Origin of the sequence: Pseudomonas sp. FP603 (assembly GCF_030687415.1) — a bacterium.
GTDB lineage: Bacteria > Pseudomonadota > Gammaproteobacteria > Pseudomonadales > Pseudomonadaceae > Aquipseudomonas > Aquipseudomonas wuhanensis.
Genome location: NZ_CP117431.1, coordinates 6568874 through 6625469 on the forward strand (window position 1 = coordinate 6568874; position 56596 = coordinate 6625469).

A 56596-nucleotide genomic window follows, 5' to 3' on the forward strand; every position below is an offset into this window, starting at 1 on the left:
CGAGAAGGACAACAACGGCTTCGAAGGCAAACGCATCAGCAACGTCGCCAAACACAACGGCAGCCTGTTCCTGACCTGGAAACCGGAAATGGGCTGGTACGCCGAAACCGGTTTGACCCTGGTGGGTCAACGTTACGCCGACAACCTCAACACCACCGTGCTGCCAGGCTATGGCCGTTGGGATGCATTGGCCGGGTTCCGGCAGAAAGATTGGGATTTGCGAGCGGCACTGAACAATATCACCGATCGCGAGTATTTCTCCTCGGCCACCAGTGCGGCACAGATTCAACCAGGCGCACCACGGAGCCTGGTGGTGACCGGGACTTACAGCTTCTAAAGCTACCACCGGTTGATCGTTCCCACGCTCTGCGTGGGAATGCAGCCAGGGACGCTCTGCGTCCCCTATGGACGCGGAGCGTCCGGTGAGGCATTCCCACGCAGAGCGTGGGAACGATCAACCATAAAGACCTTCACCCATAAAAAAGCGCCGCCTTCCCGGCAGCGCTTTTATCAATCCGTTGTTTTTCTTCTTATCCTTCCATCACATCCCACAGTGCTTCCAGTTCCGCCTCGCTGAATAAACCAGCGGGGTAGCGCTCGATCATCGTCCGGCGCGGATCAGGTTCCCTGATCTGACGCGTTCCATTGGACTTCAACCACTGCGCCAAGACCTGGAGCGACTCGCTGTTAACTGCCAGGGGATGCAGTGCCCGCTCGCTCACGACGTTCATTTCGGCGTTCATCTCAGCGCTCTCTCCTGGTTTGTGAGCGGCTAACTTATCCAAGGTTTATGACAGAACATCGAAGTTCTCTCCCTCCCCATGTTGCGCCATCGAAGATACAAGAGCTGTGCCAATGTTTTCGAAGTGTCGACAAGTGGATACAAAAAAACCCGCAGTCCTGATGGGCTGCGGGCTTTCCATGAAACGACGAGGCTAAATCGTTGCTCAATCGATTCTTCAATCAACTCAAGCTGTTACGACCGCACTCACTCCTTGTGCGGTGCGGGCTGTTGTTGGGTAAGGCAGTGGATGTTACCGCCCCCCAGTAACAGTTCGCGACCTGGCACCATGACCACTTCGTGTTGCGGGAACAAAGCCTGCAAAATCTCTTTGGCCGGACCGTCCAATGGGTCGTCAAAGCTCGGCGCGATGATGCCGCCGTTGACGATCAGGAAGTTCACGTAAGAGCCGGCCAGACGAACGGTCGGATTGCGTTCCTGAGTGCCGTCTACCGGATCCACGCCTGCGCACTCCTCTTCGGTCGCGTACAGCGGCCCAGGAATCGGCATCTTGTGCACCGTGAATGGGCGCCCCTTGGCATCGGTGCTGTTTTGCAGCACCTCCATTGCCGCCTGGCAGCGCGGGTAGTTCGGATCCTGCGGGTCGTCAGTCCAGGCCAGCAGCACTTCACCCGGACGCACGTAGCAGCAGAAGTTATCCACATGGCCGTCGGTTTCGTCGTTGAACAAACCGTCCGGCAGCCAAATGATCTTATCCACAGCCAGATTTGCGCTGAGCACCGCTTCGATTTGCGCACGGTCCATGTGCGGGTTGCGATTGCGGTTGAGCAAGCATTCTTCGGTGGTGATCAGGGTGCCTTCGCCATCGACATGGATCGAGCCGCCTTCGAGCACAAAACCTTCGGTGCGGTAGCGAGGGCTGCGCTCGATTTCGAGGATCTTGCCCGCTACCTGCGAGTCACGGTTCCACGGCGAATACAGACCACCGTCGAAACCGCCCCAGGCATTGAAGTCCCAATCCACACCACGGACTTCACCGCGGTTATTGATGACGAACGTCGGGCCTGTATCCCGAACCCAGGCGTCATCGCTGGACATCTCCACCAAACGAATATTCGGCACGTCGAGACGGGCACGAGCATTTTCGTACTGGCCAGCGGAGACCGCCACGGTCACCGGTTCGAAACGCGCGATGGCCTTGGCCACCGCCACATGCGCGGCTTGCGCCGGTTTGCCGCCCAGGCGCCAGTTGTCCGGGCGCTCGGGCCAGACCATCCAGGTCTGTGTTTGTGGTGCCCATTCGGCTGGCATATAAAAGCCGTCGGTGCGAGGGGTGCTGTTCAAAGTGGTCATGGTTCAGGACTCCAGGGAACCGTCGAGGGTTTTGATCGCGCCGTACAGGTTCGGGCGACGGTCACGGAACGAGCCCCATGCGCTGCGGATGTGCTCCAGCTCATCGAGGTCAAAGCTGTGAACCAGAATGCCTTCTTCGGTTTCGTTCAGCTCTTGGACTTTCTCGCCAAACTGGTTGGCGATGAACGACGAGCCGTAGAAGGTAATGTCGTAGCCGTCCTGCTCTTCGTTACCGATGCGGTTGCTGGCGATCAGCGGCATCAGGTTGGCGCCGGCATGGCCTTGTTGCACGCGTTGCCAGTGGTCGCGGGATGAAATGGTCTTGTCGTGTGGCTCGCTGCCGATGGCGGTCGGGTAGAACAGGATTTCCGCGCCTTGCAGCGCCATGCTGCGGGCGCACTCAGGGAACCACTGATCCCAGCAGATGCCCACGCCGATTTTCGCGTAACGGGTATTCCAGACTTTGAAGCCGGTATCGCCCGGGTTGAAGTAGTACTTTTCGTGGTAGCCAGGGCCGTCCGGGATGTGGCTTTTACGATAAATCCCGAGGTTGCTGCCGTCGGCATCGATGATCGCGATGCTGTTGAAACGCGCGCGGCCGGCCAGTTCGTAGAAGCTGATCGGCAGAACAACCTGCAGTTCTTTGGCGACTTTCTGGAAGTGCTTGATGGCAACGTTGTCTTCGACCGTCGTGGCCAGCTGCAGGTAATCAGGGTTCGGTTTCTGGCAGAAGTACGGCGCCTCGAACAGTTCCTGGATCAGGATGATTTGCGCGCCTTTCGCCGCAGCCTCACGGACCAGCTTCTCAGCGGTTTCGATGTTGGCTTCAAGGTCCCAGGAACAGGCCATCTGGGTAGCGGCGACGGTAACGATACGGCTCATGAATCATCTCCTGGGCAAGTGCTTGAGGTCGAGAATGGCATCGACCGATGACAGAAAGAGGCAGCACCGGGCGTGGTTCGTCCACACCGTGGGCAGTGACGACTTTATAGCCGATAAAAATCGGCTTTTAAAGCTATTAATATTCCTTCTGTCTAAAATTACTCTCTTAAACCCGATAACAATCGAACTATACCTCGACTCACACATTAGCCCGCGTTGACAGCTGGATCGATCTACAACCCTTCGTCCAACACCTTCGACAGCATGTCGACAAAGAAATCCACGCTCTGACGCGACGTAACCATCGGCGGCTTGATTTTGAGAATGTTCAGGTAATCGCCTGTCGGCTGCATGAAGATCCCCAACTCACGAAGGCGATCGCACAACGCCGTGGTTTCTTCAGTCGCGGGCTCCAGGGTTTCTCGATTGCGGATCAACTCCACGCCCAGATAGAAGCCGGAACCATGCACCGCCCCCACCAACGGATGCCGGTCGATCAACGCTTCAAGACGCTCCTTGAAATACCCGCCCACAACCTGGGCGTTTTCCCAGAGTTTTTCTTCTTCCATCACATCCAGCACCGCCATGCCTATCCGGCAACTGACCGGGCTGCCACCGGCCGACGAGAAAAAGTAACCCTCGGCCTCCAGCGCTTCAGCAATTTCCCGACGGGTAATGACTGCGCCCAACGGCTGGCCGTTACCCATGCCTTTGGCCATGGTGATGATGTCCGGCACCACGCCCTGCTCCTCGAAGCCCCAGAAGAATGTGCCCATGCGGCCGTAACCGACCTGCACCTCATCGGCGATGCACACCCCGCCCTGAGCGCGGACCAGCGCATAGACCTGCTTCAAATAGCCCGGCGGCAGTGAGATACCGCCGGCATTGCCGTACACCGGCTCGCAGATGAAACCGGCCAATTGGCGCTTTTGCTCGGCGATTTTCGCCAGATTGTGTTCGACGCTGCGCACGTAGTCCGGTGCACTGTCGACACCACGGAATTCACCGCGATAGGTGTTTGGCGCGGTCACCGGATGCACCCAGTCGGGACGGCTGCTCAAGGCCTTGGGATTGTCGGCAATCGAGGTCGAGACCGCATCCGCCGCCACCGACCAACCGTGATACGCCTCCAGCACGCTGAGCATGTCGCGACCGCCGCTGTAGGCCCAGGCCAGACGAATCGCCAGGTCATTGGCCTCGGTACCGCTGTTGACCAGAAATACCCGATCCATATTGTCCGGGGCCAGCTTCAGCAAACGCTCGGAAAACTCGGCAATCGCCGCGTAGTGAAAACGCGAGTTGGTGTTGAGCAGCGACCACTGCCGGCCGGCGACGGCAGCCATGCGCGGATGTCCATGACCCAGGACCGCGACGTTGTTGAGCATGTCGAGGTAAGAGCGGCCCTGCATGTCGATCAGGTGATTGCGCCAGCCACGCTCGATGCGTGGCGGGTCGACGTAATAGTGCTTCTGGGAGCGAGCGAAACTCGCGTCACGGCGGGCCAGCAATGTCTGCGGGTCGAGTTCCTCTTCCGCATCGCAGGCCAGGCCCAGCAACGCGGCAGGTGAAGGACACAACGCCTGCCAGGCTGCTGCGCGCGATGGCGTGCAAAACAACGGCACGTCGAGCTGAGCGCTTCGACACAACTGCACGATCAACGGCCCGCTGACCGAACCCAGCACCTGGCCTTTGACCAGCGCCGCGCCGGTGTGCAGAGATGGAGTCACGCCCCACAGACGAACACTCAGTTGCGGACCATCCAGTTGCAGCACACCCTCTGTCGGCGAATGAACCATCCCGGCAAACGGCGACTCAACCGCCGTGCCGTGGGGCACTCGCAACTCTACGTGTAATGGGCATGTGTCCGGTTCGCTGGCACAATCTGGCCGGGTGCGAGACAGTCGGTATTGCCCATAACGACTGGCCGCGAGACCGTGAGCCGCTGCGGCCTCAGTCAGCAGACGCTGGTCGATCCCCTCTTGCTCCCAGTTACCGGCCTCGAAATGCGGACTGAGCACGCCCAGATCGATCAACGCAAACTCACGCCCCACCAGACTCGGCAACAATGGAGCAAAACTTTCACTGCCGATGCTCGGCAGGCTTTGACCCACCGCAGTAAGAATCGCCGCCTCCATCAACGCCAACGGCACCGACGTGGCAACGCGGAATATTTCCCACTCATGGGTCAGGTTGTCGCGACTGTACTCGTTGCCCGGATCGATGCTGACCTGCTGTTCCCCACTCAGCACCAGCACCGCCGAACGCGCAACGATCAGCGGCCAGAGCGCCAGCAACTCTTCATGCTGCAACGGATTGAGCGCGTGATAAGCCCGAACCGCCGGCAAAATGTAGAACGGATCGCCGTCGGCATGATGCAGCAGCGCGGCGCAAGTCACCGACAGATCGGTGATCCGCCAGGTTCGGACCAGGTCACCGAAATCGATCACGCCCTGCAACTGCCATTGGCGCTGCGAATCCCGCTGCCAGACCACGTTGTCGTCAGTGATGTCCATGTGAATCGCCTGCACCGGCAACTTATCCACCAGAGGCTGCAAATGGCGATCGGCTTGTCCAGCCGCTTCAGCAAGCAACGCTCGTTGCCGCTCATCCTTGATCACCGGCAGCAAATGCGCGATCAACGCATTGGCGTGGCGGGCGTCCCATTGAAGGGTGCGCTCGAGCCCCGGATGATCAAAACCGGCTAGCGCCAGATCCATTTCCCCGCAGAGTCGACCGAAACCGGCAACCACTGAATGGCTCAGATGATCAAGGTGCGTCAGGGATTGGCCGTCGATGTAATCGAGCAGGCGCATATGCACCGCTTGGCCACCGACCTCCAAGGAGAGCAAGTCTGGGCCGTTTTTGGCAGGGATAACTCGTGGCACCTGCACGCCAGAATATTCAGCCAGATGCTTGAGCCCTGCGTGTTGGGCTTGCAGCTCCAGCGCCGAATAATCGCCACGGCAGATTTTCAGGACGAAACGCCCCTGATCACTGTCGACCCGATAGTTGAGATCCTGCTGGCTCCCAAGCGCCTGCAACCGCCCGCTCAGCCCGTAATGCTCTTCCAGCAGCTCAAGCGCTTGCGCCGCAGATACCTGCGGGCTGGGCAGACTGGCGCGGTGAATCAACGTGGCGAGCGGCATACAAACCCCCTGAAATTTTATTAGGCGCTTATATCGCCATTGCTTGGGGCGATACGCAACCCCCTTCCTGGTTGGCGCGAATCAAATGCCCGCGCAACTCTCTTCATCGCCCCACTCGCACCCGCTGCCACTTTGCGTAAGAATGTCGACCCATCACGCCTATCGCTGGAGAAACACCATGAATGTAGTCACCACCGACCTGCCCGGTGTTCTGATCATCGAACCCAAGGTATTTGGTGACGAGCGCGGCTTCTTCTATGAGAGCTTCAACGCCAAGGCTTTCGAAGAGGCAACCGGCCTGAACACCCAGTTCGTTCAGGACAACCATTCCCGCTCGCAAAAAGGCGTACTGCGCGGTTTGCATTACCAACTGGAGAACACTCAGGGCAAACTGGTCCGTGTCACCGTCGGTGAAGTGCTGGATGTGGCGGTGGATATTCGCCGCAGTTCACCTAATTTCGGCAAATGGGTCGCTGTGCGCCTGTCCGCCGACAACCATCGCCAACTCTGGGTGCCGGAAGGTTTTGCCCATGGTTTCGTGGTGCTGAGCGATTTCGCCGAGTTCCTCTACAAGACCACCGACTACTACACCCCGTCGGCCGAGCGCAGCATTCGCTGGGACGATCCGGATCTGGGTATTGACTGGCAGCTGGACGAAGCACCGAAGCTGTCAGCTAAAGATCAGTCCGCCGCGTTCTTCAAGGACGCTGAAGTCTTTTCCTGAATTCCTGTGTGAATTTTCACCGCCAGCGCGCACTTGATCCAAGGTGCGCAGACTGCGCCCGCAAGCCTAGGCATAATGCGTCTGTACCCACAGGCGCTTGATGCTCATGACACCGACCCTTCCCCGCAGACCCCGCTGGCGCAGCCTGGCGCTGCTCGCGCTGTGCCTGGCGCCCTTGCTGTGGCCGCTGGAACATCTGGCCGAGCGTTACTACCGCAGCGAACTGGCCGGCCAGAACCGTCAGACTCTCGACCTCTACGTCGCCAACCTGCTGGGTACCCTGCATCGGTATGAAGTGTTGCCGCAGATTCTCGGCGAGCTGCCCGCCCTGCGTGCGACATTAGCCGCACCCGACGAGGGCGTGATTCAGGGCAATGCCAATCGCCTGCTGAAAAACATCAGTGCCCAGACCGGTGCCGAAGTCATGTACCTGATGGACACCACCGGCAAGACGCTGGCTGCCTCCAATTGGGACAAACACGACAGCTTCGTCGGCCGCAATTTCGCTTTCCGTCCTTATTTCAGCGAAGCCATGGCCGGGCGTCTGGGGCGCTTCTTCGGCCTGGGTACCACCTCGGCCAAACGCGGTTACTTCTTTGCGGCGGCGATACGTGATCGCGAAAAAATCATCGGCGTGCTGGTGATCAAGGTGGATCTCGACCACACCGAAAGCCTCTGGGGCAAAACCCCGGAGCAACTGTTGGTCACCGACCACAATGGCGTGGTCATCCTCACGTCGCGGCCCGAGTGGCGTTTCCGCTCGACACGCCCATTGAGCGACGCAGAGCGTGAGGCCATCACCGCGATTCAACCCTACCCCACCCGCGATCCCAAGCCGTTGAGTCTCGACGCCAACGCCTGGCTGACCCAAACCCGGCAGATCGAAGAAACCGGCTGGAGCGTCAGTATCCTTGCGCCGCGTACCCTGATCGACCGCCCGGTGCGCACGGTCGTGGCCATCGGCGGCGCAACGCTGCTGGTATTGATGCTGCTGCTCGGCCTGATGATGCAACGCCGACGCCATTACCTGGAGCGGATCGCCTTCGAAGGCAAGGCTCGCCATGAACTGGAAGGCCGGGTCGCCGAACGGACCAGCGACCTCGAAGGCCTCAACCGTCGACTGAAACAAGAAGTGCTGGAGCGCGAACACGCCCAGCAGGAATTGGTGCGCGCGCAGGATGACCTGGTGCAGGCCGGCAAGCTTTCGGCGCTGGGGACGATGTCGGCAAGCATCAGCCATGAACTCAACCAACCGCTGGCGGCGATCCGCAGTTACGCGGAAAACGCCGAAGTGCTGCTCGATCATCAGCGCACCGAGGATGCTCGCGGCAACCTCAAGCTGATCAGCGAATTGACCGGGCGCATGGCCTCGATCATCGCCCACCTGCGCGCCTTCGCCCGACGTGATCGTCACGCCCCGGAAAGCGTGGCCCTGCAACCGGCACTGGACGACGCTCTGGCGTTATTGGCCAAGCGTCGACGGAGCATGGAAGTCGAGCTGATCCGTGACCTGCCGGCCGCCACCCTGTGGGTCGAGGCCGGAGAAACCCGTCTGCGCCAAGTACTCGGTAACCTGCTGGCCAATGCCCTCGATGCCCTGACGGAAAAAGGCCCGCCGCGTAAACTCTGGTTGAGTGCCGAATCCACCACCGATGGCGTCAATCTGTACATTCGCGACAATGGCCCCGGGTTCTGTATGGAAGCGCTGGGTCGTGCCGGCGAGCCCTTCTACACCACCAAGACCCGCACTCAGGGGCTTGGGCTGGGGCTGGCGATCTGCGACACCCTGATGCGCGCCTTCGGTGGTGAACTGTCGTTCTCCAACCACAAGGAAGGCGGCGCCCTGATTACCCTGAAACTGCGCGCAGGCGCACCGGGTGTGAGCCTGCAACCGTCCGAGGACCGAAGTGCATGACCATCGACAACCGCATCCAGGTCGTGTTGATCGACGACGATCCCCACCTGCGCCAGGCCCTGAGCCAGACCCTGGACCTGGCCGGCCTGAAGATCCTGCCGCTGGCTGAAGCCAAGGGCCTGGCCGGGCAACTGGAACGCGACTGGCCGGGGGTAGTGGTCAGCGACATCCGCATGCCGGGCATGGACGGTCTCGAACTGCTGACCGAACTCCACGCCCAGGACCCGGAGCTGCCGGTGCTGCTGATCACCGGCCACGGCGATGTGCCGCTGGCGGTACAAGCCATGCGCGCCGGGGCTTATGACTTTCTGGAAAAACCTTTCGCCAGCGACTCTCTGCTCGACAGCGTACGTCGTGCTCTGGACCTTCGCCGGCTGGTACTGGACAACCGTAGCCTGCGTCTGGCCCTGAGCGATCGCAACGAACTGAGTGCTCGATTGGTCGGGCATTCAGCGCCGATGCTGCGCCTGCGCGAGCAGATCGGTGCGCTGGCGGCGACCAAGGCCGACGTGCTGATCCTCGGCGAAACCGGTGCGGGTAAGGAAGTGGTGGCCCGCGCGTTGCACGACCTGTCGAGTCGGCGTAACGGCCCGTTCGTGGCGATCAACGCCGGGGCTCTTGCCGAGTCAGTGGTGGAAAGCGAGCTGTTCGGTCACGAGCCCGGTGCGTTTACCGGCGCGCAGAAGCGCCGCATCGGCAAGTTCGAATTCGCCAACGGCGGCACGTTGTTCCTCGATGAAATCGAAAGCATGAGTCTGGATGTGCAGGTGAAACTGCTGCGCTTGCTGCAAGAGCGGGTCGTCGAGCGTCTGGGTGGCAACCAGCTGATCCCGCTGGACATCCGCATCATCGCCGCGACCAAGGAAGATCTGCGTCAATCCGCCGATCAGGGCCGCTTCCGTGCCGACTTGTATTACCGCCTGAACGTCGCGCCGCTACGCATTCCGCCGCTGCGCGAGCGGGGCGAAGATGCGCTGATGCTGTTCCAGCATTTCGCCGACGAAGCCAGCGCGCGCCACGGCTTGCCGCCTCACGAATTGCAACCGGGGCACCGGGCGCTGCTGCTACGTCACACCTGGCCAGGCAACGTGCGAGAACTGCAGAATGCCGCCGAACGCTTTGCCCTGGGCCTGGAACTGGCGCTGGACAACAACACGCCGGATGGCGGCGTCGGCAGCACGATTGAAGTGGTCAGTGGCGGTCTGAGCGAGCAAGTGGAGAACTTCGAGAAGAGCCTGATTGCCGCTGAACTGGCGCGCTCTCACAGCTCCGTGCGCAGCCTCGCCGAAGCGCTCGGCATTCCGCGCAAAACCTTGCATGACAAGCTGCGCAAGCATGGTCTGAACTTCGCCGATGCCGGCGCCAGCAGCCACACCGACGACCTTGATTGAGCTACCGTAAAATCATCCCCTTCAAACAAAAGGCCCGTGAATGAACCGCGACAGTCGTCACCTGGAATCGATCCTCCATCACGACATTCCCCTCACGCGGAAGATGGGCCTCAAAGTGCTCGACTGGCACGACCAACAACTGCGCCTGCACCTGCCGCTGGAAGCCAACGTCAATCACAAAAGCACCATGTTCGGTGGCAGCCTGTATTGCGGCGCAGTACTGGCCGGCTGGGGCTGGCTGCATTTGCGTTTGCACGAAGAAGGCATTAAAGACGGGCACATCGTGATTCAGGAAGGGCAGATCAGCTACCCGCTGCCGGTCACCATGGACGCAACGGCGATTTGCCGGGCACCGAGTGCAGCGGTGTGGAAGAAGTTTCTGGCCACGTATGAGCGGTATGGGCGGGCCCGGTTGACACTGCATTCGCGGATTGTGAATGCCGGGAGTGACGAGGATGCGGTGAAGTTCGTGGGACAGTACGTGCTGCACCGATGACTGATCGTTCCCACGCTCTGCGTGGGAATGCAGCCCGTGACGCTCCGCGTCACTGGACGCAGAGCGTCCCTAGAGGCATTCCCACGCAGAGCATGGGAACGATCTTAGTTGCGAGCCAAAGCCAACAACTTTTCCCGCCACGCAGCCTTAGCCGGCAGCGCCAAAAAGAATTCATTCAACAACGACACCCGCGCCGGATAACAGAACGGTTCACCATTCAAATCCAGCACCTCCCCCCCCGCGCCTTCCAACACACCTTGCGCAGCCGCCGTGTCCCACTGCGAAGTCGGCGCCAACCGCGGATAACAATCCGCCGCCCCTTCCGCCAGCAGGCAAAATTTCAACGAACTGCCAATATTGGCCAGTTGCAGCTCGCCCAGACTGTCGCTCAACCCCGCGAGCAACCGCTCCTGCTCAGGGCTTGAATGCCGACGACTGGCGACCACCGTGAAGGCTTCGCCCGCAGCCGGAACTTCGCGAACCTGAATCGGCAACGGCTCGGCACCTTTATCGCCACGCCAGGCACCCATTCCGGCACCGCCGACATAAAAGCGCCCGTTGGTCGGCATCGACACCACGCCGAACACCACACGCCCCTGCTCAATCAACGCAATGTTGACGGTGAACTCTTCGCTGCCGGAGATGAACTCCTTGGTCCCGTCCAACGGATCGACCAGCCACCAGCGCTGCCAGCCGGCGCGCACGCTCTGGGGGATATTGGCGTCCTCTTCGGACAGCACCGGAATGCTCGGATCCAGCGCCGTCAGTCCAGCCAGAATCACATGATGAGCGGCCATGTCGGCGGCTGTAACCGGGGAATCATCGGACTTTGCAGTCACGGCAACATTGACGCGCCAGAACGGCAGGATCGCTTCGCCAGCCTTCAAAGCCAGTTCAACGACCGGCGCCATCAACGGATGGGGAAAATTCAAGTTCACGGCAAAAACACCCCACGTTGAGTCAGTAAGTCACGGGCCAGATACAGCGCCGCCAAGGCACGGCCCTCGGTGAATCGCGGGTTTTGCGCCAAAGACGACAATTCACGCAGGCTGATCTTTTCCACCCCCATCGGCTCGGGCTCATCACCTTCCAGGCGTTCTTCGTACAGGTCGGTGGCCAGCACCACCTGGATCCTCTGGCTCATGTAGCCCGGTGACAACGACAACTCGGTCAGATGTTCAAGCTGCCGCGCGCCATACCCAGCCTCTTCCATGAGCTCCCGCTCGGCCGCTGCCAACACATCTTCGCCCGGTTCGATCAAGCCTTTGGGCAGGGACAATTCGTATGCATCGGTGCCGCCGCAGTACTCCTCCACCAATACCGCGTGCTCCGCGTCGAGCATCGCCACAATCATCACTGCGCCATGGCCGGTGCCTTTGCTGACCAGACGCTCGTAAGTGCGCTCCACGCCATTGGAAAAGCGCAACTTCAGCTCTTCGACACAGAACAAACGGCTGGTGGCGACGATCTCGCGAGCGAGTACGGTGGGTTTCTGGCGCATAGATGGCTCCTTGGCGTAAGCGGGTTACTATACAGGCTGTTTGAAAGCTGCTGCGCTCGAGATTGCTGCGTCAAAAACAGGCTCGGACGGGTCATTTACAACTCGTAAACTCCCCGTCCTCGCCTGTTTTTTCCTTGCACTCCCTTCGCTCGCGACGCTTTCAACCCAGCCTTTACCCGGCCTATCCTGATTGTTTATCCCGGATATCTTTTTTACCGCTGGAGAAGTTTTTTATGTCCCTGCTGCCCTGGCGCGACATCGATACCGTTTTGCTGGATATGGACGGCACGCTGCTGGACCTGCACTACGACAATCATTTCTGGATGGAACACCTGCCCCAGCGTTATGCCGATCTGCACGGGGTGAGCCGGGCCATGGCGGAGCTGGAGTTACAGCCGCTGTTCGAACGCAATGCCGGTCAGTTGCAGTGGTACTGCCTGGACTTCTGGAGCGCCGAGCTGAAGCTGTCGGTGCGTGAGCTGAAACTGGAAACCGCGCATCTGATCGCCCTGCGTCCGGATGCGGACACTTTTCTGGCGGCGATCAAACGGGCCGGCAAACGCGTAGTACTGATCACCAACGCCCACCGCGACTCGCTGTCATTGAAGCTGGAGCGAATTGAACTGGCGCCGTATTTCGAGCGCTTGATCAGCTCTCACGATTACGGGTTCCCCAAGGAAAACCCGCAGTTCTGGGATGCCTTGCAGGCCGACATCGGCTTCGACCCGACGCGCAGTCTGTTTATCGATGACACCTTGCCGATCCTGCGCAGTGCACGCAATTTTGGCGTGGCGCATCTGCTGGCCGTGAGCGAGCCGGACAGTCGCAAAGGGCCGAAGGACACGGCCGAGTTTGCAGCGGTGGGGGATTATCGGGAGTTGATTGCCGGGCTTTAGACCGAGTTGCCTGCATCGCGGGCAAGCCACGCTCCCACAGGTTTTGTGTTGTTCGCGTAGTGTGCATACGACGCAAAACCTGTGGGAGCGTGGCTTGCCCGCGATGGCCATCACACGAACTCAAGTCTTACTCAGGAATCCGCAACACCTGCCCCGGATAGATCTTGTCCGGGTGCGAAAGCATGGGTTTGTTGGCCTCGAAGATTTTGTTGTACTTGTTCGCGTCGCCGTATTCCGCCTTGGAAATCGCGCTGAGGGTGTCGCCCTTTTTCACCGTAACGAAACGAGCGGCCTTCGTCACCGGCCCGGTCACGGTGATCCGGTCATCAACACTGCCGACACCGGCAATATTGCCCACGGCCAACAGAATCTTTTCCTTCTCTTCCTGACTCGCCACTTCACCGGTGATGATGACTTTGTCGCCCTCGATGGTCGCCTGAACATTCGGATTACCCAGGCCGACCTTGCTGATGTGTTCCTTCAACTGCTCGCTGGCATTCGCATTGCCAGGTGTCAGCAGATCGATAAGTTTTTCGCCTGCTTCTTTCACAAAGCTAAAAATACTCATGATGCACGCTCCTTGGGATTTAGATTCCAGACGCCAAAGACTAGACCAGCCAAGCGAAGCCCGGCTCCCAGCCGACCAATGACCCAACCCCGCGCAGGCGGTAGAATCGCGAACCTTGCCCGCGCCCTGGAGCGAAGATGGACATCAAGCAGCTCAAATTCCTCATCGCTCTCGACGAAACCCGGCATTTCGGCCAGGCCGCCGCGCGTTGCCACATCACCCAACCGACCCTGTCCATGCGCCTGCGCAGCCTCGAAGAAGAGCTCGACCTGCCGCTGGTCAACCGCGGCCAGCGCTTCGAAGGCTTCACCGCGCCGGGCGAACGCGTGCTGGCGTGGGCGCGTACGGTGCTGGCGGCCTACGACGGTTTGCAGGCCGAAGCGGCAGCCTGTCGCGGCAACCTCGTGGGTACGTTGCGTCTGGGCGTGGTGCCGCTGTCGAGTTTCGATCCCGTGCCGTTGATGCAACGTTTGCACGCTGAACACCCGAACCTGCGCTTCGAACTCTCGGCCCTGAGTTCCGAACAGATCCTCGAACAACTGGCGAACAACCGTCTCGACCTCGGCGTGTCGTACCTGGAGCGTCTGGACGGTGAGCGTTTCGACTCCCTGGCCTTCAGCGAAACCCGCATGGGATTGCTTTACGACCAGCGTTTCTTCAGTTTCGGCGAGGCGCCGTTAAGCTGGGAATCGTTGATTGAATTGCCGCTAGGCATGCTCACCAGCGGCATGCATTTTCGCCAGTCCATCGACCATAACTTCCACAGCCGTGGCCTGACCCCACAGCCGTTGCTGCAAACCGATGCGGTCCATCAATTGTTACAAGCGGTACACGGTGGACTGTGTTGCGCAGTGATGCCCCTGGACAGTGGCCTCGAAAACCTCACCGATCACTTGCGTCTGCAACCCATAGAAAGCGCCCGGACCCTCGCCCGGCTGGGGCTGATCATGCGGCGCAGCGCTCCACGTTCGGCGCTCGCAGAAGCTTGTTTCGCGATCTATCAGCAATCACTGACAGACTCTTGATCGACCCCATCTATCGGCAGATCAGTAATAGCAATTAGACGCGACAAGTTGACACGCCTAGGCTTAAAGCTGACCAAACCGTCGGTGATGCCTAATGAACGCCAAGCGCCCTGCCCGCGCGGCGCCTGCTGTTGAAACGCCCGCGACCGCCGCAAGCCAGACATACAGTTACTGCAACCTTGAATACACCGAATCGGCCAGCACCGCGCTGGCCGAGGAAGTCGCGTTGGCGATCGCCTATAACGGCATCAGCCAGGCGGTCATGTTGGTGACGCCAACGGACCTTGAAGACTTCATCGTCGGCTTCAGCCTCGGCAGCGGCATCATCGAAGACGCTTGCGATATCTACGACCTGCAACTGAGTGGCACAGGTTCGGCGCAATACGCGCAAGTGACTATCGCCAATCGCGCCTTCTGGAACCTCAAGCAGCAGCGTCGGCAACTGGCTGGCACCAGTGGCTGCGGGCTTTGTGGCGTGGAAGCGGTGGAGCAAGCGCTGCCCGACCTCAAAGTATTGCCCGGCGCCCCGCTGCCCCCGGCCGAATGGCTGGACGGCCTGCGCCAGCGCATCGGCGAATTCCAGCCACTGGGCCAGCATTGCGGCGCGGTGCATGCGGCGGTGTTCATGAACGGCAACGGCGAATTGCTGTTGGGCCGCGAAGACATCGGCCGGCACAACGCCCTCGACAAGCTGATCGGCGGGTTGATCCGCCAGAAGATCCCGACCACTGGCGGCCTGGCGATTGTCACCAGCCGTTGCAGCCTTGAATTGATCCAGAAAGTTTTACGCGCCGGCATCCAGACCCTGGTCAGCCTGTCGTCGCCCACGGGCCTTGCCGTGCAATGGGCCCGTCGACACAACCTCAATCTCATCCACCTGCCGCAGAAAAGTGCACCGCGGGTCTACAGCCCAGCGTTGGAGAATCAAGCGTGAGTCAACACCGTCAAGCCGACCAGAAACCCATCCCGCGCTACAAGCCCTACAAAGGCCCAGCCGGTGGCTGGGGCGCGCTGATCAGCGTCGCCCAAGCCTGGTTGACCAGCGATAACGCGCTGAAAAACCTCCGCATAATGCTCAAGACCAACCAGAACGGCGGCTTCGACTGCCCAGGTTGCGCTTGGGGCGATTCTCCGGAAAAGGGCATGGTGATGTTCTGCGAGAACGGCGCCAAAGCGGTGAATTGGGAAGCGACCAAACGCCGTGTCGACGGTGCGTTCTTCGCCAAACACAGCGTCAGCTCGCTGCTGGAGCAGAGCGACTACTGGCTCGAGTATCAAGGCCGCTTGACCGAGCCGATGAGCTACGACGCCGAGACGGATCGCTACAAACCCATCAGCTGGGAAGACGCCTTCTCGCTGATCGGTAAACATTTGCAGGGCCTGTCGAGCCCGGATCAAGCCGAGTTCTATACCTCGGGTCGCGCCAGCAACGAAGCGGCGTACCTCTATCAGCTGTTCGTGCGCGCCTACGGCACCAACAATTTCCCCGACTGCTCGAACATGTGCCACGAGGCCAGCGGTGTGGCTCTGGCGCAAAGTGTCGGCGTTGGCAAAGGCACCGTGACCTTCGATGATTTCGAACACGCCGATGCGATTTTCGTCTGGGGCCAGAACCCCGGCACCAACCACCCGCGGATGCTCGAACCTCTGCGCGAAGCAGTGAAACGCGGCGCTCAGGTAGTGTGCGTCAACCCGCTGAAAGAACGCGGCCTGGAACGCTTCCAACATCCGCAGCACCCGCTGGAAATGCTCACCAACGGCGACAAGCCGACCAACACCGCGTACTTTCGCCCGGCACTGGGCGGCGACATGGCAGTGCTGCGCGGCATGGCGAAATTCCTGCTGCAATGGGAACGCGATGCGCAGAAGGCTGGCGCCCCGGCGGTGTTCGATCACGATTTCCTCAATGAACATGCGGTCAACGTGCTGGAATACATGGGCGTCATCGACGACACCCCATGGGAGCAGATCGTCGAGCAATCCGGCCTGACGCTGGTGGAAATCGAGCAAGCGGCGCGCATGTACGCCAAAGGCAAGAACGTGATCATGTGCTGGGCCATGGGCATCACCCAGCATCGTCATTCGGTGCCAACCATCCAGGAAATCGCCAACCTGATGCTGTTGCGCGGCAACATCGGTCGGCCGGGTGCCGGTCTGTGCCCGGTGCGTGGTCACAGCAATGTGCAGGGCGACCGGACGATGGGCATCAACGAGCGTCCGCCGGTGGCGTTCCTCGATTCTCTGGAGCGCCGCTTCCAATTCAAAGTGCCGCGTGAAAACGGCCACAACGTGGTCGAGGCGATTCACGCCATGGCCGACAGCCGCTCAAAAGTCTTCATTGGCCTGGGCGGCAACTTCGCCCAAGCCACCCCGGACAGCCCACGGACCTTCCAGGCCTTGAGCAACTGCGACCTGACCGTGCAGATCAGCACCAAACTTAACCGCAGCCATTTGGCCCATGGTAAAAACGCGTTGATCCTGCCGTGCCTGGGACGTACCGACATCGATATCCAGACCGAAGGCGCTCAAGCGGTAACCGTGGAGGACTCGTTCAGCATGGTCCATGCCTCCAACGGTCAACTGCAGCCGCTGTCGAACCAAATGCGCTCGGAGCCTGCAATCATCGCCGGCATCGCCGCCGCGACCCTGGGCAACAAACCGGTGGATTGGAACTGGCTGGTGGCCGATTACAGCCGCATCCGCGACCTGATCGCCGACACCATCCCGGGTTTCCGGGACTTCAACGAGAAAATCCAGAACCCAGGTGGTTTCTACCTGGGCAACAGCGCCGGCGCACGTCGCTGGAATACCCCGTCGGGGCGGGCCAATTTCCGTCCGAACATTCTGCCCAAAGACCTGGTGCACGAACGCACCCGCGCCACCGGCGTGCTGCCAGACCTGATCATGCAGTCGATGCGCTCCCACGATCAGTACAACACCACGATTTATGGTCTTGATGACCGTTATCGCGGGGTGAAAGGTCAGCGGGATGTATTGTTCGTCAATGAGGCCGACATCCTTCGCCTGGGGTTCAAACCGGGGCAGAAGGCTGACATCGTTTCGATCTGGGATGATGGCCGTCAGCGCCGGGTGAAAGGCTTCACGCTGCTGGCGTTTGATATTCCTGCCGGACAAGCGGCTGCTTACTATCCGGAAGTGAACCCGCTGGTACCGCTGGAAAGCACCGGGGATGGCAGCCATACGCCGACGTCGAAGTTTGTGGCGATTCGTTTGGAAGCGGCGAGTGAGACTGGGTTGATCATGGCCAAGTCGGCTTAAAGACGACAGCAGGCCCGGCCCCTCGCGGGCAAGCCACGCTCCCACGGAATCTGTGCCGTACGCATTTTTTGTACACGACACGAATTCTGTGGGAGCGTGGCTTGCCCGCGAAGACATTCGACTTGGCAACACACGTATCGACACCCTTCGAACACTTTCCAATCGCCCACAAAAAAGGCCGTTTTTGTATAAAAACGGCCTTTGCGAAGTAGTTAAAGACCGGCGAAAAACACTTAAGTTCCACCAAAAAAACAGTAACTTATAGAATTGTGCTCAAGTCGTGTTACTCGTCGGATTTCGATTGTCACAACCATCACACAGCCTCAGGATCGCGCCGTCATCCCCTTGAGGTTCCTCTATGAAGTTCTCCTCGATTCTCTTGTTGTCCCTTGGCCTGGTCAGTGGCTTCGCTTCTGCAGGCGGCACCACCGAAGCGGGTGTGGGCGGCGCATTGGGCGGGGTTCTTGGCTCGGTCGTCGGTCAATCGCTAGGCGGCAATACAGGTTCAACCATTGGTGCGGCCCTGGGCGGCGCGGGTGGTAGCGCAGTCGGCGCAGACAAACGCAGCCGTGGCGAAGCTGCCATTGGTGGTGCGTTGGGCGCAGCAGGTGGTAACGTGGTCGGCCGCAGCATGGGCGGCACCACTGGCAGCCTGATCGGCTCCGCAGCAGGCGGTGGTGCCGGTGGCGCGCTGGGTAACTACATGGGCAGAGAGAGTGATCGCGACGATGATCGTCGTTCCTATCGTCGTGGTTATGACGATGATGATCGTCGCTACTACCGTGGTCACCCGGGTCGCGGCCATGCCTACGGCCATCGCAAGCATAAACATCGCTATCGCGACTGAGGCTTGAATCGCCTCGTTTACCGGTAGATCAAAAAAAATCGCAGCCCTCGGGTTGCGATTTTTTTTGCCCTTCAAACCGCTAGCCGCTCCAATGCCCCACGCAACCCGGCAGGAATCGCCACCGGCTGATTCGACACCCGATCCACGAATACATGCACGAAGCGCCCCGCCGCGCAGGCCTCGTCGTCTCCAGACTTGAACACCGCGAGTTCGTATTGCACCGAGCTGTTGCCCAACTTGCCGACCCGCAGGCCGATCTCGACTCGATCCGGGAAGGCGATGGAAGCAAAGTAGTCGCAGGCCGAACTCACCACAAAACCCACCACCTCGCCGTCATGGATATCCAGACCGCCGACTTCGATCAAATAGGTGTTCACCGCCGTGTCGAAAAAACTGTAGTAGGTGACGTTGTTGACGTGACCGTAGGCGTCATTGTCGTGCCAGCGGGTGGTGATGGGCTGGAAGTGGGGGTAGTCGGTGCGTTGGGGCATCAGAACGTTCCTTTCATGATCGTTCCCACGCTCTGCGTGGGAATGCAGCCCGTGACGCTCTGCGTCACATTCAGGAGCGGACGCAGAGCGTCCATGGAGGCGTTCCCACGCAAAGCGTGGGAACGATCAGCAACTGCGGAGTTTACCGATCCGCAAACCCTTTACCTTGCGCCGCCAACTCACCAATCAACCGCGCCGGCGCCCACTGATCACCCTGACGGGTCTCCAGGGCCAGCAACCGCAGATGAATATCTTCCAACCCTTGCTGATCCGCCCAAGCCATCGGCCCGCCCTTGTCTGCCGGGAAGCCATAACCGTTGAGGTACACCAAATCGATGTCGTGCGCCGACGTCGCAATGCCTTCCTGAAGAATCTTCGCCCCTTCGTTGACCAGCGCCAGCAAACAACGCTCCAGAACCTCTTCAGGGCCGATCTCGCGACGCTGGAACCCTAACCCCTCGCTAACTTCCAGAACTAGCGCATCGACTTCCAGATCGTGCTCAGCCTGGCGACTGCCCGGTTCGTAGTGGTAATACCCGTCACCACTCTTCTGACCGAAACGCCCGAGCTCGCACAGGCGGTTGTCCACCTGAACCTCCGGCGCATCCTGACCTTTGCCAGCCAGCTCCCGAGCGCGCCATTCCAGGTCAATGCCGACCACGTCGTACATACGAAACGGCCCCATGGCGAAACCGAAACCTTGCAGCGCCGCATCCACCTGATAAGGCAAGGCACCCTCCAGCAGCATCTTGCGCGCTTCAAGCACGTACGGATGCAGCATGCGGTTGCCGATGAAACCATGGCAGTTGCCCGACACCACGCTGACCTTGCCCATGCGCTTGCCCAGCGCCAGCGCCGCATCAAGCACCGCCGGCGCCGTCTGGGCTCCGCGCACGATCTCCAACAATTTCATGATGTGCGCCGGGCTGAAGAAATGCAGGCCCAGGACCTGCTGCGGACGGCGAGTGGCAGCAGCAATCGCGTCGATGTCCAGCGCCGAGGTATTGCTGGCCAGAATCGCTTCAGGCTTCATCAGGCCATCAAGTTCGCGGAAGATTTTCTGCTTCAACTCGAGGTTTTCGTAGACCGCTTCGATGACCAGATCAACATCGCGGATCGCTGCGTAATCGGCAGCCGCCGTCACCCGTGCAATGCGCGCATCCGCCTCTGCCTGATCAATCCGCCCCTGACGCACGTGGTGGGCGTAAGTCTCAGCCACACTGGTCAGCGCCTGCTCAAGCATCTGCGGATTGTTGTCGACCCATTGCACCGGCACCCCGGCGTTGGCCAGGCACATGACAATGCCGCGGCCCATGGTTCCCGCGCCGATCACGGCGGCGCGCTGAATATCGAACGGTGTCTGGCTCATGGTTGTTCTCTTTTTAGCGATCCAAAGACAGTCCTCACCATAGTCAGGCGCCGGGCTTTTTTGAAATTTATTCCTGTGATGAGCGACATTCAGCGGATGGATGTGCGTTCAAAAGCACTGATATCCCTGTGGGAGCGAGCAAGCCCGCTCACACATTGACGGTGTTTCAACCTGGCAGGTGCGCTTGAGCCCAGTCGCGCACGTCGCCATACGGATAATCCTCCAACGCCGCAAACCCCGGAATCGCCCGAGCCTTGAGCTTGGTAAACAGCGGCACACTGATCCCACATAGAAATCTTGTTACGCGCTCAGCCGAAGGGATGTTGCCCGTGTGCAGCTCGTGCCTGTGGATAAAATCACCACACAGCGCCTCGAAATTTTTATCCACAAGCGCTGGCAATTCCGGCGGTGCCGGCAATCGCGCCACATGACCGTGACACACCGAGCAATGCCCACACTGCCGGGGCGCGTTTTCGTCGCCGAAGTACTCGGCCAGGCGGTAACCCAGACAGTGGTCAGTGGCGAACAGATCCAGCATGGCGTGAATCCGTGCGATCTCGGTGTGCTCGTGCTGGGTGAAGTAGGCGTGCAATTCAGCGCTCAGGGTTCGGGAATCAAAGTCCGCTTGCTGCAGACTGTAGACTTCCGTCATCTGCTTGCTTTCAAGCTCCACCCAGCCCTTCTCCTGGAAATAATCCAGCGCCTTGACCACCCGACTGCGCTCGGCCTGATGCTGTTCATACAACGCATCGAAATTCACCGTGGCCCACGTACGCGCACGGCTGGAGGTTTGGATGATCGCCGAGACGAAGTCCTTTCGCTCACCTTCAAATCGGGCCAGCAAAGCCTCAGGCTCCTGCAAATACTTGAAGCGGTACTCGGCGTAATAGGCATAACGCGGTGCGATTATTGCGCGCAGCTCCAGCTGTACCAGCAAGGTCTTGAGCGGTAACTGGCGAATGTTGCTCTGATCGGCCAAAGGCCCCAGCAGAAACTCCCACTGTCCCTCTGGCACGGCGGCTTGCAACTCCTCGAGCACGCAACGAATGCCGTCCCGTTCCGGCGTGTCGCCGTAGACGAAGTTTTCCAGCACGTTGAGGCTGTCGCGGTTGGCCAGCACCAGGCAATCGGACGGTTGACCGTCACGTCCGGCGCGACCGATTTCCTGGCTGTAGTTTTCGATGGATTTGGGCAGATCGAAATGCACCACGTTGCGGATATCGCTTTTATCGATGCCCATGCCAAAGGCGATGGTCGCAACGATGCAATTGGACTGCCCGCCCATGAATCGCTTCTGTATCGCTTCCCGCTGCTCATGGGGCAAACCGGCGTGATAGGCCTCGGCCTGAATGCCGTTGCGTTCCAGATGTTCGGCGATATGCTCAGCGGTTTTCTGCAGGGTGACGTAGACGATACTCGGCTGGCCGGGACGCTGGCTCATCCACTCGACAAGGCGTCGGCGCTTGTCCTGGCCGCGTACCGGTTCCACCAACAGATTGAGGTTGGGCCGGTAGAAACCGGTGGTCACCACATCCTCGGGGGCGATGGCGAATTTGGCCTCCATGTCGGCGATCACCTTGGGTGTCGCGGTGGCGGTCAGCAGCAGGGCCTGAGGGATGTTGAACTGACGCTGATAGTCCGGCAGCTTGAGGTAATCGGGGCGGAAGTTGTGACCCCATTCAGAGATGCAGTGGGCCTCGTCCACCACCAGCAGCGAGATGGGCACCTGCTGCAAAAAGTGGCGGAAGCGCTCGTTCTTCAGACGCTCCACGGAAATCATCAAAATCTTCAGTTCGCCGGACTTTGCCCGGGCCATCACATCGCTGGCGTCATCGCGGCTCTGGGCCGAATCTATGCTGCCCGCCGCAATGCCGTGGCGCTGCAAGAACGCCAATTGATCCTGCATCAGCGCCAGCAAAGGCGATACCACCAACGTCAGGTGCGGCAGCAACAAGGCCGGCAACTGATAGCACAGGGATTTGCCCGAACCGGTGGGAAAAATCGCCGCCGCCGAGCGCCCGGCCAACACAGCACTGACCGCCGCCTCTTGGCCGGGCCGAAACTGTGGATAACCGAAAACCTGTTCCAGGGTGTTGTGCATAAGCTGTCACTCCGTTGACCGCTGCGAAGCCCAAAGCCTAGCCGGCGAACGCAGCGAGTCGAGAAAAGGTCGGGGGCAAAAACGATACGGGATGATACAGCGGATAGTCGGGAGGATGATCGTTCCCATGCTCTGCGTGGGAATGCCTCAAGGGACGCTCCGCGTTCCAGCCGTTGAATGCGATGCAGAGCGTCACGGGCTGCATTCCCACGCAGGAGCGTGGGAACGATCAATCAACCACCAGCGAACTCAAGGCCTCAACACCGCCACCCGCAACTGCTCATCCAGCGCCTGCTCATGAAACACCTGGCTCTTGCTCGCCCAAACCGCGTAAGCCGGGCTGATTTCGCCAGTGAACGCCGCCGCCAACTGACGCAAATCCGCGACACTTCGCACACGGGGGCAAAAGGGTTCACCGTCACAGTTCTGGCTGGCGTTGCGGTAGGTAATCAGCAACCGATCCCACAAACCCTCACGCACTTGCCTGACCGACTTGAGCTTCACAGCCTGCACACCCAGTCGCTGTTTCAAACCCTGTTCATCCAGCGCTTCGCTGGCCAACAGCGCCTTGCCCACCATCAACACCTCGGCGCGGGACGCAGTGTCGACGTCTGCCTGAGTGGTCAACGCCTGTGGCCAACCGGTGCGGTCCATGTTGGCGAGGGCTAGCGAATGAACGACGTCGGCAGCGTCCGCCACCCGACAAACACCCGCCCACAACAATAAAATCGAGGCTATACGTAGCCATTGCATACCTAATTCCCTTTAAGAGTCGACTCAGACGCTTCGAAACGTCCTACAAATTCTGGCGCGCACCATACAGAGCTTTGATGCGTTAAGCCTGACAGGCCCGTAGGAATATCGACCGCCAAAGGAAAAGCTTAAAAAATAGTCGGAGTATGCGTAGGCAAAGGGCGACATCGACGGTAAACCCCCTACAAATCCTGTCCATTTGCGCCACCTTGCGACGCCTCGCCCTGGCCCTCTATAGTCTTCGACGCGGCTGAAAACATTGTGTCGGCCTGCCGGCGAGACTGCCCGACTTCCCACAGGACTGACTTTGATGAACACGTTCCACTCGTTAACAGACCGCTATCGCCCGCTCAAAACCAGCTACAGCGACACCCCCGTGCTGCTCATCGACACCGAAGCCGATCCCCACGAAATCCTCGACGCCGCCCGACAACGCATCCGCGCCGCCGGCGACCTGCTGGAAACGCTTTATTGCCTGTGCTTCAAACAGGCCGACGTGAAAGACATCCCCAACATCGTCACCGCGCTGTACCTGCTGACACAGGACGGCAACGAACTGCTCGAAATTGCCCGGCAACGTCTGCCGAGTACCACAGCGGTTTGAGCGAGCCTGCTCGCGATGAACGATAACGCGGTGTGCCTGATGAAAAACGCAGACAAAGTGGCCTACGAGGCATGGTTCAGAGCACAAGTACAAGCCAGCCTCGACGACCCTCGCCCCAGCATTCCAAATGATGAAGCCAAACGCCTGATGGCAATCAAACGGGACAAATTGCTGAAGCGATGAGTCTGTAAGCAACGCCCTATCACAGCTTCATCCCGGTCCTACAACCGAAGACACCTTGTCGCCTATCGCTGCCCGGTGGCTCAAACCTATAGTCGTGACTGTCGCTGCCAAATCAGCGGCTCGGGCTTGGTCACCCGATGGAATACATAAACGCGTCCGTTGTATGCTGCCGGCACCTCAAGTGTCTGCACGCTATATGGTGGCTGTGTTTGGGACGCCTTAGGCGTGCCGGTCTTATGTATTCCTCCGGTTGACCAACCCGAACACAGTCCGCCTCCATCGCTTGGTCACGATGGTGGTGCTTCCATCTGATGCTTTGGGAATACATAAAATGAATACATGGAATCCGCTCACCAACGATCGTTACCTTCCGCTGCAAACCAACCTCACCGATTCCCTGCCCCTGATCATCGACACAGAGGCCAACCCGCAAGACATCCTCGAAGCCGCCCTCCAGCGCATCCGAGCCTCCAGCGACCTCCTCAAAACCCTGCACTGCATTTGCTTCAAACACGGCGACATAGAAGACATCCCCCACATCACCCACGCGCTCTTCTTGCTGACCCAGGACGGCTGCGACCTGCTTCAAGTCGCCCAGCAACGCATGATGAGCTGGAAAGCACCGGCCTGACGCTGAGTGAAGATCGTTCCCACGCTCCGCGTGGGAATGCCTCTACGGACGCTCCGCGTTCGGCTCTTGGGACACCGAGCGCCGAAAGCCGTCATCGAACACTGGAGATGATCATGAGCAAGTTTTTTGATGAGCTAATGGAAAGCGTGCAACAGATGAACGAAATCATCCGCGGTGGGAGTGAGCCTTCTCGCAAACTCCATGTTGATGCGTTGCAAGTCCAGGAAATTCGTAAGGCTACCGATCTGACTCAGGCCAAGTTCGCAGCGTTGATCGACGTCCAACTCGACGTAAAGTCAGGCTTAATCAGTCTCACCGATATACACCCAACGGTAGATGCACCATGAACCTCGCCCCCAACTTCCCCGATGACCACGCCATGCACCTGCTCATGCAGCTGCTGCACGAAGAACTCGGCCTGCCCGAACGCAAAACCATCAGCCTCACCACCTCGATCAACTTCGACCTGGGCTGCGACGGCGCCGATGCGCGGCACCTGATGGAAGTGCTGGAAGAACAGTTCGCCATCGACTTCATCGACTACGACGCGTATCGCTACTTTCAGCCTGAAGGGTTTGATGTGTTTCTCAAGCGCCGCGCGAAGGGTCGTGGCGACAAAGTCCCGCTGACCATTGGCATGCTCTACCAAGCAGTCAAGAAGCAACGGTGGGACACGCAGGAAGTGGAAGAGGTCTAGCAGATCAGCGCAACAGAAGTGGCATTATTCTGGCTGTTTTGCGTGTTTACTGCGGGAATATTGCCAGTTACGCCTCAAGGGAACTGAATCAGCACCCATAAAAAAGCCGCCCTCAAAGGGCGGCTTTCTCTTACCTCAAACCACTACCGATTCTTACAACTTCGGCCCAGCAGCCTTGATCGCGTCGCTCACGTCGAACTTCTTGAAGTTCTCAACAAACAACCCAGCCAGTGCTTTCGCGGCTTCATCATAAGCAGCCTTGTCAGCCCAGGTATTACGTGGGTTCAACAGGCCAGTCTCAACGCCCGGCACAACCAACGGAACGTCCAGGTTGATGGTGTCCAGGTGCTCAGTCTCAGCACCGATCAACGCGCCGCTCTGGATCGCTGCGATTACGCCACGAGTGGTCGGGATGTTGAAGCGTTTGCCGACGCCGTAGCCGCCGCCGGTCCAGCCGGTGTTGACCAGGTAGACCTTGGAGCCGAAGCCGCGGATGCGTTTGATCAGCAGTTCGGCGTATTCGCCAGCCGGACGCGGGAAGAACGGTGCGCCGAAGCAGGTGGAGAAGGTCGACTTGATGCCGCTGCCGGAACCCATTTCGGTCGAGCCCACCAGTGCGGTGTAGCCGGACAGGAAGTGGTAAGCGGCTTGTTCTTCATTGAGGATCGACACTGGCGGCAGCACGCCGGTCAGGTCGCAGGTCAGGAAGATCACTGCGTTCGGCTCGCCACCGAGGTTCTTCTCGGAACGCTTGGCAACGTGCTCAAGCGGGTAGGCGGCGCGACTGTTCTGGGTCAGGCTGACATCGGTGTAGTCGGCGTGCTTGGCGTCGTCGATAACGACGTTTTCCAAGACTGCGCCGTGCTTGATGGCTTTCCAGATGACCGGCTCGTTCTTCTCGGACAGGTCGATGCACTTGGCATAGCAACCGCCTTCGATGTTGAACACCACGCCCTCGCCCCAGCCGTGTTCGTCGTCACCGATCAGGTAACGGCTTTCGTCGGCGGACAGGGTGGTCTTGCCGGTGCCGGACAAACCGAAGAACAGGGTCACGTCGCCCGCTTCGCCGATGTTGGCGGCACAGTGCATTGGCAACACGTCGGCGGCCGGCAGCAGGAAGTTCTGCACCGAGAACATGGCTTTCTTCATTTCACCGGCGTAGCGCATGCCGGCGAGCAGCACTTTCTTCTGGGCGAAGTTGATGATCACGCAGCCGTCGGAATTGGTGCCGTCACGCTCAGGCACGCACTCGAAGTTGGCGACGTTAAGGACTTGCCATTCTTCACGGCCAGCCGGGTTGTACTGGGCCGGGTTGATGAACAGGCAACGACCGAACAGGTTCTGCCAGGCAGTCTGGGTGGTCATTTTCACGGGCAGGTAATGCTCTTCAGCCGAACCTACGTGGACATGGGAGACGAAATGCTCTTGCGCGTTGTTGAAGGCCTCGACGCGAGCCCACAAGGCATCGAACTTGTCGGCCGGGAACTTGCGGTTGATCGGGCCCCAGGCAATGGCGTCCTGGGTGGTCGGCTCTTCAACGATGAAACGATCGACTGGCGAACGGCCGGTACGGTGACCGGTGCGAACAACCAGCGCGCCGGTATCGGCAAGCTCGCCTTCACCGCGATTCAGGGCTTCTTTAACCAGATCATCAACACTCAGATCGGTGTACACGGCGTTATTGGCTTGCGTCATGAGGTTCCCCGTCGGCCAGTGGCCGAGTGCTCCAAACGTTTTGTAGTAGAAAGTCGTGCACTACTACCGCGAAAAAAGTGGGCCGGATTATGCCAGAAAAGCCCAAAAAGTGTAGGGCCCTCCCGTCAGAACGGCGTTATTCCGGCGTTAAGCAGTGAATTTACCTGCACTGAAACGTTTTAGTGACGGGTATCTGACGGCGTATCGACCCCTGCACCGGCGAATAATTGAGTGATATCGGCCGCGTCGAACAGGTAACGTTCGTTGCAAAACTGGCAATCGACCTCGATGCTGCCGCCATGTTCGACGACCAGCTGCTGCGCATCTTCCAGTCCCAGACTGACCAGCGCATTGCCCGAGCGTTCCCGGGAGCAACTGCAATGGAAGCGCAGTTTCTGCACATCGAACAGACGCACTTGTTCTTCGTGGTACAGGCGATGGAGCACGGTTTCGTTGTCCAGGCTCAGCAATTCGTCGGCGGTCAGGGTGCTGGCCAGGGCGGTGATGTGCTGCCAACTGGCGGCGCGATCTTCTTCATCCTTCAGACGGTCGGCAGGCAATTGCTGCAACAGCAGGCCACGGGCACGACGGCCGTCGGCGTACAACTTGAAGCGGGTGCCAACCTGCTGCGACATGACGAAATAGTTGGTGAAGCAATCGGACAGGGTTTCACCGTCGAGATCGACAATGCCCTGATAACGCTGGCCTTGAGTCGGGTCGACAGTCAGCGCCAACACGCCATTGGGCATCAGGTCGGCGAGCGTCGCATCGGGCGCGATCTGCTCGGCGTCGTAGCGGGCCAGGCCGCGAATTTCGCGCTCGCTGGAGCACTCGATCATCAGCATCGGCACCGGGCCTTCGGAACGGGCCTGAAGAATCAGCAAGCCATCGAACTTCAAGGTGCCTACCAGCAACGCTGCAGCCGCCATCAGCTCGCCCAGCAGTTGCGCGACCGGCTCCGGATAGGTGTGTTTGGCGAGGACTTCGGCATAGCTACGCTCCAATGCCACCAGTTCGCCGCGGGTGTCGCTGTCATCGAAGATGAAGCGTTGGGTGTAGTCGGTATCCGGTAGATCGGTCATAGGTCTGGGTATCTGAAGTGGTGACAAAAAAGGTTACAAAAAATGAAACACGCCGTAGCAGCACTTTTGGGGGTGAGCTTAGCCATAGCGGCATTTTATGAACAATTCGGGGTTGTTCCAAGCAAGGTCAAACCTCGGTTTTCGACGAGCGGTGCTTTCACCTGCGAAATGCGCCGTTGGCGAATATCCCCCATATGGCTGCACAGGCAGGCGATTACAAGTCTGCGCCCGACGGCCGTCACTACTCGTCGTTGCTGCTGCCGCGAAACTTGAACAAATCCCGGCGCTGTTTCTTGCTCGGTTTGCCGTCGGTGCTCACACCCAACGCCCCGGCCTTGCGCATGGCCGCAGCCGCTTCACGTTTGGCGATGCTGGCTTCGGTTTCGGCATACAGCGCCTGGGCCTCTGGCGCGCCACGACGCACGATTGACAGCGCCTGGACTACCACCGTGCGCTCTTCGAAGCCGGTGCGAATCTGAAACTCATCGCCGACCCTCGGCTCCTTGCCTGGCTTGCAGCGCTCGCCCCGGCAATGCACCTTGCCACTCTCAATCGCGGCCTTGGCCAAGGCACGTGTTTTATAAAAACGCGCGGCCCACAACCATTTATCGAGACGGACCTTGTCGTCCTCTTCGCTTTTTTGTGCCATTGGATGACCTCATTCTGAAATATCAATGAACTGTACTACCGTTTCTGTCGTGCCATGAATCATCACGCTGTGGATTAGAATGCAGGCATTCCCCGCAATTGAGGGATGGAAATCCGGGCCGTAGATATCTGTCGCCTTTTACCCATTATTCTGCGTGAATACCGCGAATTCGGCCGCACGCGGTCTGAGCGGTTTTTGCCGGTTGAGCACTTTTGAAGACATTTGACCATTTGACCGTTATCGGTCTGCGCGAGTGGGTGGCGCTCCCGGATTTGGGAGTCGCGGGCCTTCGGGCAAAAATCGACACCGGCGCCAGCACCTCCAGCCTGCACGCAACCGACATCGAGCCGTTTGAGCGCGACGGCGAACAGTGGGTGCGCTTCACTGCGCACCTGGGCACGGTGGTGCAACTGCGGCATCGGCGCTGCGAAGCCCCGCTGGTAACGAGGAAAACCATTAAAAGCTCCAATGGCCATGCGCAGATGCGCTATGTGGTCAGCACCACCCTGGCCCTCGGTGATCGGGTCTGGCGGGTCGAGTTCACCCTCGCCTGCCGCAAGTCCATGCGTTATCGCCTGTTACTCGGTTCCAAAGCCTTGATCGACGGCCAGTTGGTGGTCAATCCGGGCATCAAATATGTACAAGACAAGCCGGTGTTCCCGGTATCTACCCTCTCCACAGGTGTTGCATGAAGATCGCTGTGCTGTCGCGGAACCCGCGTCTGTATTCCACCCGTCGTCTGGTCGAAGCCGGTATAGAGCGTGGCCATGAAATGGTGGTGATCGACACCCTGCGCGCCTACATGAACATTGCCAGCCACAAGCCGCAGATCCACTACCGCGGCAAACCGCTGGAGGGTTTCGATGCAGTGATCCCGCGGATCGGCGCATCGGTCACGTTTTATGGCTGCGCGGTGCTGCGCCAGTTCGAAATGATGGGGGTGTTTCCGCTCAATGAATCGGTGGCCATCGCCCGTTCGCGAGACAAACTGCGTTCCCTGCAATTGTTGTCGCGCCGGGGGATCGGTTTGCCGGTCACCGGTTTTGCCCACTCCCCGGATGACATTCCCGACTTGATCGAGATGGTCAACGGCGCGCCGCTGGTGATCAAGGTGCTGGAAGGCACCCAGGGCATCGGCGTGGTGCTGTGTGAAACGGCCACGGCGGCGGAGTCAGTGATCGAGGCCTTCATGGGCCTGAAGCAGAACATCATGGTTCAGGAATACATCAAGGAAGCCGGCGGCGCGGACATCCGTTGTTTCGTGGTGGGCGACAAGGTGATCGCGGCGATGAAGCGCCAGGCCAAGCCAGGGGAGTTTCGCTCCAATCTGCATCGCGGTGGCAGTGCGAGCCTGATCAAGATTACCCCGGAAGAGCGCATGACCGCGTTGCGTGCAGCGAAGGTCATGGGTTTGGCGGTGGCGGGTGTGGATATCCTGCGCTCCAATCATGGACCGCTGGTGATGGAAGTGAACTCGTCGCCGGGGCTGGAGGGGATCGAAACCACCACCGGGAAGAACGTGGCCGGGATCATCATTGAGCACTTGGAGAAAAATGGCGGGCCGAATATGACTCGGACCAAAGGCAAGGGTTAAACCCTGAAATTTATGGCGGCTGGAAGGCCGCCTTCGCGGGCAAGCCCGCTCCCACAGGATTCAGGTGATCCCTGTGGGAGCGGGCTTGCCCGCGAAGGGGCCACCAACCCCAGCGTAAGGGCCAGCCTTTAAACCGCGTCTCTAGGCAGCATCAACCCAAGCGGTAACCGTACTCGCGCTTCCAGCCCACCACCGGACCGGTTGCGCAGCTCGACATTCCCGCCATGCATCGAAGCGATCCGCTTCACGATTGCCAACCCCAACCCGGTCCCCTTCCCGCCCCGGGCCCGATCGCCACGGGTGAACGGGTTGAAGATCGCCTCCAGCTCCGACGGATCAATCCCCGCGCCACGGTCCATGACACTCAGCACCACATACGGCGCGCTGGTATCCCCGGACACATAAGCCGCCACTTCCACTCCACTGCCGGCGTGATGCAGCGCATTGCCGATCAGGTTGTTCAGCAGTCGCTTCATCGACACCCGACGCAACGGGAACGGCTGGATCGGTTCCAGGCGCAAGTGCACTTTCTCTTCGTTCTGGTTGTACGGCGCGGCGACTTCGCGAACCAGATCGATCAGGTCAACCTCTTCCACCGACTCGTCACGACCGTCGCGAATGAACGCCAGGAACTGATCCAGAATCGCGTCCATGTCTTCGATGTCGCGGATCATGTCGTCTGTCAGGTCACTGTGATCGCCCATCAGTTCCAGGGACAGTCGCAATCGGGTCAGTGGCGTGCGCAGGTCGTGGGAGACCCCGGCCAGCATCAGCTCACGCTCACGACCGGCCTGTTCGACGTCTTCAGCCATCTGGTTGAAGGCGCGATAAACCTCAGTCATTTCGCTCGGTGTGTCGCTGATCGGCAGGCGCACGCTGCGGCCCTGACCGAGTTGCCTTGCGGCATAGACCAGACGTTTCAACGGTTGATTGAGCTGGCTGACGAAGATCCACGCCGAGGCGGTGGACAGCAGGCCAATGGCGAGGAACCAGCCGAGCACGTTCCAGATTTTCTGGCCACGTAATGGATGCGGGTACAGCGGCACTTTCAGCCAGCCATCGCCCAGACTGGGCGCCCGGACCCACAGCGCCGGCGGCGAATGCATGCGTAATCGCACCTCGGTGTCGGCACCCAGTTCAGCCTGCATTTGCCGCTGGTAGATCTCGCTGTAAGGCCAGTGCTGTTCGCCTTCCGGCACACCGGCACCCACCACCCGGATCAGGGTCGCGGCATCGGCGATTTTGGTGCGGTTTTCTTCATCGGCGGCCCAATAGGCGCGCAGCGTCAGGGCGACGCCGTGGCTGTATTGGCGATCCACCAGCACATCTTCGTTCATCAACAGATAAACCAGGGTCAGCGCCTTGGAGAACAGGACGACGATCAGCACCAGCCACAGGGTGCGGGAGAAGAAGCTCTGAGGGAACCAAACAGGGGTTTTCATGGGTAACCGCTACACACTTGCAGGAGCGAGCATGCTCGCATATTGCGGGTCGCGGGTCTGCGGGAACGGTCATCTGACCCATTACCCGCAAGACCCGCTCCTACAAATCACCGATCACTTCGTGGCGGCGCCATCCGGAACGAACACGTAACCCACGCCCCAGACAGTCTGGATGTAGCGTGGTTTGGACGGATCGGGCTCGATCATCCGGCGCAGACGCGAAATCTGCACGTCGATGGAACGCTCCAAAGCATCCCACTCGCGGCCACGGGCCAGATTCATCAGCTTGTCGCGGGTCAGTGGTTGACGCGCGTTCATGACCAACGCCTTGAGTACCGCAAACTCACCGGTGGTGAGCATGTGCACTTCGTCGCCGCGTTTGAGCTCGCGGGTGGCCAGGGACAGTTCGTAGTCACCGAAGGTCACGCTTTCGTCTTCGCTGCCCGGGGCGCCCGGCACCGGTGCCGCCTGACGACGCAGAACCGCCTTGACCCGAGCCATCAGCTCGTCCGGGTTGAACGGCTTGGCCAGGTAATCGTCGGCGCCCAGTTCCAGGCCCTTGATGCGGCTAAGCTCATCACCCTTGGCGGTCAGCATGATGATCGGAATCTGATTGTTCGCCGTGCGCAGGCGACGGCAAGCGGTCAGGCCGTCTTCGCCGGGCAGCATCAGGTCGAGGACGACCAGGTTGAACACTTCACGCGCCAGCAGGCGATCCATTTGTTCAGTGTTCGGGACGGCGCGGGCACGGTAGCCCTTACTGACGAAAAAGCGTTCCAGCAGGCTGCTCAGCCCAGGATCGTCGTCAACAATAAGAATTTTTTCGCCTTCAGCAATGTTTGCAGTGCTGCTCATTGGATGCTCCTTTGATCTCGGCGCGCATTATGGCGTAGCTGCCGTTATACGCACCGTGTGCATTGTTAGCAGATTTTTCCTTCACCGCCAGAAAACCGGGCATTGTGCCTGCAACCAGCGATGCCCCCGAATGGACAGAACGCTGGTTATAATGCGCGGCCTTTTGTGTCAGGCAACGTCTGATCGTTACTGTAAGCAGCCGCTTTTTTTTCATGGCGCTGGCAGTAATTGTTCGATTTCACGGGTCAACGGGAAGCCTGTTGGCTCAGGTAGCGGCGCACGCCAGGCCGCTCAACCAGACTCGCCGAGCCCTTATCTCTGCGCCTGCGAGCCTGCTTTCACAATTTGTCAGGTGGTTTTATGGACAGCATCAACAGCCGCATCGCCGAGGAACTCGGTGTACGCCCACAACAGGTCGAAGCGGCCGTCGCGCTACTCGATGAAGGCTCTACCGTTCCCTTCATCGCCCGCTACCGGAAAGAAGTGACCGGCAGCCTCGATGACATCCAGTTGCGTCATCTGGAAGAGCGTCTGCGCTACCTGCGAGAACTCGACGAACGGCGGATCAGCATCCTCGCCAGCATTCAAGAACAGGGCAAACTGACCCCGCAACTTGAGCGCGACATCAAACTCGCCGACACCAAGACCCGTCTCGAAGACTTGTACCTGCCGTACAAGCAGAAGCGCCGCACCAAGGGCCAGATCGCCCTGGAAGCCGGTCTCGGCGAGCTGGCCGACGGCCTGTTCAACGACCCGAGCCTGAACCCTGAAGCCGAAGCCGCGCGCTTCATCGACGCCGAAAAAGGCGTGGCCGATGTGAAAGCCGCCCTTGAAGGCGCCAAGTACATCCTCATGGAGCGTTTCGCCGAAGACGCCGGCCTGCTGGACAAGTTGCGCAACTATCTCAAGCAGGAAGCCACCCTCAGTGCCCGCGTGATCGCCGGCAAGGAAGAGGAAGGCGCCAAGTTCCGCGACTATTTCGAACACGACGAACCGCTGAAAAGCATGCCATCGCACCGCGCGCTGGCGATTTTCCGTGGCCGTAACGAAGGCATTCTGAGTTCCGCGCTGAAAGTCGGCGAGGAACTGCCGGGCACCATGCACCCGTGCGAAGGCATGATCGGCCAGCAATTCGGCATCCAGAACCAGAACCGTGCCGCCGACAAATGGCTGGGCGAAGTGGTGCGCTGGACCTGGAAGGTCAAGCTCTACACCCACCTGGAAACCGACCTGCTGGGCGAGCTGCGCGATGGCGCGGAAACCGAAGCGATCAACGTTTTCGCACACAACCTGCACGACTTGCTGCTCTCGGCTCCGGCCGGCCCGCGTGCCACCTTGGGCCTCGACCCGGGCCTGCGCACCGGTTGCAAGGTCGCCGTGGTCGATGCCACCGGCAAACTGCTGGATCACGCCACGGTTTACCCTCACGTGCCGCACAACAAGTGGGACCAGACCATCGCGATTCTGGCTGCCCTGTGCGCCAAGCATTCGGTGGACCTGATCGCCATCGGCAACGGCACCGCCAGCCGTGAAACCGACAAGCTCGCTGCTGAACTGATCAAAAAATACCCAGCCATGAAGATGACCAAAGTCATGGTCTCCGAGGCCGGAGCATCGGTGTACTCAGCGTCGGAACTGGCCTCCAAGGAATTCCCGGACCTCGACGTGTCGATCCGTGGCGCGGTGTCGATTGCCCGTCGCCTGCAGGATCCGCTGGCCGAGTTGGTGAAGATCGATCCGAAATCCATCGGCGTCGGCCAGTACCAGCACGACGTGTCGCAGCTGAAACTGGCGCGCGGCCTGGACGCCGTTGTCGAAGACTGCGTGAACGCCGTGGGCGTCGACGTCAACACCGCCTCCGTGGCGCTGCTGGCGCGTATCTCCGGCCTCAATGCGACCTTGGCGCAGAACATCGTCAGCCACCGCGACGAGCACGGCGCCTTCAAAACCCGTGCGGCGCTGAAAAAAGTCGCGCGTCTGGGTGAAAAAACCTTTGAACAGGCCGCCGGTTTCCTGCGCGTGATGAATGGCGACAACCCATTGGATTCGTCCGCGGTCCACCCGGAAGCCTATCCGCTGGTGCAACGCATTGCCGCTGAAACCGACCGCGACATTCGCTCGCTGATTGGTGACGCCGCGTTCCTCAAGCGCCTGGATCCGAAGAAGTACACCGACGAAACCTTTGGTCTGCCGACGGTCACCGACATCCTGCAAGAGCTGGAAAAGCCCGGCCGCGACCCGCGTCCCGAGTTCAAGACCGCCGAGTTCCAGGAAGGCGTCGAAGACCTCAAGGACTTGCAACTGGGGATGATCCTCGAAGGCGTGGTCACCAACGTGACCAACTTCGGTGCCTTCGTCGACATCGGCGTGCATCAGGACGGTCTGGTACACATCTCCGCGCTGTCGGAGAAGTTCATCAAGGATCCGCGTGAAGCGGTGAAGGCGGGTGATGTGGTCAAGGTGAAGGTCATGGAAGTCGACATCCCGCGCAAACGCGTTGGCCTGTCGATGCGCATGAGCGATACCCCGGGCGAGAAAATCGACGGTGCCCGTGGCGCGCGTCCGGGTTCGGCACCACGCCAATCCCAGAACAGCGCACCGCGCAAGGAAACCACGACGGCAGCCCCGGCCAACAACGCCATGGCCTCGCTGTTCGCTAACGCCAAACAGTTGAAAAAACGCTGATGGAAATCCCGGCCGGCTTGACCGAAAGCGCGTTTTTCAAGCTGCTGGGGTGTCGCTTGCACAGTCTGGAAACCGGGGTGGCGCAAGTCGCCCTGGCACTGGAGCCAGAACTGCGTAATCGCGGCGGCAAGCTGCACGGCGGGGCCCTGTTCAGTCTGGTCGACATTGCCATGGGGCTGGCCTGTTCCAGCACCCACGGCTTTGACCAGCAGAGCGCAACCATCGAGTGCAAGATCAACTACATCCGCGCCGTCGCCGACGGTGAAGTGATGTGCACGGCACGGGTGATCCACCCGGGCCGCCGCACGCTGGTGGTCGAAGCCGACGTGATGCAAGGCGACAAACTCGTCGCAAAAGCACAAGGCACGTTCGCTGTCCTGTAGCTAGAAGCCATCAATTTGAGTTAATTTCAACGCAAAGCAACCTGTGGGAGCTGCGGTGCGACGATTCGACTTGCCCGCGATGGCGGTGTGTCAGACGACATAAACGGTGACTGACACTCCCACATCGCGGGCAAGTCGAATCGTCGCACCGCCGCTTCCACAGGGATCGTGCAGTTCTTGAATAATCGGCATATGGCCTGTCAGGCCCGAAAACCAGGCGAAAACGCCAGTTTCAACTTCACCCTTGTAGACCGTCTTGCCCACCCCCATATTGGGGCGACTGACGCGTGAAGGAATCCAACTTGAGCGAACTTCTCAACCGCCGCCTGGCTCTGCTCGGCGAGCGCGCTAACCTCTCTCTGCTCGAACAGTGCCTTCACGGCATCGAACGTGAATGCCTGCGCGTGACAGGCGAAGGGCGCCTGGCGCAAACGCCGCACCCTGAAGCATTGGGTTCCGCGCTGACCAATGAACAAATCACCACCGACTATTCCGAGTCGCTGCTGGAGTTCATCACGCCCGCCCTGCCAGACCCGGCGGATACGCTGGCGAGCCTGGACAAAATTCACCGGTTTGCCTACAGCAAGCTCGGCAATGAGTACCTGTGGAGCCCATCGATGCCGTGCCCGTTGCCGGCCGAGGAAGACATCCCGATCGCTTATTACGGCACCTCCAACATCGGTCAGCTCAAGTACGTCTATCGCAAGGGCCTGGCGCTGCGTTACGGCAAGACCATGCAATGCATCGCCGGGATCCACTACAACTTTTCCCCTGCCGGAAAAGCTCTGGCCGCTGCTTAAAGAGGCCGAAGGCTTTGTCGGCACCGATCGCGACTATCAGTCGTCGGCCTACATCGCGCTGATCCGCAACTTCCGCCGCTACAGCTGGCTGCTGATGTACCTGTTCGGCGCCTCGCCTGCGCTGGACGCCGGTTTCCTGCGTGGTCGCTCGCATCAGCTGGAACAGCTGGACCCGGACACCTTGTATCTGCCGTACGCCACGAGCCTGCGCATGAGCGACCTGGGTTACCAGAGCAACGCTCAGGCCGGTCTGACACCGTGCTACAACGATCTGACCAGCTACACCGACAGCCTGCGCAAAGCCGTGGCCACGCCGTATCCGCCGTACGTCGAGATCGGTACGCACCAGGACGGTGAGTGGGTTCAGCTCAACACCAACATCCTGCAGATCGAAAACGAGTACTACTCCAACATCCGTCCGAAACGTGTGACCTATACCGGCGAACGACCCGATCCAGGCGCTGGTGGCCCGTGGCATTCAGTACGTCGAAGTGCGCTGCCTGGACATCAACCCGTTCCTGCCGATGGGCATCGACCTCACCGAGTCGCGGTTCCTTGATGCGTTCCTGTTGTACTGCGCGCTGAACGAAAGCCCGCTGCTGACCAGTACCAGTTGTGGCAACGCGACGTCTAACTTCCTCAGCGTGGTCAAGGAAGGTCGTCGTCCGGGCCTGCAATTGCAACGCGACGGGCACCCGGTAGACCTGAAGGAATGGGCCGGCGAATTGCTGGAAAAAATTGCGCCATTGGCGGCGTTGCTGGATCAAAGCCATGGCGGCGATGCCCACAGCAAGGCACTGGACGCCCAAATGGCCAAGGTCAAGGATTCGTCCCTGACGCCATCGGCTCAGGTGTTGGCGGCGATGGCCGAGCACAAGGAAAGCTTCGCTCAGTTCTCCTTGCGTCAGAGTCAGGTGCATGCGGAATTTTTCCGTAGCGAGCCGCTTTCAGCCGAAGAACAGGCTAGATTTGAAGAGCTGGCGCGTTCGTCGTTGGCTCAGCAGGTGGAGCTGGAACAGAACGAAGTCGGCGATTTTGATGTGTTTGTCGGGGCGTATCAGGCGAGTATTCTGGCGATCAGCAACTAGACTCAGAAGATCCTGCGGACCTTATCGCGGGCAAGCCTCGCTCCGATCGTTCCCACGCTCTGCGTGGTAATGCCTCAAGGGACGCTCCGCGTCCAGGTGACGCGGAGCGTCACCGGCTGCATTCCCACGCGGAGCGTGGGAACGATCGACAACGGCCTCTCTTAGAATTTTCCGCTCATAAGGTAATTCGAAAAAGTTATTTATTTTCGGATTCTTATATCATTTAGTCTCCTTTTCACGCCGACTCTCGGTCGCCTGACAAGGAGCTTCCCGATGAAACTGACTTCCCCTCTTCGCCTTCTGGCCGCCGCGTTTCTGGCTTCGGCGAGTTTCCTGGCTCAGGCGGCAGATGTGACCGTCGCCTACCAGACCACCGTTGACCCGGCCAAAGTCGCCCAAGCCGACGGCACCTACGAAAAAGCCACCAAAGCCAACATCGACTGGCGTAAATTCGACAACGGCGCCGACATCATCGCCGCCATCGCTTCCGGCGATGTGCAAATCGGCTACCTCGGCTCCAGCCCCCTGACGGCGGCAATCACCCGCAAAGTCCCGGTGGAAACCTTCCTCATCGCCACCCAGATTGGCGCCGCCGAAGCGCTGGTCGCGCGCGATGGTTCCGGGATAAAGACTGCGCAAGACCTGATCGGCAAGAAAATCGCCGTACCGTTCGTTTCCACCGGCCACTACAGCCTGCTGGCCGCGCTGAAACACTGGAACATCGACCCATCGAAAGTCACCGTGCTCAACCTCGCACCACCAGCGATCATCGCTGCGTGGAAACGCGGTGATATCGACGCCACCTACGTGTGGGATCCAGCGCTCGGTGTGGCCAAGGAAAACGGCAAAGTGCTGATCACCTCGGGCGAACTGGCCAAGTTTGGCGCACCGACTTTCGATGCCTGGATCGTGCGCAAGGATTTCGCCGAGAAGCACCCGGACATCGTCACCGCGTTCGCCAAGGTGACCCTCGATGCCTACGCTGACTACCGCAAAGACCCAAAAGCCTGGCTCGCCAACCAAAGCAATGTCGACAAACTGGTGAAGCTCTCCGGCGCCAAGGCCAGCGACATTCCATTGCTGCTGCAAGGCAACGTCTTCCCGCTCGCGGCTGATCAGGTGATCACCCTTGGCGCGCCGACCACCAAGGCCATTACCGACACCGCGGTGTTCCTCAAGGAACAGGGCAAGGTCGAGGCCGTGCTGCCGGATTACGCGCCGTACGTCAGCGCCAAGTACATCACCAACTGATCGGGAGTTAACCGCGATGGCTTTGCTACAGCTGGAGCGCATCTGCGCACAGTACCCCGGTGCAGTGGAACCTGTGCTGGCGGATATTTCCCTGAGCCTTGGCCCCCGGCAATTGCTGGTCGCCCTCGGCCCGTCCGGCAGTGGCAAGACCTCGCTGTTGAACCTGATTGCTGGTTTCGTCGAGCCCAGTGCCGGGCGCATCACCCTTGACGGCGTACCGGTCAAAGGCCCGAGTGCCGAGCGCGGCGTGGTGTTCCAGGACGACGCCCTGCTGCCCTGGCAGGACGTGCTGGCCAACGTCGGCTTCGGTCTGGAACTGGCCGGCGCTCCGCGAGAACAACGTGAACAGCGCGCCCGGGAAATGCTCGCATTGGTGGACCTTTCCGGTTTCGAAAACCGCCGAATCTGGCAGCTCTCGGGCGGGCAGAAACAACGTGTCGGCCTCGCTCGCGCCCTCGCCGCAGATCCTCGGGTTTTGCTGATGGACGAACCCTTCGGTGCCCTCGACGCCTTCACCCGCGAACAGATGCAGGAGCTGTTGCTGCAAGTCTGGCAGCGCACCGCCAAACCGGTGTTCCTGATTACCCACGATATTGAAGAAGCGGTGTTCCTCGCCACGGACCTGATTCTGCTGGCGCCCAATCCCGGGCAAATCGTCGAGCGTCTGAGCCTGGACTTTGGTCAGCGTTACGCGGCCGGCGAATCGGCGCGGGCGATCAAATCCGACCCGCGTTTTATTGAAACCCGCGAACACGTGCTCGCCAAAGTGTTCTCCCAACGCAGTGCCGTCCAGCGGCAGGAGCGCGCATGAGCACCTATGAAATTCCCGCCGCAACGGTGAAACCGGGCTCAAAGGTGAAGGGCTCGGCGGTCATTGCGCTGCGTCGCAGTTTGAACACGCGCTGGATCAGTGTACTGACGCTGGTCGCTCTCGTTGCCATTTGGTGGGCCGTCACAGCCACTGGGTTGATCGAACCGCTGTTCCTGCCGCCGCCGTCTGCCGTGCTGCAAAAAGGCTGGCTGCTGGTAACCAGCGGCTACATGGATTCGACCTTGTGGCAGCACCTGGGCGCGAGCCTCAGCCGTATTGGTCTGGGCCTGGGCTTCGCGGTGCTGACCGCCGTGCCGGTGGGCATCGCCATCGGCCACAACCGCATCGCTCGCGGCATTCTTGATCCACTGATCGAGTTCTATCGCCCGATTCCGCCGCTGGCTTATCTGCCGCTGATCGTGATCTGGTGCGGTATCGGTGAGTTGTCCAAAGTGTTGCTGATTTACCTGGCGATCTTCGCCCCGATCGCCATTGCCACTGCCACTGGCGTGCGCACTGTCGACCCGGCGAAATTGCGTGCCGCGCAGTCCTTGGGCGCGACTCGGGCGCAGTTGATTCGGCATGTGATTCTGCCCAGTGCCTTGCCGGACATTTTGACCGGCGTGCGGATTGGTCTGGGTGTGGGTTGGTCGACGCTGGTGGCCGCCGAGTTGATCGCCGCCACCAGCGGCTTGGGCTTTATGGTGCAGTCAGCGGCGCAGTTCCTGGTCACCGATGTGGTGGTGCTGGGGATTCTGGTGATCGCGCTGATCGCCTTCGCCATGGAAATGGGCCTGCGTGCGCTGCAACGCAAACTGGTGCCATGGCACGGCCAGGCTCACTGAGTATTCATGTGGGAGCGACCTCGCCACAGATCGCTCCCGCAGTCGACGCCCCGGATTGAAGAGAACCACTATGAGCCACCTGACCATCGTCCCCTTAAGCTCGGCACTCGGCGCGCAAATCAGCGGCATCGACATCAGCCAGCCGCTGAACCTGGAACAACGCGACGCCATCGAGCAGGCACTGCTCAAGTATCAAGTGCTGTTCTTCCGCGACCAGCCGATCGAGCCGCAACAACAAGCGCGATTCGCCGCCTATTTCGGTGACCTGCACATCCACCCGATCTACCCGAACGTGCCGGAGCAACCGGAAGTGCTGATCCTCGATACCGCCATCACCGACGTGCGGGACAACGCGATTTGGCACACCGACGTGACCTTCCTGCCGACCCCGGCGATGGGTGCAGTGCTCAGCGCCAAACTGCTGCCGGAGTTTGGCGGTGACACGCTGTGGGCCAGTGGTATTGCGGCATATGAAGCGCTGTCCGCGCCGATGAAAACCCTGCTCGAAGGGCTGACCGCTACTCACGACTTCACCCGCTCGTTCCCGCTGGAACGCTATGGCAATACACCAGAAGCCTTAACCCAGTGGGAAGAAGCCCGGCGCAAAAACCCACCGTTACCGCACCCGGTGATTCGCACGCATCCGGTAAGCGGGCGCCGGTCGTTGTTCGTCAATGAAGGGTTCACGTCGAAGATCAATGAGCTTTCGGAAACGGAAAGCGAGGTGATTCTGAAATTCTTGTTCGCCTACACCACACGGCCGGAATTCACCATCCGTTGGCGCTGGCAGAAAGACGACATCGCCTTCTGGGACAATCGCGTGACCCAGCATCACGCCGTGGATGATTACCGCCCGGCGCGGCGGGTGATGCAGCGGGCAACGGTGTTGGGGGATGTGCCGTTTTTCCGTTGAGCCCCGGAACTCTTTATTCACTTTGATGGCCCCATCGCGAGCAAGCTCGCTCCCACAGTGGATCTGTGCTGACCACAAGTTCTGTGGCCAACCGATAACTTTGTGGGAGCGAGCCTGCTCGCGATAGGGCCAAAACAGGCACCAGAAGATCCGGCGCGCCGAACACTTACTCCGCCGTCGAAGGCTTCTCCCACAAATTGACCCCACCCTCCTGGGCAAACCGATCAATCTCCGCCAGTTCTTCCACGCTAAAACTCAGGTTCTTCAACGCCCCGACGTTCTCGATGATCTGCTCCGGCCGGCTCGCGCCAATCAGCGCCGAGGTCACCCGTGGATCGCGCAAGGTCCAGGCCAACGCCAGTTGCGCCAGGCTCTGACCACGGCGCTTGGCGATTTCATTGAGCGCCCGCACATGGGTGATGTTGGCTTCGGACAGGTGTGACGCCTGCAACGAACCACCGCCCGGACGATTGACCCGCGCATCCGCTGGCACGCCATTGAGGTACTTGTCGGTCAACAGCCCCTGAGCCAATGGCGTGAAGGCGATCACGCCGGTGCCGAGCTCATCGGTGGTGTCCAGCAGGTCCTTTTCCACCCAGCGATTCAGCAGGTTGTAAGCCGGTTGATGAATCAGCAATGGCACTTTCCACTCTTTCAGCAACCCGGCGATTTCACGGGTTTTCACCCCGGAATAGGACGAGATGCCGATGTACAACGCCTTACCCTGCTGCACGGCGGTGGCCAGTGCGCTGGCGGTTTCTTCCAGCGGCGTGTCCGGGTCGAAGCGGTGGGAATAGAAGATGTCCACGTAGTCGAGGCCCAGGCGTTGCAGGCTCTGGTCGAGGCTGGCCAATATGTATTTACGAGACCCCCCGCCCTGGCCGTAAGGGCCGGCCCACATATCCCAACCGGCCTTGCTGGAGATGATCAACTCGTCGCGGTACTGCTTGAAGTCTTCGCGCAGCAAACGACCGAAATTGATCTCGGCGCTGCCATACGGTGGGCCGTAGTTGTTGGCCAGGTCGAAATGGTTGATACCGAGATCGAACGCCGTACGCAGCAATGAGCGCTGGGTGTCGATCGGCGTACTGTCGCCGAAGTTGTGCCACAAGCCCAGGGACAGTGCCGGTAGCACCAACCCGCTGCGGCCTACACGGCGGTAAGGGATGGAATCGTAGCGATTTTCGGCAGCGGTGTAGGTCATCGAATCCTCTCTTGTCTGTCTTGAATGTGGTATCGACTGCTTTGCAAGTTGCCCAGCATACGCTTGGACAAACGCCGATAAACCTCGGACTCGAGAAAATGCTGAAACGTTTCACAGATTATTAAATCTGACCTGCCGCCATAGAGCCGCTATCCACCCTCAACGTTCATGCCGACAACTCACGCAGCGCCGCAGCCGCCAAAAAGCCAGATCTTGAGCTGTATCGCTGATCTCGTCTGACCGTCTGGTCGATACGCTCAAGCAATTGCTCAGGAAGCGTGGCATTGAAGCGCACCGACTTGCCGAAGTAAGGCGTGATATCGAAGTCGACCACACCCCACACACCGCCAGCGTAATCAGGGTTATCAAGATGAGCGTCAATTTCACGCACCTGCGGCAGTGGATCACCATCGGCGACCAGACCTTCGTAGTGCAAAGCCAACGCTTCTTTCACGTTTTCAAATGCCTGCGCCACAGTAGCGCCTGCGGAGAAGCATCCCGGCACGTCCGGGATAATCACTCCGTATTCTGAGTCGGCATCCTTGTGCAGAACGACCGGGAATTTCATTTCGATGAGTCCTTCCTGTGATGTGGCCCCTTCGAGGCTTTCGTTTCCGATGTCGGGCCTCATTTCAGACCCGCATGTTTCAATATGCTGTTGATCGTGCCTTTGGGAAGATCCGAATCAGGGTGCTTTATCGTCACCCTGCCTGACTTGCACGAATGCTTGTACTGATGGTGGCTACCTTTCACGGCCACCAGATACCAACCATCCTCCTCGATCATCCTGATCATTTCCCGACTTCGCATCACCTTCGTCCTTGTGGGCAGCATCTGCTGAGCACATTACGTGATGATCACATCTTTAATACACACGATACACACTCTAATAAATATTAGCCTAACTCAAGCAAGCCAGATTGCCCGCGGACCATCGGTTATCGGGCCCCCGCAAACACCTCCCCCAACCAATCCACAAACACCCGAACCCGTGGTGACATGTGTTTGTTATGGGGATACAACACGGAAACCGGCATCGTTGGCGGTGGTGTGTCGACCAGGATTTCCTGCACCACCCCTTGGGAAATCAGCGTTTCCATTCGGTAATGCGGGCACTGTATAAGGCCCAGGCCTGCAATCGCCGAGGCTGCATAAATCTCCGCACCGAACACCGACAATGCGCCATCGATGGTCACTTCCTGCAGCTCGCCATCGACCATGAATTCAAACGGAAACAACTTGGCGGTGGTGCGCGAAACGTAGTTCACCGCGCGGTGGTTTTTCAGGTCTTCGAGATTTTTCGGTTCGCCGTATTTGCGCAGGTAGGCGGGGCTGGCGCAGGTGATCTGGCGCAGGTTGGCGACACGTTTACCGATCAGTGCCGAGTCGCCCAAGGTACCGGCGCGTAACACGCAATCAACGCCTTCTGCGATCAGGTCGACGAAGCGATCGGCCTCGCTGATGGACAGTTCGATGTCCGGGTAACGCGCCATGAATTGCGGCAACGCGGGGATCACGAAGTGCTTGGCCAAGGTGCCGTGCAGATCCACTCGCAACCGCCCTTTCGGCGCCACGCTGCGGAATGCCAGTTCGGCTTCTTCCAGTTCCGCCAGCAACTGCACGCACCGCAAGTAGTACGCCTCGCCATCCAGCGTAGGACGCACCTTGCGGGTGCTGCGCTCAAGTAAACGCGTACCGAGCCAGGCTTCGAACTGATTCAGCGTGTGAGTCAGGGTCGCCCGCGGCAGATTCAGGTCATTGGCCGCCAGCGTGAAGCTGCTGCGCTCGTAGATTCGCACGAAAACCTTCATCGCTTTGACTTGATCCACGCGGGGGCTCCTGACGATCGATTGTTGGCAATTATTGAACAGTCAAGCCAACTCTCATGCATTTATCGCCCTGAGTAAACATGTGAGTCTGGCTCCACTTCAAACCCCTCCCAAGGAATCAACACCATGACTACTCAAACTTTGAAAGTTGCCATCGTGACCGGCGCCTCCCGCGGCATAGGTGCCGTGATCGCCAGACAACTCGCCAGCGAAGGGTTCGCCGTTGCCATCAACTACGCCAACAGCGCCACTGAAGCATCAAAACTGGTGGTGGAGTTGCGTCAGGCCGGGCATCAGGCCATAGCGGTCAAGGCTGACGTGGCCAATGCCGACGACGTGCGCCGGTTGTTCGATGACACTGAAGCGCAACTGGGCAAGGTCGATGTGCTGATCAACAACGCCGGCATCCTCAAAGTGATGCCGTTGGCGCAGCACACGGACGAACTGTTCGAGCAGACCTTCAACATCCACGCGCGCGGCACGTTCAACACTTTGCGTGAAGCGGCGACGCGTTTGAACAGCGGTGGCCGGATCATCAACTTCTCCAGCAGCACCGTTGGCCTCAACTTGCCGGGCTACGCGGTGTACATCGCCAGCAAAGCGGCAGTGGAATCCCTGACCCAGGTGTTTGCCAAGGAAATGCGTGGTCGCAACATTACCGTCAACGCGGTGGCACCTGGCCCGGTGGCGACGGAGCTGTTTTTGCACGGCAAGAGTGAAGAGCAAATCCAGAACTTCGCCAAGATGCCTCCACTGGAGCGTTTGGGTCAGCCGGAGGATATTGCTCGCGTTGTGTCGTTTCTGGTGGGGCCGGATTCGGCTTGGGTGAATGGGCAAATTCTGCGGGTGAATGGTGGGTTGGTTTAACTATGCTCGATGTATTGGGGTGAGCAGTAAGGACGCCTTCGCGGGCAAACCCGCTCCCACAGGGATCGGTAGTGAACACAATTCCTGTGAACACCCGCGACCACTGTGGGAGCGGGCTTGCCCGCGAAGACGGCCTCAAAGACACCACAAATCTGAAGGGGAGGAACGCACCATGCACACCACCATCATCATCTTCTTCGGCCTGGTCCTTCTGGCGCTGATGCTGTTCATCGGCGAGAAAATCGGTTTCCCCCGCCAGACCCTGGCCTACAGCTTTGTCGTGCTGTGGCTGGCGTTGACCTTGATCAACGGCGTGGTCGGCATGGTCAACGCCGGCCAGCCGTTGAGCACCGAACTGGTGGTGGGTAGCGCGGTATTCGGCGTACCGGTGGCCGCGCTGGTGTTGTTCATGACGATGAGCACCGACGCCTGACAAGACGTCAGCGCCCCTCCTCAATCAACGCACCAGGTGCAAAAACTGCATGTGCCGTTCGTACTGGTCAAGGATGTCGTTGATGACCTGCTCCTTGGTGTAGCCCACCAGATCGTAATCCTGACTGCCCTCGCTCAAATGCACTTCGGCCCGATGGTAACGGCGGTTGTTGAGTTGCTTGGAACCCATGCCGCCACGGGCGAACGACGGCGTGAAGTAACCGCGCATCTGCACCTGATAGATGAACGGATGCAGTTCGCCATGACCGATCTCCAGGCTGACGTTGTCATTGGCCGGATCGGGCTGAGTGACCACGTGCAAGCCCTTCTCGACGAACACTGCCGTCACCTCTTCAATCGCCGGGCGCACCGTGGTATCGAGGAAGCGATAGACCTCATCCCGCGACGGGAAATGCACTGCCTGACTCAAGCGCTGACGCCATCCACCGCGCCGTGATCCGGACACCGGCGCAAGGGAATGCAGTTGCGCGATCTGCTTCTGCGATTCCAGATAAAACGCCTTGTGCAGCCCCCACATCATCAGCAGCAAAATCATCGAGAACGGCAACGAGGTCAGCACCACCGCTGACTTCAAAGCATCGATGCTGCCGGAGAACAGCAGCGCGCTGGTCACCAGCGCGGTCATCGCGCCCCAGAACACTCGCAGCCATTTCGGCCCGTCTTCATCCGGGTTACCGCCCTTGGCGGACAACGTCGACAGCACCACGGTGCCCGAATCGGCTGAGGTCACGAAGAACACGAAGCTGATGAACACCGTGACCGCAATCACGGTTTTGCTCCACGGGTAGGTTTCCAATAGCAAGTACAGGGTCATCGACGGGTTGTCGATGGCCGACAGGCCGAGCGCGCTCATGCCGTGGTTGAGGACTTGGTCAATGGCGCTATTGCCAAAGATCGACATCCACGCCAGGGTGAAACCGAGCGGGATCAACAGCACGCCGAAGACGAATTCACGAATGGTCCGGCCACGGGAAATCCGCGCGATGAACAGGCCCACGAACGGCGACCATGCAATCCACCAAGCCCAGTAGAACACCGTCCAGCCGCCCAGCCAGTCGCTGGGTTTGTCGTAGGCGTAGAGGTCGAAACTCTTCATCGGCAAGGCGCCGAGGTAGTCGCCGATGTTCTGGATCAGTGTATTGAGCAAGTGCTGGGTGGGGCCGGCGAACAACACGAACAGCAGCAGCGCACAGGCCAGCAGCATGTTGATGTCGGACATCACCCGCACGCCTTTATCGACGCCGGACACCGCGACGATGATCGCCGCGCCCATCATCAGCGTGATCAGGCCGACCTGAATCCATTGGGTGTGGGCGATGCCGAACAGGTAGTCCAGGCCCGAGTTGAGGTGCAATACGCCAAAGCCCATGTCGGCACCGAGGCCGAACACTGTGGCGATGATGCCGAAGCCATCCACTGCGTAACCGATGGGGCCGTTGATGCGCTTGCCGATCAGTGGATACAGCGCCGAACGCAGGGCCAGCGGCAGGTTATGTCGATAGGCGAAATAGGCCAGCGCCATGCCGACAAAGGCGAACACGCCCCAGCCGTGCAGGCCCCAGTGCAGAAACAGAATCTGCATCGCCTGACGTGCCGCATCCGCCGTGCCAGCCTCGCCTTGCGGCGGTTGTGCCAAGTGCGTCAGCGGTTCGGACACGCAAAAGAAAAACAGCGTGATGCTGATCCCGGCAGCGAACAGCATGCCGGCCCAGGACAGGTAGCTGAATTCGGGCTCGTCGTGGTCGGCACCGAGCTTGATCTTGCCGTAGCCAGACAAGGCGGTGACCACCACGAAGACCAGATACAGCGTCATCGCGAGCATGTAGTACCAGCCGACCGTATTGGCCGCCCAGTTTTGTGCTTGCAACAGCCAGGCACCGGCCTGTTCGGGCATCGCCATGACCACAACGGCGAACAACAAAATAAAGGTCGCCGCGAAATAAAAAACCGGCGGATTCATGCGGACCTGGCCGCTTGTGGGGGTGGACGGTGCACTCATGAAAGGTGCACCTCAAAGGGGTGAAACAGGGCAATCAATAACGGACTCGGCAAAGGCAAGCCTCCTGTTGTGAGCGGGCAGCAAACCGGCGGTTTAACTTGAATGAGCGTTCAAGTTAAACATGGATAGGGGGCTAAGGACTAATCGCAGGGCTGGGCGGTCGCTTTCCTACACTAGTTCAAGGAAGGGTATGACGCGGGGTTTGCGGGATTCGTTCGGCGGGAAATTAGCTAGATGCCATTATCTCGGCCTGGCCTGAAACCATCGCGGGCAAGCCCGCTCCCACAGGTTTCGTGTCGTTCACGGAATTACCGTTCGACACAAACCCTGTGGGAGCGTGGCTTGCCCGCGATGGCGTCAGAAAGACCACTAGAGATTTTGGACCCTACTTCTGCGTCCCATCATCATGCTGCAGATTCGCCTGGGTCAGGTTGCACCCGGCCGGCACGCTGCGGGTCAACCAGACGTTGCCGCCGATGGTCGAGCCCTTGCCGATGGTGATCCGCCCCAGAATCGTCGCGCCGGCATAGATCACCACATCGTCCTCGACGATCGGATGCCGCGGATGGCCCTTCTGCAACTGGCCATCTTCGTCCGCCGGGAAGCGTTTGGCGCCCAAAGTCACCGCCTGATAAATCCGCACGCGCTCGCCAATGATTGCGGTCTCGCCAATCACCACGCCCGTCCCGTGGTCGATGAAGAAACTGCGACCGATCTGCGCCCCCGGATGGATGTCGATGCCGGTGGCCGAGTGGGCGATTTCCGCGCTAATCCGCGCCAGCAGCGGCAAGCCCGCACGGTACAAATGGTGGGCCAGGCGATGGTGAATCACCGCCAGGATTCCCGGATAGCAGAGCAACACTTCATCGACACTGCGAGCCGCCGGGTCGCCGTGATAGGCCGCCAGTACGTCGGTGTCCAGCAGAGTGCGCAACCCCGGCAAAGCGAGGGCGAAATCCTGAATGATCTGGATGGTTTTGGCCTCGACTTCAGTGTCGGCCTGGGCACTGTGGCGAGCGGCGTAACGCAGTTCGAGCCGCGCCTGAGCCAGCAACGCGTTCAGTGCGACGTCGAGTGTGTGGCCGACGTAAAAATCTTCACTCTCCTCGCGCAAATCCACCGGCCCCAATCGCATCGGGAACAGCGCACCGCACAAGGCTTCGAGAATGTCCGCCATGGCCGCTCGGGACGGCAACTCGCGACCGCCCTGCTCGCCGCTGGCACGGCCGTTTTGTGCGCGCCACTGGTCGCGCGCCGTACGCAGTTGGCTGACGATGGTCTGCAATTGCCAATGGCTGGAACGCTCGCTCACGGTAAAAACTCCTCACGGGCGGCCGGACTGTCTGGCCGCGTTAACCGCGATTACTTTACGGCAACGGCTTGCAGCCGAATTAAGAACCAATAGTGCTGTGCTCAATACTTTTGGCTATAAGCGATTGGCAGTTGCCCCACTAAATACCCGTGCCTATAGTCCTGACATCTTCCTCCGCCAGTACGGACCCATGATCAAACAACAGCTTGCCCGCTTTAACCGCCTCGACCTGCTCGGTCATCCTACTCCCCTGGAAAAACTCGAACGCCTGTCGACCTGGCTGGGCCGCGATCTGTACGTCAAACGCGATGACCTGACGCCATTGGCACTGGGCGGCAACAAGCTGCGCAAACTCGAATACCTGGCCGCCGATGCCTTGGCCCAGGGCGCTGACACGTTGATCACTGCTGGCGCAATCCAGTCCAACCACGTGCGCCAGACCGCCGCCATTGCGGCCAAGCTGGGCCTGGGCTGCGTAGCGCTGCTGGAAAATCCGCTCGGCACCGACGACAGCAACTATGTCGGCAACGGCAATCGGCTGTTGCTGGACCTGTTCGATGCCAAGGTCGAACTGGTGGAAAACCTCGACAATGCCGATGAGCAATTGGAAGCACTGGCCGGACGTCTGCGCAGCAACGGCAAGAAGCCATATCTGGTGCCGATTGGTGGCTCGAATGCATTGGGCGCGTTGGGTTATGTCCGTGCAGGCCTGGAACTGGCCGAACAGATCAAAGACACCGGGCTGCAATTCGCCGCCGTGGTCCTGGCGTCCGGCAGTGCCGGCACCCACAGCGGCCTGGCGCTGGCATTGAGCGAAGTACTGCCGGATTTGCCAGTGATCGGCGTGACCGTTTCCCGTAGCGATGAAGCACAACGACCGAAAGTCCAGGGCCTCGCCGAGCGCACGGCCGAACTGTTGGGCATGAGCCTGCCGGCGAATTTCAAAATCGAACTGTGGGACGAATATTTCGGCCCGCGTTATGGCGAGCCGAATGCCGGGACATTGTCGGCGCTGAAGCTGCTGGCGAGTCAGGAAGGGTTGTTGCTGGATCCGGTGTATACCGGCAAGGCCATGGCCGGTTTGCTCGACGGCATCGGGCGCCAGCGCTTCGATGATGGCCCGATCATCTTCCTGCACACCGGTGGGGCGCCGGCGTTGTTTGCCTACAAAGACTTTCTATAACTGATCGTTCCCACGCTCTGCGTGGGAATGCAGCCCGTGACGCTCCGCGTCACTGGACGCGGAGCGTCCCTAGAGGCATTCCGACGCAGAGCGTGGGAACGATCTCCAAGCAATCCCGCATATTTCATAAAAGAATAACAGACTTAATATTTAGTATTTTCCAATCTAAAGACAACATCATATAGTCACGCCGCAGGCGAATTTGCAGCAAGACGCATAAGCTGCTTTAGGGCAGGATATCGCAGTCGTTAAAATCCCGAATTTGCCAACTTTCCTTAAGCGTCTTCCATAAGAAAACACAGGGGCTTGTCATGAATTTTTCCGCATTACGTCGAAATCTGCTGGTGGGTTCGCTGGGCCTGGCGCTGAGCGCCGGCCTGCTCGGGCAAGCGGTTGCCGGTGAGCAACTGCAAAAAATCAAGGACGCAGGCGTGATCAACGTCGGTCTGGAAGGTACTTATCCACCGTTCAGTTTCGTCGACGCCAACGGCAAACTGGCCGGCTTCGAAGTGGAACTGTCCGAGGCGCTGGCAAAAGAGCTGGGCGTAAAGGTCAAACTGCAACCGACCAAGTGGGACGGCATCCTCGCAGCCCTGGAATCCAAGCGTCTGGACGCCGTGGTCAACCAGGTCACCATCTCCGAAGAGCGCAAGAAAAAGTATGACTTCTCCGAGCCCTACACCATCTCCGGCATTCAGGCCCTGACCCTGAAAAAGAACGAAAGCACCATCAAGACCGCCGCCGACCTGGCTGGCAAAAAGGTCGGTGTGGGCCTAGGCACCAACTACGAACAGTGGCTCAAGGACAACGTCCCGCAAGCCATCATCAAGACCTACGACGATGACCCAACCAAGTATCAGGACCTGCGCGTAGGCCGCATCGACGCCATTCTGGTGGATCGTCTGGCCGCTCTGGAACTGACCGCCAAAGCCAAGGACACCGCCGTTTCCGGCGAACCATTCTCCCGTCAGGAAGCCGGTATTGCCCTGCGTAAAGGCGAGCCTGAACTGCTGGCAGCGGTGAACCAGGCCCTCGAGAAACTGCGCGCCGACGGTACGCTGGAAAAAATCTCGAAAAAGTACTTCAACGCTGATGTCACTAAATAATGGAAGAAGCTTTCCAACTTGCGCTGGACTCCGCGCCCTTTCTGCTCAAGGGCGCGTACTACACGGTCATCCTGAGCCTGGGCGGAATGTTCTTCGGCCTGCTGATGGGCTTCGGCCTGGCGTTGATGCGCCTGTCGCGCTTCAAACTGGTGAGCTGGATCGCCCGCATCTACGTGTCGTTCTTTCGCGGCACGCCGTTGCTGGTGCAACTGTTCGTGATCTATTACGGCTTGCCGCAACTGGGCATCGAACTTGATCCGCTGCCGGCGGCCCTGATCGGCTTCTCGCTGAACATGGCGGCCTACGCCTGCGAAATCCTGCGTGCCGCCATCAGCTCCATCGAGCGCGGCCAGTGGGAAGCTGCCGCCAGTATCGGTATGACCCGCGCGCAAACCCTGCGCCGGGCCATCCTGCCGCAAGCGGCGCGCACGGCCTTGCCACCTTTGGGCAACAGCTTCATCTCGCTGGTCAAGGACACTGCGCTGGCGGCCACCATTCAGGTGCCGGAGCTGTTCCGTCAGGCACAGCTGATTACCGCCCGTACCTTCGAAATTTTCACCATGTATCTTGCCGCTGCGCTGATCTACTGGGTTCTGGCGACTGTACTGTCGCACCTGCAGAACCAGTTGGAAGCGCGGGTCAATCGGCACGACCAGGAGTCCTGACCCAATGATTGTCGTGGAAAAACTGACAAAGCAGTTCAAGGGTCAGGTGGTGCTCAACGGCATCGATCTGCAGGTGAAGGAAGGCGAGGTGGTGGCGATTATCGGCCCCAGTGGCTCGGGCAAGACCACCTTTCTGCGTTGCCTGAATTTTCTCGAGGAGCCTAGCAGCGGCCGGATCAAGGTCGGCGACATCGAGATCGATGGCAGCCGCCCCCTGAACCAGCAGCAGAGCCTGGTACGACGCTTGCGCCAGCACGTGGGTTTTGTGTTCCAGAACTTCAACCTATTCCCCCATCGCACCGCCCTGGAAAACGTGATCGAAGGCCCGTTGGTGGTGAAAAAAATCCCGCGTGCCGAAGCCGTTGCCCTGGGTAAAAAGCTGTTGGCCAAGGTCGGCCTGGCAGGCAAGGAAGACGCTTACCCGCGACGCCTCTCCGGCGGTCAGCAACAGCGTGTGGCGATTGCCCGGGCGTTGGCGATGGAACCGGAAGTGATCCTGTTCGATGAACCGACTTCAGCGCTGGACCCGGAACTGGTGGGCGAAGTGTTGGCGACCATCCGCGGTCTGGCCGAAGAGAAACGCACCATGGTGATCGTCACCCACGAAATGGGCTTTGCCCGGGACGTGGCCAACCGCGTGGTGTTTTTCGACAAGGGTGTGATCGTCGAGCAAGGCGAAGCCAAGGCACTGTTTGCCAATCCGAAAGAGGAACGGACCAAGCAGTTTCTCAGCAAGTTTCTTAATAACGCTTAGTGCTGCCCCACTCGAAAACTGTCAACTTCCATGGATGGAAGTGACATTAACTCCGCTTTATAAAAGCCTATAGCAGCTTTCAACGACTTACTTGATTCGCCCTCATCATAAATAACTCCCCGCCGCCCCATGCGGTACATATATATGTCCTGCAACAGATTCATATCGCCTAAAATCTATAAAACCTCTGGCTGTTTACGCTCAAAGGGTTACTGCCTCAGAGGCCTAAAACCCACCAAATATTGGACTTTGTTCGACAGAGCGATGCGGTTTATTAACCACGCCGCGTAGGAGCTTTCTGAATCACGCAAGAACTAACCTTTAACCAACCAACGCTATTGACACCTATTCAAACGCACTCTTATCTAGTCTCCAACAGGCAACAGCCATCCCACTCAATCATTGTTTAAGCGCGCAAATAGTGAATCGTTTTGTTGCTTGGTAATTCACGCCTTTCGATCTTTCAGAAATGGACTTCGCGGCAAAGCTTCAAGGAGAGAAACCCATGACAAGCACTTCAAACAAATCTGAACTTGCAGCCCCGACCCTGGCGCAAAGCCACAAGGCCGGCATCAATATCACCTCTGCCGCTCACCTTATGATCGACGTGGCGCCCTACTCCGGTATGGATGAAGGCGATCTGATCGAGCTGTTCTGGAACAACTGCTATGTGGCCTCCAGTGTCCTGGGCCCCGACCATGGCGGCAAAACCGTGAGCCTGCGGGTGCCGGAAAGCTTCATTGCCAATGGTTCTGCACGCGTCCATTACAAGGTCATGCAGGTCGGACAGGGGCCGACGGTATCACCGGCGGCGCGCGTCCAGATCAAGCTCGATTGCCCGGGTGGCCTGCTTCTTTGCGATGAGGAAAACCAGAGCCTGGCGCCCGTATTCATCCCTGAGACCATTCGCCGTCAGGGGGTCAATCCGAACCAGGTCAAACGCGGTGTTCCGTTGACCATCGAGCCTTACCTGAACATGGCCGCCGACGACGAAATCACCCTGCGTTGGGGCGATGTGCGCATGGACCTGCCAAAGCTCAAGGCTTGCGATGTGGGTCAGCCGATTCAGGTCTGGGTGCCCCCGGCGATCATTCTCGAAGCTGGCGAAGACCTTCGACTGGAAGTGACCTACTGCATCCTCGACCGCGTGGGTAACAACTCGCGGTGGGCACCGGCACGCACACTGAAGATCGGCTGTGCCAATCCCTATCTGAAAGTGCCGCCGAAAGAAGTGCTCATGGCCGCGGAGCCCCGAAAGCGGTGAGCCCCTGTAGCAACACTCCTGTTGTGTCATGAGGGCTTTTTGTGGCGAGGGAGCTTGCTCCCGCTGGGGTGCGAAGCGCCCCTGAAACCGACAAACGCGTTCTTTCAACTTGAACCCCCTTAACGGTTTTTGCGACTGCTGCGCAGCCGAACGGGAGCAAGCTCCCTCGCCACAGGGGCTCCGACCATTCGAGCGATGTCACCTTCTATACATATTCCTAAAAGTTAGTTCATTAATTATTTATACACGCTTAGGGTATATACACCGGACCACCGGACATTCGTGTTTTTCATTCGCCGCAACCCTTGCGGCGCTTTCATGAGATGTGAGGTAGGTATGGTCCGGAACACAATCACCCCAGTGCAAATCGCCAGGGCATTGCGTGCAGCCAAGGAGCGGCACTGATGTCCAGTCTGGCAGATGCAATCGTCCAGAGTGATCTGGACATCGCCCCATTGTTGTTGCCCGCGCAGGTCTTGCGCAACGACGCACAAGCCATCAAGGCTGCCCATGAGCTGGCGCAAGTCGCCCGCCTGCAAGCCGCCAAACGTGACCAGCAGCGCAAGCTGCCGTGGTCGGAAATCGAACAGTTCACCCGCAGCGGCCTGGGCAGCATTGCTATCCCCCGTGAGTACGGTGGCCCGCAGGTTTCGTTCGTCACCTTAGCCTCGGTGTTCGCGATCATTTCCGCGGCCGACCCGGCTTTGGGGCAGATCCCGCAGAACCAGTTCGGGATTCTCAACCTGATACTCGGCAGCGCCACCGAATCGCAGAAAAAACAGCTGTTCAAAAGCGTGCTCGAAGGTTGGCGAATCGGTAACGCAGGGCCGGAGCGCGGAACCAAAAACACCCTGGAGCTCAAGGCACGGATCACCGCCGCCGGCGATGGCTTCGTCATCAACGGCCAGAAGTTCTATTCCACCGGCGCCCTGTTCGCCCACTGGGTGGCCGTCAAGGCGCTGAACGACGACGGCAAGCAAGTGCTGGCCTTCGTTCGTCGTGGTACCCCAGGCCTGCGCATCGTTGATGACTGGTCGGGTTTCGGCCAGCGCACCACCGCCAGCGGCACCCTTTTGCTCAACAACGTGCGGGTCGACGCCGAGCTGGTGGTGGATAACTGGAAGATCAACGACAGCCCGAATACCCAAGGCGCCGTGTCGCAGCTGATTCAAGCAGCCATCGACGCCGGCATCGCCCGGGGCGCCATCGATGACGCCATCGAGTTTGTGCAAAAACGCGCACGACCGTGGATCGACGCCAAGGTCGAACGGGCCAGCGACGACCTCTATGTGATCGCCGACATCGGCAAGCTGAAAATCGAACTGCACGCCGCCGAAGCACTGCTGCACAAGGCCGGGCAAGTTCTCGACCAGGTCAACGCCGCACCGCTTACCGCCGAGTCCGCTGCACGCGCCTCGATTGCCGTGGCTGAAGCCAAAGTGCTGACCACCGAGATCTCGCTGCTGGCCAGCGAAAAGCTCTTCGAACTGGCCGGCAGCCGCGCGACCCTCGCCGAATTCAACCTCGACCGCCACTGGCGCAACGCCCGAGTGCACACGCTGCACGACCCGGTGCGCTGGAAATATCACGCGGTCGGCGCCTATCGCCTTAACGGCACACTCCCCGCTCGCCACTCCTGGATTTAATGACCATGACTCTTTCCCACCACGTCGCGGTCATCACCAGCGATGAGCAAGCCCTGATCGTCGCCAGTGACCTGGCCGATGATTTCAAACGTGACAGCGCCCTGCGCGACCGCGAACGTCGTTTGCCATACCCGGAACTGGAAGTGTTTTCCCGTTCGGGTCTTTGGGGTATCAGCGTGCCAAAAGAATACGGCGGCGCAGAGGTTTCCAACGTCACCCTGGCCAAGGTCATCGCGTTGATCGCCCAGGCCGACGGTTCCCTCGGACAAATTCCCCAGAACCATTTCTACGCCCTCGAGGTGCTGCGCGTGAATGGCACCGACGAGCAGAAAAAACGTCTCTACGCCGAAGTGTTAGCCGGCCAGCGCTTCGGCAATGCACTCGCGGAACTGGGCACAAAAACCGCCCATGATCGCGTCACCCGCCTGACGCGCGATGGCAGCGGCTACCGCATCAACGGCCGCAAGTTCTACGCTACCGGCGCGATTTACGCCCAGCGCATCCCGACGTCAGTGGTGGACGAAAACGGCGTGCAGCAACTGGCGTTCGTCCCGCGCAACAGCAAAGGCCTGACGGTGATCGACGACTGGAGCGGATTCGGCCAACGCACCACCGGCAGCGGTTCGG

General features: G+C 59.5%; 54 protein-coding genes and 1 pseudogene (2 of these 55 cut by a window edge). 33 read left to right on the forward strand and 22 right to left on the reverse strand.

The genetic code is table 11. The features are described 5' to 3' along the window. Positions 1-337, forward strand: the end of a protein-coding gene (locus tag PSH65_RS30285; RefSeq protein WP_305424177.1) for a TonB-dependent siderophore receptor. It extends 1757 nt beyond the left edge of the window; only the last 337 of its 2094 coding nucleotides appear in the window; its start codon lies off the left edge, out of view; it ends in the stop codon at positions 335-337. Between the two features lie 193 nt (positions 338-530). Here PSH65_RS30285 and PSH65_RS30290 read toward each other — a convergent pair whose 3' ends face one another. The 4 genes from PSH65_RS30290 to PSH65_RS30305 form a co-directional block, all read right to left on the reverse strand. Continuing rightward, positions 531-743 (reverse strand): hypothetical protein, encoded by a 213-nt coding sequence (locus tag PSH65_RS30290; protein ID WP_305424179.1) that lies wholly within the window; start codon positions 741-743, stop codon positions 531-533. 245 nt (positions 744-988) lie between these two features. Beyond that, positions 989-2095 carry an agmatine deiminase gene (gene aguA / locus PSH65_RS30295; protein ID WP_305424181.1) on the reverse strand — a complete coding sequence of 369 codons (1107 nt, stop codon included), beginning with the start codon at positions 2093-2095 and terminating at the stop codon, positions 989-991. 3 nt (positions 2096-2098) lie between these two features. Then, positions 2099-2977, reverse strand: a complete 879-nt coding sequence (gene aguB / locus PSH65_RS30300; RefSeq protein WP_008068730.1) for an N-carbamoylputrescine amidase — start codon at positions 2975-2977, stop codon at positions 2099-2101. 233 nt (positions 2978-3210) lie between these two features. After that, positions 3211-6123, reverse strand: a complete 2913-nt coding sequence (locus PSH65_RS30305; protein WP_305424182.1) for an aminotransferase — start codon at positions 6121-6123, stop codon at positions 3211-3213. A gap of 178 nt (positions 6124-6301) precedes the next feature. On the opposite strand from PSH65_RS30305, the gene rfbC reads away from it, so the two are divergent. From rfbC to PSH65_RS30325, 4 genes are all read left to right on the forward strand, one after another. Further along, positions 6302-6847 (forward strand): dTDP-4-dehydrorhamnose 3,5-epimerase, encoded by a 546-nt coding sequence (rfbC, locus tag PSH65_RS30310; protein WP_305424183.1) that lies wholly within the window; start codon positions 6302-6304, stop codon positions 6845-6847. 106 nt (positions 6848-6953) lie between these two features. Beyond that, positions 6954-8762 carry an ATP-binding protein gene (locus PSH65_RS30315; protein WP_305424184.1) on the forward strand — a complete coding sequence of 603 codons (1809 nt, stop codon included), beginning with the start codon at positions 6954-6956 and terminating at the stop codon, positions 8760-8762. Then, on the forward strand, positions 8759-10153 hold the full coding sequence (locus PSH65_RS30320) for a sigma-54 dependent transcriptional regulator (protein WP_305424185.1): 1395 nt from the start codon (positions 8759-8761) through the stop codon (positions 10151-10153). The genes PSH65_RS30315 and PSH65_RS30320 overlap by 4 nt, the downstream gene beginning before the upstream one ends. 40 nt (positions 10154-10193) lie before the next feature. Beyond that, the gene (locus PSH65_RS30325) at positions 10194-10649 is read left to right on the forward strand and encodes a thioesterase domain-containing protein (RefSeq protein ID WP_305424186.1); all 456 of its coding nucleotides are present in this window, start codon (positions 10194-10196) and stop codon (positions 10647-10649) included. Between the two features lie 104 nt (positions 10650-10753). Here PSH65_RS30325 and cysQ read toward each other — a convergent pair whose 3' ends face one another. Together cysQ and nudE are read right to left on the reverse strand one after the other, a co-directional pair. Further along, complete coding sequence (gene cysQ / locus PSH65_RS30330; RefSeq protein WP_305424187.1) at positions 10754-11587, reverse strand: 3'(2'),5'-bisphosphate nucleotidase CysQ; 834 nt, start codon at positions 11585-11587, stop codon at positions 10754-10756. Continuing rightward, positions 11584-12150, reverse strand: a complete 567-nt coding sequence (nudE, locus tag PSH65_RS30335; protein WP_305424188.1) for an ADP compounds hydrolase NudE — start codon at positions 12148-12150, stop codon at positions 11584-11586. Before nudE ends, cysQ begins: the two co-directional genes overlap by 4 nt. 233 nt (positions 12151-12383) lie before the next feature. On the opposite strand from nudE, the gene yrfG reads away from it, so the two are divergent. Continuing rightward, positions 12384-13046 carry a GMP/IMP nucleotidase gene (gene yrfG, locus PSH65_RS30340; protein WP_305424189.1) on the forward strand — a complete coding sequence of 221 codons (663 nt, stop codon included), beginning with the start codon at positions 12384-12386 and terminating at the stop codon, positions 13044-13046. Between the two features lie 127 nt (positions 13047-13173). Here yrfG and lysM read toward each other — a convergent pair whose 3' ends face one another. Further along, positions 13174-13614: a peptidoglycan-binding protein LysM gene (gene lysM / locus PSH65_RS30345; protein WP_305424190.1), complete on the reverse strand. Its 441-nt coding sequence runs from the start codon at positions 13612-13614 to the stop codon at positions 13174-13176. Positions 13615-13751: 137 nt separating this feature from the next. Between lysM and PSH65_RS30350 the strand changes: the two genes are divergently transcribed. The 4 genes from PSH65_RS30350 to PSH65_RS30365 all read left to right on the forward strand — a co-directional run bounded on the left by PSH65_RS30350 (position 13752) and on the right by PSH65_RS30365 (position 18765). After that, positions 13752-14639 carry a LysR family transcriptional regulator gene (locus PSH65_RS30350; RefSeq protein ID WP_305424191.1) on the forward strand — a complete coding sequence of 296 codons (888 nt, stop codon included), beginning with the start codon at positions 13752-13754 and terminating at the stop codon, positions 14637-14639. Positions 14640-14733: 94 nt separating this feature from the next. After that, a complete protein-coding gene (gene fdhD, locus PSH65_RS30355; RefSeq protein ID WP_305424192.1) occupies positions 14734-15573 on the forward strand; it encodes a formate dehydrogenase accessory sulfurtransferase FdhD in 840 nt (279 codons plus the stop codon). Further along, positions 15570-17918 carry an FdhF/YdeP family oxidoreductase gene (locus tag PSH65_RS30360; RefSeq protein ID WP_305424193.1) on the forward strand — a complete coding sequence of 783 codons (2349 nt, stop codon included), beginning with the start codon at positions 15570-15572 and terminating at the stop codon, positions 17916-17918. The genes fdhD and PSH65_RS30360 overlap by 4 nt, the downstream gene beginning before the upstream one ends. A 358-nt stretch (positions 17919-18276) precedes the next feature. Further along, complete coding sequence (locus PSH65_RS30365; RefSeq protein ID WP_305424194.1) at positions 18277-18765, forward strand: glycine zipper domain-containing protein; 489 nt, start codon at positions 18277-18279, stop codon at positions 18763-18765. A 71-nt stretch (positions 18766-18836) separates the two neighbouring features. Here PSH65_RS30365 and PSH65_RS30370 read toward each other — a convergent pair whose 3' ends face one another. The 4 genes from PSH65_RS30370 to PSH65_RS30385 all read right to left on the reverse strand — a co-directional run bounded on the left by PSH65_RS30370 (position 18837) and on the right by PSH65_RS30385 (position 23479). Further along, positions 18837-19256, reverse strand: a complete 420-nt coding sequence (locus PSH65_RS30370) for a thioesterase family protein (protein ID WP_305424195.1) — start codon at positions 19254-19256, stop codon at positions 18837-18839. Between the two features lie 142 nt (positions 19257-19398). Next, the gene (locus PSH65_RS30375; protein WP_305424196.1) at positions 19399-20625 is read right to left on the reverse strand and encodes a 3-hydroxyacyl-CoA dehydrogenase; all 1227 of its coding nucleotides are present in this window, start codon (positions 20623-20625) and stop codon (positions 19399-19401) included. A 166-nt stretch (positions 20626-20791) separates the two neighbouring features. Then, positions 20792-22726, reverse strand: coding sequence for an ATP-dependent DNA helicase RecQ (locus PSH65_RS30380; protein ID WP_305424197.1), 1935 nt, complete (start codon positions 22724-22726; stop codon positions 20792-20794). Positions 22727-22975: 249 nt separating this feature from the next. Beyond that, a complete protein-coding gene (locus PSH65_RS30385; RefSeq protein WP_305424198.1) occupies positions 22976-23479 on the reverse strand; it encodes a polysaccharide deacetylase in 504 nt (167 codons plus the stop codon). A 310-nt stretch (positions 23480-23789) separates the two neighbouring features. Here PSH65_RS30385 and PSH65_RS30390 point away from each other — a divergent pair, with 310 nt between their 5' ends. The 5 genes from PSH65_RS30390 (at position 23790) to PSH65_RS30410 (ending at position 25594) form a co-directional block, all read left to right on the forward strand. After that, positions 23790-24083: a hypothetical protein gene (locus PSH65_RS30390; RefSeq protein ID WP_305424199.1), complete on the forward strand. Its 294-nt coding sequence runs from the start codon at positions 23790-23792 to the stop codon at positions 24081-24083. Positions 24084-24098: 15 nt separating this feature from the next. Then, the gene (locus PSH65_RS30395) at positions 24099-24266 is read left to right on the forward strand and encodes a hypothetical protein (RefSeq protein ID WP_305424200.1); all 168 of its coding nucleotides are present in this window, start codon (positions 24099-24101) and stop codon (positions 24264-24266) included. Positions 24267-24597: 331 nt separating this feature from the next. Then, positions 24598-24897, forward strand: a complete 300-nt coding sequence (locus tag PSH65_RS30400) for a hypothetical protein (protein WP_305424201.1) — start codon at positions 24598-24600, stop codon at positions 24895-24897. Between the two features lie 113 nt (positions 24898-25010). Further along, positions 25011-25244, forward strand: coding sequence for a hypothetical protein (locus PSH65_RS30405; protein ID WP_305424202.1), 234 nt, complete (start codon positions 25011-25013; stop codon positions 25242-25244). Then, a complete protein-coding gene (locus tag PSH65_RS30410) occupies positions 25241-25594 on the forward strand; it encodes a DUF1493 family protein (RefSeq protein ID WP_305424203.1) in 354 nt (117 codons plus the stop codon). The genes PSH65_RS30405 and PSH65_RS30410 overlap by 4 nt, the downstream gene beginning before the upstream one ends. Positions 25595-25747: 153 nt before the next feature. On the opposite strand, the gene PSH65_RS30415 is transcribed toward PSH65_RS30410, so the two are convergent. The 3 genes from PSH65_RS30415 to PSH65_RS30425 form a co-directional block, all read right to left on the reverse strand. Continuing rightward, complete coding sequence (locus PSH65_RS30415) at positions 25748-27289, reverse strand: phosphoenolpyruvate carboxykinase (protein WP_305424204.1); 1542 nt, start codon at positions 27287-27289, stop codon at positions 25748-25750. A gap of 179 nt (positions 27290-27468) precedes the next feature. Next, positions 27469-28371, reverse strand: coding sequence for an Hsp33 family molecular chaperone HslO (gene hslO, locus PSH65_RS30420; RefSeq protein ID WP_018929315.1), 903 nt, complete (start codon positions 28369-28371; stop codon positions 27469-27471). 241 nt (positions 28372-28612) lie between these two features. Further along, positions 28613-29020, reverse strand: coding sequence for an RNA-binding S4 domain-containing protein (locus PSH65_RS30425; protein ID WP_305424205.1), 408 nt, complete (start codon positions 29018-29020; stop codon positions 28613-28615). Between the two features lie 272 nt (positions 29021-29292). On the opposite strand from PSH65_RS30425, the gene PSH65_RS30430 reads away from it, so the two are divergent. Next, a complete protein-coding gene (locus PSH65_RS30430) occupies positions 29293-29712 on the forward strand; it encodes an ATP-dependent zinc protease (RefSeq protein ID WP_305427070.1) in 420 nt (139 codons plus the stop codon). Then, on the forward strand, positions 29709-30614 hold the full coding sequence (rimK, locus tag PSH65_RS30435; protein ID WP_007903081.1) for a 30S ribosomal protein S6--L-glutamate ligase: 906 nt from the start codon (positions 29709-29711) through the stop codon (positions 30612-30614). The genes PSH65_RS30430 and rimK overlap by 4 nt, the downstream gene beginning before the upstream one ends. A gap of 128 nt (positions 30615-30742) precedes the next feature. Here the strand turns inward: rimK and PSH65_RS30440 are convergent, their stop codons facing one another. Next, entirely contained in the window at positions 30743-32056 is a 1314-nt protein-coding gene (locus tag PSH65_RS30440; RefSeq protein ID WP_305424206.1) for an ATP-binding protein, read from the reverse strand. Positions 32057-32170: 114 nt separating this feature from the next. Beyond that, complete coding sequence (gene ompR, locus PSH65_RS30445) at positions 32171-32911, reverse strand: two-component system response regulator OmpR (RefSeq protein WP_007903084.1); 741 nt, start codon at positions 32909-32911, stop codon at positions 32171-32173. Positions 32912-33271: 360 nt separating this feature from the next. Here ompR and PSH65_RS30450 point away from each other — a divergent pair, with 360 nt between their 5' ends. The 7 genes and pseudogenes from PSH65_RS30450 (at position 33272) to tauD (ending at position 41687) form a co-directional block, all read left to right on the forward strand. Continuing rightward, positions 33272-35596, forward strand: coding sequence for a Tex family protein (locus PSH65_RS30450; protein ID WP_305424207.1), 2325 nt, complete (start codon positions 33272-33274; stop codon positions 35594-35596). Then, a complete protein-coding gene (locus PSH65_RS30455; protein WP_008076564.1) occupies positions 35596-35979 on the forward strand; it encodes a PaaI family thioesterase in 384 nt (127 codons plus the stop codon). Before PSH65_RS30450 ends, PSH65_RS30455 begins: the two co-directional genes overlap by 1 nt. Before the next feature lie 302 nt (positions 35980-36281). After that, positions 36282-37867, forward strand: a pseudogene (gene gshA, locus PSH65_RS30460) (glutamate--cysteine ligase). A gap of 273 nt (positions 37868-38140) precedes the next feature. Then, positions 38141-39118, forward strand: a complete 978-nt coding sequence (gene tauA, locus PSH65_RS30465) for a taurine ABC transporter substrate-binding protein (RefSeq protein WP_305424208.1) — start codon at positions 38141-38143, stop codon at positions 39116-39118. A gap of 16 nt (positions 39119-39134) precedes the next feature. Next, positions 39135-39929, forward strand: a complete 795-nt coding sequence (gene tauB / locus PSH65_RS30470; RefSeq protein WP_305424209.1) for a taurine ABC transporter ATP-binding subunit — start codon at positions 39135-39137, stop codon at positions 39927-39929. Then, a complete protein-coding gene (tauC, locus tag PSH65_RS30475) occupies positions 39926-40774 on the forward strand; it encodes a taurine ABC transporter permease TauC (RefSeq protein ID WP_305424210.1) in 849 nt (282 codons plus the stop codon). The genes tauB and tauC overlap by 4 nt, the downstream gene beginning before the upstream one ends. A 70-nt stretch (positions 40775-40844) precedes the next feature. Then, entirely contained in the window at positions 40845-41687 is an 843-nt protein-coding gene (tauD, locus tag PSH65_RS30480) for a taurine dioxygenase (RefSeq protein WP_305424211.1), read from the forward strand. Positions 41688-41853: 166 nt separating this feature from the next. Here the strand turns inward: tauD and mgrA are convergent, their stop codons facing one another. The 4 genes from mgrA to PSH65_RS30500 form a co-directional block, all read right to left on the reverse strand. Continuing rightward, positions 41854-42891, reverse strand: coding sequence for an L-glyceraldehyde 3-phosphate reductase (mgrA, locus tag PSH65_RS30485; protein WP_305424212.1), 1038 nt, complete (start codon positions 42889-42891; stop codon positions 41854-41856). A 166-nt stretch (positions 42892-43057) separates the two neighbouring features. Further along, positions 43058-43522: a type II toxin-antitoxin system HicB family antitoxin gene (locus PSH65_RS30490; protein WP_173667514.1), complete on the reverse strand. Its 465-nt coding sequence runs from the start codon at positions 43520-43522 to the stop codon at positions 43058-43060. Then, a complete protein-coding gene (locus PSH65_RS30495; RefSeq protein WP_305424213.1) occupies positions 43519-43701 on the reverse strand; it encodes a type II toxin-antitoxin system HicA family toxin in 183 nt (60 codons plus the stop codon). The genes PSH65_RS30490 and PSH65_RS30495 overlap by 4 nt, the downstream gene beginning before the upstream one ends. Before the next feature lie 128 nt (positions 43702-43829). Then, positions 43830-44720, reverse strand: coding sequence for a LysR family transcriptional regulator (locus PSH65_RS30500; protein ID WP_305424214.1), 891 nt, complete (start codon positions 44718-44720; stop codon positions 43830-43832). A gap of 126 nt (positions 44721-44846) precedes the next feature. Here PSH65_RS30500 and PSH65_RS30505 point away from each other — a divergent pair, with 126 nt between their 5' ends. Both PSH65_RS30505 and PSH65_RS30510 read left to right on the forward strand, forming a co-directional pair. Then, positions 44847-45587 (forward strand): SDR family oxidoreductase, encoded by a 741-nt coding sequence (locus PSH65_RS30505; protein ID WP_305424215.1) that lies wholly within the window; start codon positions 44847-44849, stop codon positions 45585-45587. Between the two features lie 172 nt (positions 45588-45759). Beyond that, the gene (locus PSH65_RS30510) at positions 45760-46020 is read left to right on the forward strand and encodes a hypothetical protein (RefSeq protein ID WP_305424216.1); all 261 of its coding nucleotides are present in this window, start codon (positions 45760-45762) and stop codon (positions 46018-46020) included. Between the two features lie 24 nt (positions 46021-46044). Here PSH65_RS30510 and betT read toward each other — a convergent pair whose 3' ends face one another. Together betT and epsC are read right to left on the reverse strand one after the other, a co-directional pair. Then, a complete protein-coding gene (gene betT / locus PSH65_RS30515; protein WP_305427071.1) occupies positions 46045-48000 on the reverse strand; it encodes a choline transporter BetT in 1956 nt (651 codons plus the stop codon). A 424-nt stretch (positions 48001-48424) separates the two neighbouring features. Beyond that, on the reverse strand, positions 48425-49351 hold the full coding sequence (gene epsC / locus PSH65_RS30520) for a serine O-acetyltransferase EpsC (RefSeq protein WP_008005160.1): 927 nt from the start codon (positions 49349-49351) through the stop codon (positions 48425-48427). A gap of 190 nt (positions 49352-49541) precedes the next feature. Between epsC and PSH65_RS30525 the strand changes: the two genes are divergently transcribed. The 7 genes from PSH65_RS30525 to PSH65_RS30555 all read left to right on the forward strand — a co-directional run. Further along, complete coding sequence (locus PSH65_RS30525; protein WP_305424217.1) at positions 49542-50534, forward strand: D-cysteine desulfhydrase; 993 nt, start codon at positions 49542-49544, stop codon at positions 50532-50534. A 311-nt stretch (positions 50535-50845) separates the two neighbouring features. Next, positions 50846-51640 (forward strand): cystine ABC transporter substrate-binding protein, encoded by a 795-nt coding sequence (gene tcyJ / locus PSH65_RS30530; protein WP_305424218.1) that lies wholly within the window; start codon positions 50846-50848, stop codon positions 51638-51640. After that, positions 51640-52305 carry a cystine ABC transporter permease gene (gene tcyL, locus PSH65_RS30535; RefSeq protein WP_305424219.1) on the forward strand — a complete coding sequence of 222 codons (666 nt, stop codon included), beginning with the start codon at positions 51640-51642 and terminating at the stop codon, positions 52303-52305. The genes tcyJ and tcyL overlap by 1 nt, the downstream gene beginning before the upstream one ends. Before the next feature lie 4 nt (positions 52306-52309). Then, complete coding sequence (tcyN, locus tag PSH65_RS30540) at positions 52310-53059, forward strand: L-cystine ABC transporter ATP-binding protein TcyN (RefSeq protein ID WP_008068688.1); 750 nt, start codon at positions 52310-52312, stop codon at positions 53057-53059. Positions 53060-53564: 505 nt separating this feature from the next. Continuing rightward, entirely contained in the window at positions 53565-54323 is a 759-nt protein-coding gene (locus tag PSH65_RS30545; RefSeq protein WP_305424220.1) for a hypothetical protein, read from the forward strand. A 404-nt stretch (positions 54324-54727) separates the two neighbouring features. Next, positions 54728-55969, forward strand: coding sequence for an SfnB family sulfur acquisition oxidoreductase (locus tag PSH65_RS30550; protein ID WP_305424221.1), 1242 nt, complete (start codon positions 54728-54730; stop codon positions 55967-55969). A gap of 5 nt (positions 55970-55974) precedes the next feature. Then, positions 55975-56596 carry the 5' portion of an SfnB family sulfur acquisition oxidoreductase gene (locus PSH65_RS30555; RefSeq protein WP_305424222.1) on the forward strand. The gene runs 572 nt beyond the window's last position, so the window shows 622 of its 1194 coding nt (coding positions 1-622); its start codon is at positions 55975-55977; the stop codon falls past the right edge of the window.

What these genes read in the sequence shown, in the direction of transcription:
- PSH65_RS30290 (WP_305424179.1), bottom strand. Translation starts at nt 743, where the DNA reads ATGAACGCCGAAATGAACGTCGTGAGCGAGCGGGCACTGCATCCCCTG.
- aguA (WP_305424181.1), bottom strand. Translation starts at nt 2,095, where the DNA reads ATGACCACTTTGAACAGCACCCCTCGCACCGACGGCTTTTATATGCCA.
- aguB (WP_008068730.1), bottom strand. Translation starts at nt 2,977, where the DNA reads ATGAGCCGTATCGTTACCGTCGCCGCTACCCAGATGGCCTGTTCCTGG.
- PSH65_RS30305 (WP_305424182.1), bottom strand. Translation starts at nt 6,123, where the DNA reads ATGCCGCTCGCCACGTTGATTCACCGCGCCAGTCTGCCCAGCCCGCAG.
- rfbC (WP_305424183.1), top strand. Translation starts at nt 6,302, where the DNA reads ATGAATGTAGTCACCACCGACCTGCCCGGTGTTCTGATCATCGAACCC.
- PSH65_RS30315 (WP_305424184.1), top strand. Translation starts at nt 6,954, where the DNA reads ATGACACCGACCCTTCCCCGCAGACCCCGCTGGCGCAGCCTGGCGCTG.
- PSH65_RS30320 (WP_305424185.1), top strand. Translation starts at nt 8,759, where the DNA reads ATGACCATCGACAACCGCATCCAGGTCGTGTTGATCGACGACGATCCC.
- PSH65_RS30325 (WP_305424186.1), top strand. Translation starts at nt 10,194, where the DNA reads ATGAACCGCGACAGTCGTCACCTGGAATCGATCCTCCATCACGACATT.
- nudE (WP_305424188.1), bottom strand. Translation starts at nt 12,150, where the DNA reads ATGCGCCAGAAACCCACCGTACTCGCTCGCGAGATCGTCGCCACCAGC.
- yrfG (WP_305424189.1), top strand. Translation starts at nt 12,384, where the DNA reads ATGTCCCTGCTGCCCTGGCGCGACATCGATACCGTTTTGCTGGATATG.
- lysM (WP_305424190.1), bottom strand. Translation starts at nt 13,614, where the DNA reads ATGAGTATTTTTAGCTTTGTGAAAGAAGCAGGCGAAAAACTTATCGAT.
- PSH65_RS30350 (WP_305424191.1), top strand. Translation starts at nt 13,752, where the DNA reads ATGGACATCAAGCAGCTCAAATTCCTCATCGCTCTCGACGAAACCCGG.
- fdhD (WP_305424192.1), top strand. Translation starts at nt 14,734, where the DNA reads ATGAACGCCAAGCGCCCTGCCCGCGCGGCGCCTGCTGTTGAAACGCCC.
- PSH65_RS30365 (WP_305424194.1), top strand. Translation starts at nt 18,277, where the DNA reads ATGAAGTTCTCCTCGATTCTCTTGTTGTCCCTTGGCCTGGTCAGTGGC.
- PSH65_RS30370 (WP_305424195.1), bottom strand. Translation starts at nt 19,256, where the DNA reads ATGCCCCAACGCACCGACTACCCCCACTTCCAGCCCATCACCACCCGC.
- PSH65_RS30375 (WP_305424196.1), bottom strand. Translation starts at nt 20,625, where the DNA reads ATGAGCCAGACACCGTTCGATATTCAGCGCGCCGCCGTGATCGGCGCG.
- PSH65_RS30380 (WP_305424197.1), bottom strand. Translation starts at nt 22,726, where the DNA reads ATGCACAACACCCTGGAACAGGTTTTCGGTTATCCACAGTTTCGGCCC.
- PSH65_RS30385 (WP_305424198.1), bottom strand. Translation starts at nt 23,479, where the DNA reads ATGCAATGGCTACGTATAGCCTCGATTTTATTGTTGTGGGCGGGTGTT.
- PSH65_RS30390 (WP_305424199.1), top strand. Translation starts at nt 23,790, where the DNA reads ATGAACACGTTCCACTCGTTAACAGACCGCTATCGCCCGCTCAAAACC.
- PSH65_RS30395 (WP_305424200.1), top strand. Translation starts at nt 24,099, where the DNA reads ATGAACGATAACGCGGTGTGCCTGATGAAAAACGCAGACAAAGTGGCC.
- PSH65_RS30400 (WP_305424201.1), top strand. Translation starts at nt 24,598, where the DNA reads ATGAATACATGGAATCCGCTCACCAACGATCGTTACCTTCCGCTGCAA.
- PSH65_RS30405 (WP_305424202.1), top strand. Translation starts at nt 25,011, where the DNA reads ATGAGCAAGTTTTTTGATGAGCTAATGGAAAGCGTGCAACAGATGAAC.
- PSH65_RS30410 (WP_305424203.1), top strand. Translation starts at nt 25,241, where the DNA reads ATGAACCTCGCCCCCAACTTCCCCGATGACCACGCCATGCACCTGCTC.
- PSH65_RS30415 (WP_305424204.1), bottom strand. Translation starts at nt 27,289, where the DNA reads ATGACGCAAGCCAATAACGCCGTGTACACCGATCTGAGTGTTGATGAT.
- hslO (WP_018929315.1), bottom strand. Translation starts at nt 28,371, where the DNA reads ATGACCGATCTACCGGATACCGACTACACCCAACGCTTCATCTTCGAT.
- PSH65_RS30425 (WP_305424205.1), bottom strand. Translation starts at nt 29,020, where the DNA reads ATGGCACAAAAAAGCGAAGAGGACGACAAGGTCCGTCTCGATAAATGG.
- rimK (WP_007903081.1), top strand. Translation starts at nt 29,709, where the DNA reads ATGAAGATCGCTGTGCTGTCGCGGAACCCGCGTCTGTATTCCACCCGT.
- PSH65_RS30440 (WP_305424206.1), bottom strand. Translation starts at nt 32,056, where the DNA reads ATGAAAACCCCTGTTTGGTTCCCTCAGAGCTTCTTCTCCCGCACCCTG.
- ompR (WP_007903084.1), bottom strand. Translation starts at nt 32,911, where the DNA reads ATGAGCAGCACTGCAAACATTGCTGAAGGCGAAAAAATTCTTATTGTT.
- PSH65_RS30450 (WP_305424207.1), top strand. Translation starts at nt 33,272, where the DNA reads ATGGACAGCATCAACAGCCGCATCGCCGAGGAACTCGGTGTACGCCCA.
- PSH65_RS30455 (WP_008076564.1), top strand. Translation starts at nt 35,596, where the DNA reads ATGGAAATCCCGGCCGGCTTGACCGAAAGCGCGTTTTTCAAGCTGCTG.
- tauA (WP_305424208.1), top strand. Translation starts at nt 38,141, where the DNA reads ATGAAACTGACTTCCCCTCTTCGCCTTCTGGCCGCCGCGTTTCTGGCT.
- tauB (WP_305424209.1), top strand. Translation starts at nt 39,135, where the DNA reads ATGGCTTTGCTACAGCTGGAGCGCATCTGCGCACAGTACCCCGGTGCA.
- tauC (WP_305424210.1), top strand. Translation starts at nt 39,926, where the DNA reads ATGAGCACCTATGAAATTCCCGCCGCAACGGTGAAACCGGGCTCAAAG.
- tauD (WP_305424211.1), top strand. Translation starts at nt 40,845, where the DNA reads ATGAGCCACCTGACCATCGTCCCCTTAAGCTCGGCACTCGGCGCGCAA.
- mgrA (WP_305424212.1), bottom strand. Translation starts at nt 42,891, where the DNA reads ATGACCTACACCGCTGCCGAAAATCGCTACGATTCCATCCCTTACCGC.
- PSH65_RS30490 (WP_173667514.1), bottom strand. Translation starts at nt 43,522, where the DNA reads ATGAGGCCCGACATCGGAAACGAAAGCCTCGAAGGGGCCACATCACAG.
- PSH65_RS30495 (WP_305424213.1), bottom strand. Translation starts at nt 43,701, where the DNA reads ATGCGAAGTCGGGAAATGATCAGGATGATCGAGGAGGATGGTTGGTAT.
- PSH65_RS30505 (WP_305424215.1), top strand. Translation starts at nt 44,847, where the DNA reads ATGACTACTCAAACTTTGAAAGTTGCCATCGTGACCGGCGCCTCCCGC.
- PSH65_RS30510 (WP_305424216.1), top strand. Translation starts at nt 45,760, where the DNA reads ATGCACACCACCATCATCATCTTCTTCGGCCTGGTCCTTCTGGCGCTG.
- betT (WP_305427071.1), bottom strand. Translation starts at nt 48,000, where the DNA reads ATGAATCCGCCGGTTTTTTATTTCGCGGCGACCTTTATTTTGTTGTTC.
- PSH65_RS30525 (WP_305424217.1), top strand. Translation starts at nt 49,542, where the DNA reads ATGATCAAACAACAGCTTGCCCGCTTTAACCGCCTCGACCTGCTCGGT.
- tcyJ (WP_305424218.1), top strand. Translation starts at nt 50,846, where the DNA reads ATGAATTTTTCCGCATTACGTCGAAATCTGCTGGTGGGTTCGCTGGGC.
- tcyL (WP_305424219.1), top strand. Translation starts at nt 51,640, where the DNA reads ATGGAAGAAGCTTTCCAACTTGCGCTGGACTCCGCGCCCTTTCTGCTC.
- tcyN (WP_008068688.1), top strand. Translation starts at nt 52,310, where the DNA reads ATGATTGTCGTGGAAAAACTGACAAAGCAGTTCAAGGGTCAGGTGGTG.
- PSH65_RS30545 (WP_305424220.1), top strand. Translation starts at nt 53,565, where the DNA reads ATGACAAGCACTTCAAACAAATCTGAACTTGCAGCCCCGACCCTGGCG.
- PSH65_RS30550 (WP_305424221.1), top strand. Translation starts at nt 54,728, where the DNA reads ATGTCCAGTCTGGCAGATGCAATCGTCCAGAGTGATCTGGACATCGCC.